Source organism: Streptomyces sp. NPDC003248, assembly GCF_055563235.1.
In genome coordinates this window covers 454,394-510,655 of record NZ_JBVHDT010000002.1, presented here as the reverse complement: position 1 = coordinate 510,655, position 56,262 = coordinate 454,394, and the positions used below count along the sequence as shown (strand labels likewise).

The window sequence follows — 56,262 nt, the reverse complement described above, 5'->3', positions numbered from 1 at the left end:
ACTCGTTCATGAAGTATCCGACGTAGTCCTTGTCGGTGATCTCACCGCCGCACAAGCGTGCCAGGAACGGTTCGATCGCGTGCGGTGTGTCAGTCATGCGACGGGCTCCTCGTCCGGGGCCGGGTCCGCATCCTGCCGTGCCGATGACAGGGCCAGCATGCGGGAGGCGGAATCCAGCAGGGTCTCGTAGGTGATCACTTCTATGCGCGCCTGATGCGCGTTGTAGGTGCGCAGCGTCTCCGTGACCTCCTGGGAGGTGACGTCCCCGGTCACGTACCGCGGGTGTCCGATCACGACCGTCGCCGACGCCCGGCGGGTGTCGACTCCGTGCTCGGCCAGGATGCTCGGGCGGTTCTCGTCCATGGCACGGAGGTAGTTCTGCGCCTGGGAGACCGCTCGGTGCGCCGGGGCACCCAGCATGAGGTGGCCGGAGCGTCGTATGACCAGCAGTTCGAGCAACTGGGCCAGCATGCCGACATCGACATCGGCCAGGACGTCGCTCATCATCCGGGCGGCCTCGGGGGAAGCGGGCCGGGGCAGGTTGCGGAGGACCATCTCCATGTGCCCGTATTCCTGGAGTCGCCTCGCTTCCTTGGCGGAGAGCCTGATCCCGCCCTCGCCGTCCCCGAGGCCCGAGTAGTCGACGGACCGGGCTATGCCGCGAAAGAGGTCGCGGGCGTCGGCGGCGCTTGCGCCGGGCTTGTCGCGGCACAGGACGTCCAGGGCGGCGACCGCTCTGTCCGCACCCAGGGCGGCCATCCTGCGCATATATTCCTCGCTGCGCTGTCGGGCTTCGTCGTCGTAATAGTTCTCGAGAATGTCGAGGAACAGTTCGCCTCCGGCATAGGCGGCAAAGCGCTGAAAGCGCTGGGCAAGTGCGAGGTCGCCCCGGAGAATGGCCTCTTGGGCCACGTCCTCCAAGGCGCGCACAAGGCGCTTGCCCTTGCCATACCTGCCGCCGAGGCCGCCCATGATGTACAGCACCGCGTCGACGCGCTCTCGGATGCGCGCATCCTGCGTCAGTTCCCGTGCCGTCTGCACCAGTCGCCAGAGCGTGAAGCCGGATCGAAAGGTCGTCACGTGGGCACACTAGGGCCGGGCACTGACAACCACGCTGGTTCCGCTGATCACTCCGCTTCACTCGGGCTCGCGGAGCCGACGGTGAAGCGGCATCTGCGGAACATCTTCGGCAAGCTCGGCGCCGTGTCACGGATCGACGCGGTGAACAAGGTTCGGGCGGCTTACCTGATCACCCGGCGGAGCCCCACCGAGTTCTTCTGACCGGCTCAGGCGCTCCGCCGTGCCGAGCGGCCGATGTACGCGGTCACCACACCCGCTCCGGCGAGGAGCACCACACCCGCGACCACGAGCGCGATCCGGGTGCCGGAACCGACCGACGACCCACTGCCGATCACCGCGCCCAGAACGGCGACACCGAGCACGGCCCCGGTCTGACGGGCGGAGTTGAGGGCTCCCGAGGCGATACCGGACTGTTCCTTCGGCACCGACCCGACGATGGCGGTCATCAGCGGGGGAAGGGCGAAGGAGACCCCGAAGCCGAGGACGAGCAGGCCGACGCACATCACGACGAGACCGAGGGTGGTGTCCGAGGTCGACGCGGACTGGATCAGAACCCCGATGCCCATCATCAGGAAACCGGCTATGGCCGGCTTGCGGGCGCCGATCCTGCCCACGAGCCGTCCGGTGAAGATCGGGTTGAAGGCGGTGGGCAGGGTGAGCGGCAAGAAGACGAGGCCCGTGGTGAACGCCGAGTAGCCGTGGGCCTCCTGGAAGAACAGGGAGAGGACGAAGAGGACCCCGGACAGGCCGAAGTTGACCAGGAGGCCGGCGAACAGCCCTGCCGACAACGTCCGGTTGCGGAACACGGCCAGCGGCAGCATCGGGGCGTGGGTCGCCGTCTCCGGGCGGCGCTCGGCCAGCACGAACACGGCGCCCGCTGCGACGAACAGGGCGAGACCACCGAGCACCTGGAACGAACCCCAGCCCTCGGGCTCGCTCTCGATGAGCGCACAGGTCAGGCCGGCCAGTGCCAGGACGGCGGTGACCTGCCCCGGAAGGTCGACTCCCTGGGCGGGCTCGGGGGCACCGACCGGCGCGTGCTTCATCGTGATGGCGATGCTGATCAGGGCCACCGGCACGTTGATCAGGAAGATGGCCTGCCAGCCCAGCGTGTCGGTGAAGACACCACCGACCAGGGGCCCCGCGGCGAGCGCGGTACCGCTGATGGCGGCCCAGGCGCCCATCGCCCGGGCACGAGCGGCCGGCTCGGTGTACGCGTGCGCGATGATCGCCAGCGAGGTGGGCAGCAACAGGGCACCCGCCACGCCCAGCAGGGCACGAAGGGCGATCAGCGCCCCCATGGAGCCCGCCGCCGCGGAGGCGCCGGAGAAGAGGGCGAACAGCCACAGCCCGGTGAGGAAGACCTTGCGTCCGCCGTACCGGTCGGAGAGCGCGCCCGCGCTGAGGAGCAGGGCCGCGAAGGTGAGCGTGTAGCCGTTGGACACCCATTGCAGCCCGGTGAGCGAGCCGGACAGATCGTCACCGATGGCCGGAAGCGCGACCGTGACCACCGTGGTGTCCAGCATCACCATGAAGTAGCCCAGGGACAGCCCGAACAGCAGCAGCCCGTTCGGCCGACGGGCAGCCGTGCCGGCTCCGCCCGGCGGAGCTTCGGGGGACGGGCGGGGGGCGTTCGTCGGGCCGGCTGACTGGCTGGACATGGCTGTCCTCCCAAGGAGGTACGGGGATGTTCCTGAGCAAAGGCCGCGTTACGGCAGCGCGAGATATCGCCGGGACCGGTTGTGGGCAGGGGGCGATGCCTGAAACCCTGTCAGCGCGGGGCTGGTTGGAGAAGCGGGCTCTTCCGATGACGGCAATCGGCGGAACCGATGAGAAGAGCGGAGTAGCCGTGGAGCTGCGTCACCTGCGGACGTTCAGGACTGTCGCGCGCACGCTGAACTTCACTCGCGCCGCCGCCGAACTCAGCTACTCCCAGTCCAGTGTCACGGAGCACATCCAGGCTCTGGAGACGGAACTCGGCGCCAAGCTGTTCGACCGGACGAACCGCAAGCTGTCGCTCACGCCGGCCGGCGAGCGCCTGGTCGACTACGCCGACCAGATGCTGCTGCTCGCCCAGGAGGCGCGGACCGCCGTCGAGGACGACGCGCAGGAGCCGGGGGGCCGGCTGACCGTCGGTGGCCTGGAGACCCTGTGCGCCCACCGGCTCCCCGCCGTTCTGGCGCTGTACCGCCGGCGCTGTCCCCGCGTCCAGGTCACCCTGCGCGAAGGCGGTCGGGGCGAGCTCTACGACGGGGTCCGCCGTGGCGAGATCGATGTCGCGCTCACCTTCGGCCAGGCCCCCGGTGACCGGCAGATGATCAGCGAGAGCCTCGCCACCGACCGGCTCATGGTCGTCACGCCCCCGGGGCACCGGTTGTCCGGCTACAGCCAGGTCAGGGGGGCCGATCTGCGGGGAGAGTCGTTCCTCGCCACACCGCAGGGCTGCGGTTTCCGGGAGATGCTCGATCACCTCATCGACACCCTTGGCCCCGATGCGCCGGTCATCGACGCGCAGGTCGGGAGCATGGCGGCCCTCTGCCAGTGCGCCGCGGCGGGGATGGGCTGCGCTCTGCTGCCCGAGATCGCCGCGGCGGGACCCGCGGCCCGGGGGGAGGTGGCCGCCGTGCCGGTCACCGGCAGCGCGTCACGGACGGAGGTCACGATGACCTGGCTGCGCCGGGCCGAGCTGCGGCCGAGTGTGCCGGCGTTCCTGGACACCGCGCGTGCCGTCTTCGGATCCCTCGCCCCGGGACGCGCCGCCTGATTCCATGACGTCCCCTGATCGGCACGGCGCCGTGGACGGGTCGGGGCGACGACGCGATCCTGCCCCCCGGCCCCGCACCAGTGAGCAGGCCGTCGGCCGGAGTCGGCGTCCTTAAGCCGAGGGCCCCCGTCCGCTCTCGACCAGGCTCCACGCGTGGGCGAACAGTTCGGGCAGGGTGCGGGTGGGGAGGGGAAGGGGGGTCTCCAGTCGGCCGTTGTACGAGCGTTCCACCCCGAGCAGGTCCGCCTTCCACGCCTCCATGGGCTGGTGGGGCGTCCCGGCCGGAATCCATTCGCCCGGCAGGAAGAGCTGACGGCCCGCGCGGGCGCGCTTGTCCTGGACGGCCAGGCCGCGCTCGACCAGCACGGCGGCGGCCTTCTGGTGCCGGGCGGCCTTCCAGCCGTTCCAGAGACGGACGTTGCGGTCGCTCGGCGCGCGCAGGGTCAGCAGTTGCAGGTAGAGCGCTGCCGCGTCCTCGTCGACGCCGAGCTTGCCGACGGCCTGTCCCAGCAGGTCGGGCGCGGAGTGCACCGGATTCGTCTCGTACGCCCCCGAGGGCGGCGAAGCGGCCTCGATCCGCTCGACGATGCGCGCGCAGGCCGGGCCGCGCAGCCACTCGACCAGTTCGATCTCCGGGGCGTAGCGGGAGTCCGCCCGGGCCGCCAGCAGCGTCCGGGAGCGCTCGTCGTCGCCGTAGAACGCCGGGCGGAAGTACAGCGCGGGCTGGAACCGCTCGCCCCTGCGGTCGACGGCGCCCTCCACGACCACGGTCAGCCCGTCGTCGACGCTCGCGACGTCCAGCGGCTCCGGGCCGGCGTAGGGGCGCGAGCCGAACCGGTCGTGCACATCGGCGACCACGCGCCCCACCGCGCGGCTGAGACCACCGGCGTCCAGCAGCAGGCCAGGGTGGTTCAACCGCTCCCGCAGCGCCCGTACGAGGCCGGGCGCGCCGGCGCGGACCGGGTCGCCGGCGGGAAGCTCCGCGTAGACCCAGAAGAGGTGCGGGACGACGGTACGCAGGGTGTCCTCGAAGTCCTGGAGGTCCCAGCCCCCGGCGGTCGGGAAGGGGTGGAAGTCGCTGTCGCGGATCCAGGTGTCGAGGTTCGAGCGGAGACCGCGTATCGACGTGGGGTCGGTGAACGCCGCGCAGAAGCGGCCCGCCGAGAGCAGGAACGGACGCAGTTCGACGACCGCGCCGAAGGTGCGCTCCGGGACCACGGTCCGCCGGCCGTGCCGCTCCCGCCACGCCCGCGCGATCCGCTCCGCCACCGTGCGCATGCCCTGCGGCTCCCACAGGTCGGCGGGATCCTCGGGCAGCACGTCCGCGACCAGCGCGAGGCGGTCCAGCGAGCTCGTCCGGCCGGGCTCGCGGACGCCGTCCTCGATCTCGGCCACCTTGAGCCGGTGGATCTCCCGCTCCCTGGTGTCGAGGTGCGGGACACGGCCCCCGGCGAGCACCCCCGCCAGCGCGAAGGACGCCGCCGCCCGGCCCATCCCGGTGCCGTCCCTCAGCACGCCCACCGCGTCGAGGTCCCACGGCACCGGTCCGCGCTCCCGGACGAGGTCCACCAGCCGGCGCACCTGGTCGGCACTGCCCCAGCCCCGCGGGACGTCGGTCACCTCCTCGATCGCCCCGAGGCTCGGCGGATCCGCCTCCCCCGTCCGCACGTCGACGAACCTCCGCAGCCCGCCGGCGGCCCAGCCGACCGCGACGGCCGCCCCTCGCTCGTCCCGGACGGCCGCGGGGCCGCCCTCGGCCACCCGCACCAGACCGGTGCGTATCCGGGCCCGCGGATCGGCGAAGGGGCTGTCCGCCCAGATCTCCAGCAGCGCGAGCAGACGCCGGCGCCGCTCGTCGCGGGTGGGCTCCACGACGGCACGCAGCGCCACGGCACCGATACGTCCGATGAACCGCGTCCAGGACCCTTCCCCGGCCCGTCCCGGACCCTCGTCCGGCGCGGTCGGCGTCCACGTCCCGGCCAGATAGCGCCCCGTCCGCTCGATACCGGCCAGCGCCCCCTTGCCGCTCCAGTACCCCGAGCCGTCCACGAGCCCGTCCAGCGCGGCCCCCACCTGGTGATCGTCCAGCGCCACCGTCCCGGCCCGCGCCGTCAGCAGCCCACCCGACGTCATCCCGTCCCCCCGTACCGCGCTCGACCGCTCCATGGGCAGATCATGGCGTACGGGTCTGACAACGGATTCCGGACAACCGGCCCGCCCCGCCCTACCCCGCGGGCTCCCACATCGTGACGGCGAGCTTGATCTGCTCGGGGGCGTCGTTGACCTCCTTGTCGGCGTGGTCGGTTCCGACGAAGCCGGTGATCTCGGCGCGGACGATGCCGCCCTTGTCGGTCACGACGCAGAACACGGTCTTCGCCGGGACCTTCCACTCGGTCATGTGCGTCTCGGTGAAGCCGCCGGTTCGGGCCGCGCGGGCGCATTCCTCGGCGGTGGCCGGTGCCTCCGTGGCACTCAGCCGGGCGGCGCTACGGCCGTCGCCGAGCTGGAGGTAGCCGTAGTAGAAGTCGTGGTACCTGAGGTCCGGTGCCAGGGTGGCGCCGGTCTCCTGGGCGTTCGCCGTCAGCTCGTCCCACTCGTCGTAGCTGTAGCTCCGGGCCTCGGGGGCGTCGAAGTCGATCGTGGAGAGATGCCCGTCCGAGATGCCCAGGCTCATGGGCTGGTTCTCGTAGACGAGCTGGTACGAGGCCGGCGCCGGCGACGCGGTTACGGTGGGCGTGTCCTCGGTCGGGGAAGTCGGGGGCGTGGGAGTCGGAGTCGCCGGTGCCTCGCTCGACGACGTCGTGCCGGAGGGCAGGACCGATGGCGTGGGTTCCGGCTCGCCGCCCGTTCCACCGGCCAGTACGGGGATGAGGGCGATGATCACTCCGAAGAGGCCGCCTCCGACGGTGGTGATGACCGCACCGATGAGTCCTATCTTCCCGGCTTCGCTCAGACCGTTGAACCAGGCCTGGGCCCTGCGCACACGGGACGGTCGCGGAGGGTCCGGCACGGGGCCGGTTCCCGGGTCTGGGCCTGTTCCTGGGACGGGACCTGTTCCCGGGTCGGGGCCTGTTCCCGGGACGGGACCTCTTCCCGGGTCGGGCGTCGGGTTCGGGGTGTTGGGCTGGGGCGGGGGTGCCGAGGACAACTGAACTCCTGGACCGGGACGACTGGTTGGAGCCAGCAGCGTAAGTGCTGCGCGCCTCGTCGGGCGCGTGTGCCGGACGGCTTTCGGTGCCGGACGGCTTTCGGTGCCCGTCGCCCGTTCCGCGCCCAGGGCACGGGGCACGGGCCCCGGGGCCCGGGTCGGGGACATAGGCCGCTCGGCTTGTCGTCCGGTCCGGTCCGGTCCGGTGCGGTGCGGTGCGGTGCGAGGGCGTGCGCTGCGCGGCGATGACGGCGACGCCCGTCCTGCCGCCGTCGAGGTCCACGACGGTTCCGTGCACGAAGGCCGCTTCGGCGCCGGCCAGCCGGACCACGGCCTGCGCGACGGCCGGTGTTCGGCCGGGTCAGCGGGCCGGTGTCGGCCGGGCCGGCGCGGGCGTGGTCTTCCTGCGGGCGCGGTACGCGGCCGCCTTGATCTTGTTGCCGCAGGACTCCATGCCGCACCACTGCCGGCGCATGCCGCGCGAACGGTCGATGTAGGTGCGGGTGCACTCGGGGTTGCCGCACTCCTTGAGCAGGGGCACGTCCGGTCCGCTCAGCAGCTCGACGGCGTGGCGCGCCACCAGGGAGAGGGCTTCCTGCGGTGTCGCCTGCGTCCATCGCCCCGACGGGGTGAGCTGCGGCACCGCGGGCGTCCGGCGTGCCGCGTTGTTGACCACGGTCAGCGCCGCCCCGTCGTACTCCTCCCCGAGCCGACGGGCGGTGACCAGCCGGTAGATGGCTTCCCGTACCGTCTTCGCCTGCTCGACGTCGGTCTCCCCGCCGGGGGAGACCGCGTCGACGATGCCGGACTCCACGTACCAGGCGTTCAGCCTGTCCGGCGTCGCGAACATCTCGAAGCGCACCGTACGACGGGCCCGGAGCGTGGCGGCGAAATCGAGCGCCGGGTTGCCGCAGACGAAGACGTGGTCGAGGTTCATGTCACCATTCTGACAGGTGACGGGTGCGCCGGGCAATGGCGGGCAACGCCGGGCAACCGTCGCCTTCCCGGTCAGAGACCCAGGTCGGCGGCGAGGCAGGAGAAGGACGTCCACGACCTCTCGGGGTCGTAGGCGTACCGCGCCGGATCGTTCGGCGTAGCCGCCCTCTCCTCGACCATCTCGTCGTAGCGGATGCGCTCGGGCAGCTTGCCGAACCGCGCTCGGCGCGCGGCCTCGGCACCGTCCATGGCCTTCTTGCTCTCCATGATCCCACTCCGTTCGGTCTCCGGCGGCGGAACAGATGGTCACCTGTCGAAGCGGTGACCGTGCGCGTCAGAGACGGTCCACGTCGATCACGGCCCGGGCGAAGGCCGCGGGTGCCTCCTGGGGCACGTTGTGGCCGACGCCCGCCAGGGTGCGGTGCTCGTAGTCGCCCGTGAACCTGTCCCGGTACGAGGCGCCGTCGCCCGGGGCGGTGAAGGGGTCCCGCTCGGCGTCGAGGGTGATGGCGGGCACCGCGACGACCGGCCGCGTGGCGAGCCGCTTCTCCAGTGCGTCGTAGCGGCGCTCCCCGTCGGCCAGGCCGAGCCGCCAGCGGTAGTTGTGGAGGACGATCGCCGCATAGTCGGGGTTGTCGAAGGCCGCCGCCGTGCGCTCGAACGTGGCGTCGTCGAAGTCCCACGTCGGCGAGACGGTGTCCCAGACGAACCTGGTCAGGTCGTGCCGCAGGCCCTTGTCCTCCAGGGCGCGCCGCCCCCGCTCGGTGGCGAAGTAGTACTGGTACCACCAGGTGTGCTCGGCCTGCGGCGCGATCGGCTCCAGGTTGGCCTCGCGGTCGGTGACGAGGTACCCGCTCACGGACACCAGGGCCTTGCAGCGTTCGGGCCACAGCGCGGCAACGATGTCGGCCGTGCGCGATCCCCAGTCGAAGCCGGCCAGCACGGCCCTCTCGATCTCCAGGGCGTCCATCAGGGCGATGACGTCCAGGGCGACGGCCGACTGCTGGGCGTTGCGGAACGTCCGGCCGGAGAGGAAGCGCGTGGTGCCGTGGCCGCGCAGGTACGGGACGATCACCCGGTAACCCTCCTGGGCCAGCAGCGGGGCGACGTCGACGTAGCTGTGGATGTCGTACGGCCAGCCGTGCAGGCAGATGACCGCGGGACCGTGGGCGGGGCCCAGCTCGGCGTAGCCGACGTCCAGCAGGCCGGCCCTGATCTGCCGCAGCCGCGGGAAGCCGGCGTGCGCGCCGGGGGTGACCGTGGGGACGGCCGCGGGGACCGCCGTGGCGGCGGCCTTGGGGGCGGCCTTGGGGGCGGCCTTGGGGGCGGCCGACGCGGCGGACGCGCTCCCGGGGGCGGTCAGCGACAGGGCCGCCGTTCCCGTTCCCAGCCCCAGTGCCTTGTTGAAGCCACGCCTGTCGATCATCGAATCCTCCGCGGGTCCCCGTGGACCGGCCCGTGGGCCGGCGTGACGTACCGGCGTGATGCACCGGCTTGTGCGATGACTGACCGTTGCACGCGCGCGCGTCACCGGTCAAGCAGGTGACGACAATTGCGCCACCATCACCCCTCCGCGGACTTCCCCTCCCACGCACCTGCGGCACTGTCGACCACGTCACCCCCTTGACCAGCGACCCGTAAGACTGCAACCACGCAGTCACCGCCTGGACAGGTGACGCAGCAAGCGGCACCGCCAGGAACATCCCGGTCACCGTCGACGCCGTAGCCGCCTAGGACGCCCTGCCCCACGCCCGGCCGACGCACAGCCCGCGCCCGGCCCGCACCCGGTCCACTCCCAGCCCACTCCCAGCCCGCGCCTTTCGGTCCCCACCCCGGGGCCGGAAAGGCGCGTGACGGCGGCGGCAATGTGACGTATACGTGCAGGACACACTCTTGCGGCGGAAGTTAGGTGAGGCTTACCGTCGACAATCGCACCACTCAGGGTCTGGGCCGTCACACCGGTCCGCCCGCGGCGAGCGCTCCACCGACGCAGCCTGGCCGTCCTCCCCCAGTGCCTCGAGGGCCTGGGAGGTACCCCCAGCCGGAACCCGCTCACAGGACCCGCACTTGAATCTTGCACCCTCCTCGGCCTCGGCCCTCGGTCTGTACGACCCCGCCGTCGACCACAGCGACTGCGGCGTCGGCTTCATCACCCGCCTCGACGGGACGCCGAGCCATGACGTCATCCGCAAGGGCGACGAAGCGCTCCGCGCCATCCCGCACCGGGGCGGCAAGTCCTCCGAGGGCGTCGGCGACGGCGCGGGCGTGAGCGTCGACCTGTCGGTGGAGTTCTTCGGCGCGCTCACCGGCGAGGACCTGCGCGCCGGGCACTTCGGCGTCGCGAACTGCTTCGTGCCGACCGACGCCGGCCGCCGCGACGGCGCGGTGGACCTCGTCGGGCGGAGCATCGCCGAGCAGGGCTTCGACGTGCTGCTGGTCCGCGACGTCCCCGTGGACCACACCGTCGCCCGGCCCGTCGCCGAGCAGTACCAGCTGCCCATCGTGCAGTGGGTGTTCCGGGCCCCGCAGGGGTGGGAGCGGCACGAGGTCGACGCGGCGGCCAACCGTGCCCTGCTCGCGGTCGAGGCCGTCGCCTATGCCGACGACGCGTACGCCGGGCTGTACCCGCTCTCGCTGAGCGCGCGCACGCAGGTGCTCAAGGGACGGCTCAACTCCGGCGAGGTCATCCCGTACTTCCGCGACCTCGGCGATCCGCGGCACTCCGTGCGGTCGCTGTACTTCCACACCCGGTTCTCCACGAACACCGAGCCGCACCCGACCATGGCGCAGCCCTTCCGCCTCATGGCGCACAACGGCGAGCTGAACACCGACCGCAAGAACCGGCTCTCCGACGAGGCCCTCGCCCGCGCCCGGACGCGCAGCATCGTGCGCCCGCCGGGGCAGTCCGACTCCTCCCGGCTCGACCAGACCCTCCAGAGCCGGGTGTTCGACGACGGCCTGGACATCGTCGAGGCGGTCGTGTCGCTCATGCCGCCCGCCTGGGAGAACGACCGCACCCTGCCCGCCGCCGTCCGGGACATGCTGGAGTACTTCTCGCTGTACGAGGAGAAGAACGACGGCCCGGCGGCCGTGATCTTCAGCGACGGGGACGTCGTCGGCGCCCGGCTCGACCGGCTCGGCCTGCGCCCGCTGCGCACCGTCGAGACCGCCGAGTACCTCATGGTGGCGTCGGAGGCCGGCCAGGTCGCGTTCCCCGACGACGAGGTCGTGCACCGGGGCCGGATCGAGGCCGGCGGCATGCTCGTCGTCGACCACCGCACCGGCCGCCGGATGCGCACCCGCGAGGTGCTCGACGCCCTCGCCGCGCGCCGGCCGTACAGCGAACTGCTCGACGCGGCCCGGGTGAACCTCGACGACCTGCCCGCCCCCGACTACTACCGCGGCACGACGACGCTCGGCTACGACGGCGACCTCACCCTCGCCGGCCGGTACGTGGCGTACTCGCTGAACCAGGAGAGCTTCCGGTTCATGCTCGACCCGATGCTCGCCGACGGGTCGGAGCGGATCTCGGCGATGGGCTACGGCAACGCCATCAACGCGCTCAGCGACACCGAGGGCGGCATGGCGAAGTACTTCTCGCAGCGCTTCGCCCAGGTGACCAACCCGCCGCTGGACAGCATCCGCGAGGCCGACGGCATGAGCATGCGGGTCGCGCTCGGCCCGAAGCCCGACGGCACCCACCACACCAGCGGCCGGCAGCTCGTCGTGTCGTCGCCCGTGCTCGGGCACCTCGACATGGTCCGGCTGCGCGACCAGCGGATCGTGCCGCTGGAGCGGTTCGCCATGCTCTACGAGCCGGTGCCGGGCGACGAGCGGGCCAACGCCGACGCGCTCCGGTCGGCCCTGCACGTGCTCTGCGACGACGTGGAGCGGTTCGCCGCCGAGCAGGGCGGCATCGCGCTCCTCACCGACCGGGCGATCTCGTCGACGCGCGCCCCGCTGCCGGTGATCCTCGCCGTCGCGGCGGTGAACCAGCGCCTCATCGAGACCGGGCTGCGGCTGCGCGTCTCGATCGTGGCGGAGAGCGGGCAGCTGTCCTCCTCGCACCACGTCGCGACCGCGCTCGGCTTCGGCGCCTCGGCGGTGTACAGCCTCAGCGCACGGCTGCGCGCCGAGGAGAAGCACCCGAGCGCGCCGGCACCCGCGGGCGAGATCACCGAGACCGACCGGGCGCTGGCCAGGTTCCGCAAGGCGGCCGAGAAGTCCCTCGCCAAGACCATGGGCCGCGTCGGGCTGTGCACCGCCGAGAGCTACATCGGCGGCGAGTTCTTCGAGCCGAACTACCTCGACACCCGCGACGACGTGTTCGCGCGGATCTTCCCGCACATGGAGGCCCCGGTCGGCGGTGTCGGGTTCGCCCGCATCGCGCAGGCCGCGACGGACTGGCACGAGCGGGCCCGGACCGTGGAGACCGAGCAGCAGATCCCGCTGCTCGGCCTGTTCAAGGAGCGGTCGGACGGCGCCGGGCACTCGTTCGGCGTCTCGGCCGTGCGCGGCTTCGGCGACATGGTCGAGGAGCGGCCGCAGTTCGAACGGCCCGGCGACCCGGACGCGCTCCGGCTGCTCACCCTCGGCCGGCTCGACGACGCGTTCGGCATCACCGACGCCGCGTACCGCAACACCGGGTACGACGCGCTCAGCGACGCCGAGATCGACGCGTTCCGGATCACGCCGGGGTACCGCGCCTTCCTGCGGACGACGCACGAGGAGCGGTCCCGCCGCCCGTCCGCGCTGCGGGACGTGCTCGCGCTGCCCGCGGACGTCACCGGGCTGCGCACGCCGGAGGACTTCGCCCGCGAGCTGGGCCGGTTCTCCACGACCGGCAACGCGAGCGTCACGGCCCGCGGCGTCGTCGCGACCGTCACGGACCGGGCCGGCGACGGTGCGGTGACGGTCCGGCTGCGCCTCACCCCCACCGGACCCACCGGATCCACCGAACCCGTCGGATCCGACGACGACGCCGGATCCACCGGACCCGCCGGATCCGACGACGACGCCCGGCGCCACGCCGCCCTCGCCGAAGGGCTCGCCCTCGCCCACCCCGGCGAGGTCGCCACGCTCGACGCGGCGGCCGACGGCGTCGTCGTCACCGCCACCGGTTCCGCCGCCCAGCTGCTCACCCTCCTCGACGGCGCGCCCGACAGCGTGCCGCTCGACGAGGTGCAGCCCGCGCACGAGATCACCCGCGCGCTCGCCTCCGGCGCGATGAGCCACGGCGCGCTCGTGGCGACCGCGCACGAGGCCGTCGCGCACGGCGCGAACATGGTCGGCGCGATGTCGAACAGCGGTGAGGGCGGCGAGCACCACTCCCGGTACGGCACCGTCCGCGGCTCCCGGATCAAGCAGTTCGCGTCCGGCCGGTTCGGCATCTGGGCGGGCTACCTCGCCGATCCGATGCTGGAGGAGCTGGAGATCAAGATCGGGCAGGGGGCGAAGCCGGGCGAGGGCGGTCAGCTGCCCGCGCCGAAGGTCACCGTCGACATCGCGGCCGCGCGCGGCGGCACCCCGGGCATCGAGCTGATCTCACCGCCGCCGCACCACGACACGTACTCGATCGAGGACCTCGCGCAGCTCATCCACGACTGCAAGGCCGCGCGGGTGCGGGTGGTCGTGAAGCTGGTGTCCTCGGAGGGCATCGGCACCATCGCGGTCGGCGTCGCCAAGGCCGGCGCGGACGTCATCAACGTCGCCGGGAACACCGGCGGCACGGGCGCCGCGGCCGTCACGAGCCTGAAGTACGCGGGGCGGTCGGCGGAGATCGGCATCGCCGAGGTGCACCAGGCGCTCGTCGCCAACGGGCTGCGGCAGAAGGTTGTCCTGCGCTGCTCCGGCGCGCACCAGACCGGCGGCGACGTCGTCACGTCGGCGCTGCTCGGCGGCGACAGCTTCGAGTTCGGCACGACCGCGCTGATGATGCTCGGCTGCGTCATGGCGAAGAACTGCAACGTGAAGTGCCCCGCCGGGCTCACCACCAACGCCGAGGCCTTCGAGGGCGACCCGCGCGCGCTGGCGCAGTACCTGCTCAACATCGCGCACGACGTCCGGCAGATCCTCGCCCGCCTCGGCCTGCGGTCGCTGCGCGAGGCCCGGGGCCGCACGGACCTGCTCCAGCTGCTCGACCACCCCGCGAGCGTCGGGCGGCTCGACGTGCGCCGGCTGCTCGCCCGCGTGCCCGAGAAGGTCGTGGCGGACCCGGAGTACCTGGAGAAGGACTTCACCACCGACGACGCCCTCATCGAGCGCGTCCGCGCCGCGCTCCTCGACCGGCGCGAGCCGTCCCTGCTCGTCGAGGGCATCCGCCTCGGCAACAGCGACAAGTCCGTCGGCGGACAGCTCGGCATCGACGTCGAGCGGCTCCTCAACCACGGGGACCACGCGTTCGACGGTGACGTCCCCGCCGTCACCACCGACGACCGCGGCCGGCGCCGCCTCGTCGACGGCGCCGTCCGGATCCGCACCACCGGGTCCGCCGGCCAGTCGTACGGCGTGTTCTGCAACGACGGCATCACCCTCGAGCACACCGGCACCGCCAACGACGGCGTCGGCAAGAGCCAGAGCGGCGGCCGGATCGTCGTGCGCGCCCCGGGCGGCGGCAGCGCGGAGCGCGGCGGCAACGTCCTCGTCGGGAACTTCGCGCTGTTCGGCGCGACCGGCGGCCGGACGTTCGTGCAGGGCGAGGCCGGCGACCGGTTCGCCGTGCGCAACTCCGGCGCGACCGCGGTCGTCGAGGGCGTCGGCGACTTCGGCTGCGAGTACATGACCGGCGGCACCGTGCTCAACCTCGGCGGCTTCGGCAAGGGCCTCGGCAACGGCATGAGCGGCGGGTTCCTCTACCAGTACGACCCGTCGGGCGAACTTCCCGGCCGGGTGAGCGCCGACTCGCTGCTGGTGTTCCCGGTGACCGACACCGGGCACGGCGCCTTCCACGAGGAGGCCGTACGGCTGCTCCTGACCTGGCACCTGGAGGCGACCGGTTCGCCGCTCGCGGCCCGGCTGCTGGAGGACTGGGCGAGCGAGCGGCAGCACGTGTACTGCGGGATGCCCCGGGCGCTGCTGCTGTACCAGGACGCCGGGGAGATCCTCGCCGCCGCGACCCGCGGCCAGCTCCTGGACGAGCTGGCGACGTCGATCGCGACGGACAAGCTCCGCGCGTTCAAGGTCGACTACCGCGACCGCCGCACCGTGCTCGGCGGCCGGGCCCCGGCCTTCGGCGACGAGGGCGGCGACGACATGTTCTCGCTGCTGTCGTCGTACACGGTGCTCGGCGTCGCGCAGGACGTCGCGCTCCAGCGGGTGCCCGGGGCGAGCGGTCCGGGCGACCCGCGGGTCGCCGAGGCCGTCCGCAACCTCGTCCTCACCGAGGACTTCTTCGTCAAGCAGCGCGTCGTGAAGTACCTGCGCGGCACGCTGGAGCGGTTCGACGACGACGAGCTCGCCACGCTCATCGCGGTCAAGCGCCTCGACGACTACAAGCAGGCGCTCCGGCAGCGCAACAACCTCAGCGTGGACGCCCCCGGCACCTACGGGTGGATCGTCCACCAGAACACGAAGAACGCCGGCCGCGTGCGGGCCGCCCGGTTCGACGAGCTGCTCGCGACCGCGGCCCTCGCCGACATCGCCGGACGCCGTGCCCCGCAGGCCCCGACCGAGACGGTGACCGCGTGACCCTCATGCCCCCGACCGGGTCCCTCATCCCGGCCGACGCGCCCTTCTCCGCCGAGCAGGAGGCCTGGCTCGCCGGGTTCATCGCCGGCATCGCGGCCGCCGGACGCCAGGACGGCGCGGCGGGCGCCGCGCCCGCCGCGACGATCGACGTGCTGTTCGGCACGCAGACCGGCAACGCCGAGTTCCTCGCCGACGAGCTCGTCGCCGGGGCCCGCGCCCGCGGCCTCGGCGCGACCGCCACCGCGCTCGACGCCGTCACGCCGGAGCGGCTCGCCGCGATGTCCCACGTGCTCGTCGTCACCTCGACGTACGGCGAGGGCGAGATGCCCGACAACGCCGGGCTGTTCTGGGAGGCGCTCCAGGCCGGCACGGCACCGCGGCTGGAGGGCCTGCGCTACGCGGTCCTCGGGCTCGGCGACCGCGGCTACGACGACTTCTGCCAGGCCGCGAAGCTCATCGACACCCGCCTGGAGCAGCTCGGCGCCACCCGGGTGCACGACCGCGTCGACTGCGACGTGGACTTCGAGGAGCCCGCGGCGGTGTGGACGGCGGCGGTGCTGGACCGGGTCGCCGCGGAGACCGGCGCGACGGGCGCGGGTACGGGGGCGGGCGCGGGCTCGGGCTCGACGGCGAAGGCGTCCCGGCCCCGCTCCACCTGGAACCGGCGCAACCCGTACCGGTCCCGGCTCGCGGTGAACCGGCTGCTGTCCGCGCCGGGCAGCGCCAAGGAGATCCGCCACTACGAGTTCGACCTCGGCGACAGCGGCATCACCTACGAGGCCGGCGACGCGCTCGCCGTCGTACCGGTGAACGACGACACGCTCGTCGGCGCGCTCCTGGAACAGCTCGGCGCGAGCGGTGAGGAGGAGGTCGACGGGCGGCCGCTCGCCGAGGTGCTGCGCACCGAACGCGAGATCCGCACCCCGTCGAAGGAACTGGTCGCCGACCTCGTCGAGCGGGCGCCGTCGAGCGACCTCGCCTCGGTCGTCGCGCACGGCGACCGGTCCGACCTGGACTCCTGGCTCTGGGGCCGGGACGTGTTCGACCTGCTCCGTGACGCCGGGGCCGCCGCGCCCGGCCTCGACGAGCTGCTGCCGTTCCTGCGGCCGCTCCAGGCGCGGCAGTACTCGATCTCGTCGAGTCCGCTCGCCCACCCGGACCGCATCCACCTCACCGTCGCGTCCGTCCGGTACGGCACCCCGCACCGCCGGTACGAGGGCGTCGCGTCGACCTACCTCGCGGACCGCGTCGGCGAGGACGCGACCGTGGGCGTCCACCTCCAGCCGAACGCCTCCTTCGGCGTCCCGGCGGACGACGACGCCCCGATGGTCATGATCGGCCCCGGCACCGGCATCGCGCCGTTCCGCGGCTTCCTGCACGAGCGGGCCGCGCGGGGCGCCTCCGGGCGCAACTGGCTGTTCTTCGGCGACCAGCACCGCGCCACCGACTTCGTGTACGAGGACGAGCTGACCGAGCTGCGCGAGCGCGGTGTGCTCACCGAACTCGACCTGGCGTTCTCGCGCGACCAGGCCGAGAAGGTCTACGTGCAGACCCGGATGCGGGAGCGGTCGCGCGAGCTGTACGCGTGGCTGGAGGAGGGCGCGCACCTCTACGTCTGCGGCGACGCCTCCCGCATGGCGAAGGACGTCGAGGCGGCCCTGCTGGGCGTCATCGCCGAGCAGCGCGGACGCGGGGACGACGACGCCGCCGAGTACCTCGCCGACCTGCGCCGGGCGAAGCGCTACGTGCGGGACGTGTACTGAGCATGACGGACCACGATCCCGGGCCGCGGGGTGCCGACGGCCGGTGCGCGTTCGAGGGGTGCTGCGGCCGGCGCGACAGCAGCGTGCGGCTGATCGACGCGCGGATGCCGGAGCTGGCGCGCTGCCTGACGCTCTTCCAGCACGTCCAGGCGGTCACCGGAGGGCCGGTCGCGCGGATCGACCAGGCCGGCAGTTACGCCGTCCCGAGCCTGCGCGGCGACGCGTTCGCCGTCACCCCGGGCTCGATCGCGCTGCGCGTCGACGGCGACGCGATCGCCTCGGCCGTGGTCGCGCGGGACGCGGGCACCGGCTCGGTCGCCCTGCACCTGCTCGACGCGGCCGGCCGGACCGCGCACCAGGGGCGGCTGCTGTCCGAGGGGGACCGGCTGCTGGCCGGACTCGCCCGCACGGTCGACGCCGGGGCGTCGGCCCCCGGACCGTCCGCGGCGCCCGAGGTGCCGGCCTGGGAGTACGGCGACCAGCTCGCCCAGCTCGACGCGGTCCTCGCGGACGGCGGCACCGCCCGGCGCGGGGCGTTCCACCGGTACCGCGGCGAGCACCGGACCATCGCGCCCGGCGTCGTGCCCGCGGTGCTCGACCACGTCTGCTCCGTCGGGCTGCCGATCGGCGTCGCGGTGTTCGCCCCGGCGGCCCTCCAGGCGTGCGGCGGCCGGGTGCACGTCACCGACCGGACCGTCGGCGGGCGGGTGTTCGCGGCGGTCGCGGAGAGCTCGGTGGAGATCGACCTCGCGGGCGTCCGGGCGTGCCACCTCGTCCGCTCCACGGCGGCGCACGGCCCGACGTCGGCGATCGAACTCGACGACGAGGACGGCCGCTGCGTCGCGGTCATCACGCAGTTCGGGATCGTCGGGGCGGACGTGCACGCGGCGTGGGAGCACCTGACGGCGTCACTGCCGGACGCCTAGGGCCTGCCGGGCGCTGTCGGGGTCTCTGCGACCTGATCCAACGACAGGCCCTAGCCGGCCGTGTCCGACGTGCGCCGCTCCGCAGGCATGCGGAGGGTCTCGGCCCGGCACGCGGGGAACGGGTGCCGGGCCGGGGTTCCGGGGGTTCGCGCGGGCGGGGGATCAGCGGGTCGTCACTTCCGTGCCCGGGCGTTCGGCGGGGAAGGCGTGGGTGCGGGCGCCGAGGACGACGAGCAGGACGGGCGTCATCAGGATCAGGACGCTCCAGGGGAAGGAGTCGGGGCCGAGGGCGTCGAGGAGGACGCCTCCGACGGCGCCGCCGCCGGCCATGGCGAAGTTCCAGGTGCTGACCAGCAGCGCCTGTCCGCGGTCGCCGCCCGCGTCGGTGACCGCGGTCTGGAGCAGGGTGGTCACGCCGCCCCAGCCGAGGCCCCAGAGCACCATCGCCAGGTAGACCGGGGCGGCGCTGTCGGCCAGCACCGTCAGCATGCCGGACGCCACCAGGAACAGGACGCTGCTGACGACGGTCAGCGTGCGCAGCCGGCGGTCGACCAGGGCTCCGGTGACGAGGATGCTCACCACGGAGGCGATGCCGAAGACCAGCAGCACGAGGTCGCGGGAGCCGCCCATGGCGTGCTCGTCGAGGAAGGTGGCGATGTAGGTGTAGAGGACGTTGTGCGCCAGGACGTAGGCGGCGACCACGAAGAGCACCGCCACCACGCCGGGCAGCCTCAGCGCCCCGAGGACGGGCTCGCGCTTGCCGGGCTGCCGCCCGGGGTGGTCCGGGACCGAGACCGAGATCCACCCGAGCAGGAGGACGGAGACCGAGGCCACCAGCCCGAAGGTCAGCCGCCAGCCGAACGCCTCGCCCAGGAAGGTGCCCACGGGAATGCCGAGGGAGAGCGCCAGCGGGACACCGGCCATGGTGACGGCGATCGCCCGGCCCTGGAGGTGCGGCGGGGCCAGACGGCGGGCGTAGCCGACGAGTTCGGCCCACACGGCGGCGGCGGCCACCCCGGCGGCGAGGCGGAAGACCATCGTCAGGGCGTAGCTGGAGGAGAGGGCCGTGACGAGGTTGGCGACGGCGAAGACCGTCACGGCGAGCAGCAGCAGCCTCTTGCGCCGCCATGTCGCCGTGGCCACCGAGACGGGGACGGCCGAGAGGCCCGTGGCGATCGCGTAGACCGTCAGCGTCTGTCCCGCCGCGGACTCGCCGACGGAGAGGCCGCGGGCCATCTCCGGCAGGACGCCGGCCGGTAAGGCCTCGGTCAGTATGCTCATGAACGCGGCGGTGGCCAGGGCGAGCAGCGGGGAGAGAGGCAGTCGCGGCGCCTCCGGTGCCGACGGTTCGCCGGCCGGGAGTTCTGTCTCGGGCGTTGTCATGCACGGTATCGTCCAACCCTCACATCTATGTGAAGGTCAAGTCGTCTCCGCGTGAGGTGGGCCACATGCGTATAGGGGAGCTGGCCGAGCGGACGGGAACCCCGCGCCGGATGCTGCGCTACTACGAGGAACAGGGCCTGCTGGTCCCGGACCGCTCGCCGAACGGATACCGGGACTACTGCGAGCGCAGCGTGGACCGGGTCCTCCAGATCAGGGGGCTGCTCGACGCCGGGCTGCCGACCCGCGTCATCCGGCAGGTGCTGCCGTGCCTGAAGCAGCCCCGGTCCATCCGCGTCGCCGACGCGACGCCGGAGACGATCGCGACGCTGGAGCGGGAGCTGGACCGTATGACGCGGCGGATCGAGTGCCTGGTCCGCAGCAGGGACGCCATCTCCGACTACGTCGACGCCGTACGCCGGGACCGGGACCCGGCCGCCCCACGGGAACCGGGGGAACCGGAGGAAGCGGGGGAACCGGTGCCGCCCGCCACCGCGGGCGAGGACCTGCCCGTGTCGGCCTGACCGTGACGGCCTGACAGTGACGACCTGACCGTGACGGGCAGACCGTGACGGCCCGACCGGACCGGACGCCACGTGGTGGCCGGATCCCCCGCGGACGGACATCGCTCGTGTTCACGCCGGTCTGTGCTTGACTTCGGGGAGACGCACACCGCCGGCGACCAACGATGTGGAGGGCCCGAAGACTCATGGCGAACGGCGAACTCGATCTCTCGTCCGGGGTCCCCCTGTACCGGCAGATAAAAGACATCCTGCGCGCCGAGATCGCCGGGGGGACCGCGGACCCCCAGAAGCCGATGACCGAGGAGCAGCTGCTCGGCCGCTTCGACGTGAGCCGCGCGCCCATCCGGCAGGCCCTGAAGGAGCTGGCGACCGAGGGATACGTCTACCGCCGCCAGGGCAAGGGCACCTTCCCGGTTCCCGGCACCCGGGTGCACCGGCCGGCCGATGTACGGCCGGGGGCCCTGTACCAGTACCTCTCCGACAGCGGACTGCACCCCGCGTCGAAGGTGACCGGCATCGAGCGGGTGGAGCCGCCCGCCCGGATCCGGGACCGCCTGGGGATCGCGGCGCACGAGCGGCTCCTGCACTTCAACCGCCTGATCCTGGTGGAGGACGAGCCGCTCGTCGAGGCGGGCGTCTACATCCGGGCGCCCGAGGAGTTCAAGCCCACGGCGGCGGAACTGGAGGACGAGGGATCGGCCTTCGAGCTGCTGAGGAAGGGTTTCGGCATCACCCTCGACCGGGCCGAGCACGAGGCCTGGGCGACGGCGGCGACCGCCGACCAGGCGGCGACCCTGGGGGTCGGCGTGGGGAGCCCGCTGCTCGTCATCGAGACGATCTTCTTCACGACGGGCGGGCTGCCCGCGGGCTGGCGTACCGCGGTGCACCAGGCCGAGGAGTTCAAGTACCGGTTCGTCACCAGCGGGTGATCCGCACGGAGCGGCCCGGGCGGGGCGACAGGCGCCCGGGCCTGCTCCTCGGGACCCCGCGCGGGGCCCCCTGACCCCCTGACGCGACCAGGTTCCCGCCACCCCGCCTCCGCGCCCACCCCCGCCGCGGGCTGCCCGCGGACGCCGGGCTGCATACCGTGGAGGCGCGCGTCCGCGCCGCGGCCGGCACCGCTTCCGTCACACCGCCCACCGCCGCCCGGACGGCCCGCACACCCCTCGGCGAAGAGCGGAGGGAGGCCCTCACACCCCTTGACTTTAGCATTACAATATATCAATATACGGCGATGGTTCCCTCCACAAGGCGGTGGGGTGCGACCTGCACGGCGGACGTCGGGCCGACGGACGTCGGGCTTCCCGGTGCACTGCCCTCGTTCGTCGACCACCGCCGGAACGACGCTGACGAAAGGAAGTGCCCATGACGGGCGCACAGACCGCCAAGGGCAAGACCGTCAACACGGTTCTGGGGCCCGTTCCGGCGGACGACCTGGGGGTCGTCGCGATCCACGAGGCGCTGCTCTCCGTGCTCCCGGGCGCCGAGCACGCGTACGACGTGACCATGGACCGCGCCGAGATCTTCGAGGTCCTGGCGGCGAAGCTGACCGACTTCCGCGACCACGGCGGGAAGACCGTCGTGGACAGCACGGGCATGTTCCACGGCCGCGACGTGAGGCTGTACGAGGCGCTCTCGCGCTCGACCGGCGTGCACATCGTCGCGTCCACGGGCATGGGCCCCGAGAAGCTGCTCGGCGGCTACTTCCTGACGCCGCAGACCAACCCGCCGACGCCCTGGCCGGCCGAGAAGTTCGCCGACCTGTTCACCAAGGAGATCACCGAGGGCATGGTCGTCCCGCGGGTGGAGCGGCGCGCCCCGGCCGGCCTGGTCGTCACCGCCGCCGCCGAGGACGGCATCACCGCCACCGAGGAGAGCCTGTTCCGGGGTGCGGCCCGGGCGGCGCTCGCCACCGGCGTACCGGTCTCCGTCCGGTACGGCGCCGACGCGCCGGGCGACCTCGACATCGTCCTGGACGAGAAGGTGCCCGCCGACCGCGTGGTCGTCGGCGGCCTGGACCGCAGGGACGCGGTGGCGGCAGGCGCCCCGCTCGAGGTCGCCCGCCGGGGTGCGTACGTCGCCCTGGACCACGTCGGCCTGGACGACGACGGCGCGTACGTCACCGACCGCGAGCGCGCCGCCCTGGTGCTGGAGCTGGTGGCGGCCGGTCACGGCGACCGGGTCCTGCTGTCGGCCAACGCGATCGGCGTGGCCAAGGGCCACCCCGCCCACGAGCTGCCGTACAGCCACGTCTCCACGGCGTTCGTCCCCCTGGCGAAGTCCCTGGGACTCGGCGACGAGGACGCCCGCCGCATCCTCGTGGACAACCCGCGCGACCTGCTGACCCAGCGCTGACCAGCCCACGCCGCACAGATTCTGAGTGAGACCATGTCAAAGGTAAACACCGTCCTCGGGACGATCCCCGCCGAAGAACTGGGCGTGGTGGCCATCCACGAGCACATCGGCTACGGCATGCCCGGCTCCGAGCTGGACACCAGGTGGTGGAAGACGCCCGAGGCGCGGTACGAGGAGACCGTCCCGAAGCTGCGGAAGTTCCACGCGTACGGCGGCGGCACCTTCGTCGACGCGACGGGCATCTGCAACGGCCGCGACGTCGACTACTACAAGTCGCTGTCCGCCAAGACCGGCGTGCACATCGTCGCCTGCACCGGCTTCGTCGGCGGCGACACCGCCCTGCCGTTCTTCGAGCGGGCGTCCGTCGACTACCTGACCCGGCAGTTCGTCCACGAGATCACCGTGGGCATCGGGAACACCGGCAGCAGGGCCGGCATCATCAAGGTCGGCGTGAGCCGCGGCGGCCGGATGACCGAGCTGGACAAACGCATCTACCGCGCGGCGGCCCGGGCCGCCGTGTCGACGGGCGTGCCCGTCCTCACGCACCTCGCCATCGACCCCGAGCCGGCGGTCGCCATCTTCCAGGAGGAGGGCCTCCCCCTGCACCGCGTGCTCTTCGGGCACGTGGACGACGGGGTGAACGCGTCGATCACCCCCTGGACCTGGCTCGCCGGACTCGGCGCCCGGATCGGCTTCGACACCTGGGGCTACGAGACGGAGCTGGAGGACCCGCCGTTCTGGGCCCGTCCCCGTCAGGAGCGCCTGGACCACTTCATCGAGTTCACCGAGCAGGGCTTCTTCGACCAGGCCCTGGTCTCGGCCGACGCCAATTGCAGCCCGCTGGGCTGGCCGGGCGTCAAGGGCCACACGGTGAACTACATCTTCGAGGACCTCATCCCCGACCTGCGCGGCGCGGGCATCGACGACGCGCGGATCAAGAGGCTGTTCGAGGACAATCCCGCCGATTTCCTGACCATCCGCGACTGATCCGGGACCGATCAGCACAGTTGGGCCGCGGGCGCGAGGACGCGCCGGACGTGAGAAAGCGATGTAGCAATGAAGTCTTCGGAACTGCACAACCTCAAAGTCGCCGTGATCGGTGCGGGATACGGCGGCGCGGCGACGGCCAAGGCCCTGAGCCTGCTCGGCGCCCGGGTCGACGTCTACGAGCAGGCCGGCCGGATCCGCGAGGTGGGCGCCGGCATCGGCCTGCGCCCCTCCACCGTCGCCCGGTTCCACGAGTGGGGCGTCTTCGAGGCGATCGCGAAGGTCAGCTCGCCCAGCGACCGCTTCGAAATCCTGTCGGGCACCTGCGAGCCCATCCTCCAGGAGCGGTGGCCCGCCCACGGCGAGCTCACCAAGACCCACCTGATCCACCGCGGGGACTTCATCGAGGCGCTGCTGGGCGTCCTGCCCGAGGGCATGGTCAAGCTCGGCCACAAGCTGGAGGGCGTCCAGGACCACGGCGACCGCGCCACCCTCACCTTCGCCAACGGCACGACGGTCGACGCCGACCTCGTCATCGGCGCCGACGGCATCCGGTCGGTGGTCCGCAAGGAGCTGTTCAGCGACAAGGAGCCGGTCTTCTCCGGCGAGCACGCCTACCGCGCCGTGATCTCCGTGGACGACGCCCGGGGCATGGTCACCGACGACAACCTGCGGATGTACATCGGCAAGGGGACGAAGGTCTACCTGCTGCCGCTGCGCCACCGCGGCCAGGTGTCCTTCGACATCACCGCGCTGTGCCCGGACGCCACCTGGGCGCCGGAGGTCACGAAGGAGGACATCGTGGCGACGGTCCGGGACTTCGACGAGCGCATCGTGGAGATCACCCGCGGCCTCGACATGGACGCCGTGAACATCCGCGCGGTCTACGACATCGACCCGCTCGACACCTGGCACACCGGCTCCGTCGTCCTCGTCGGCGACGCGGCCCACTCGATGCTGCACCACCAGGGCCAGGGCGCGAACTCCGCCATCCAGGACGCCGGCGCGCTCGCCGACGCGCTGCGCGAGGCGGACACCCTGCCCGAGGCCCTGGCCCTCTTCCAGTCCGTCCGCAAGCCGGTCACCGACGAGCTCCAGCGCATCTCGCGCCAGGGCTGGACCGAGGAAGAGATCAGCGACGTCTTCCCCGGCCAGAAGCCGGCCGCCGCGCCCCAGGAGCGGTGACCATGCCGATCCACCCCGAGATCGCCGCGCTGCTCGCGACGCTCCCCCCGTTCGACCACGGCGCGCCGCCGGACCCGGCGGTGATCCGCGCCATGGACGCCGCGCACGTCCCGCCGGCCGAGGACCGGCTGCCGCTGCACGCCGTCGAGGACGTCGTCGCGTCCACGGCGGCGGGCGAGGTGCCGGTGCGGATCTACACGCCCGTCGAGGCCGACGCGTACGGCCTGCTGGTGTACTTCCACGGCGGCGCGTTCTTCTCCGGCAGCCTGGACAGCCACGACGGGACCGCCCGGGCGCTGGCGAAGGAGACCGGCCACAAGGTCGTCTCGGTCGGCTACCGGCTGGCGCCGGAGGCCGCGTTCCCGGCCGGCCTCCAGGACTGCTACCAGGTGGTCCGCTGGGCCGCCGAGCACGGCGCGGACCTGAGGTGGGACGGCGGGAACCTCGCCGTCGCCGGCGACAGCTCCGGCGGCACCTTCGCCGCCGCGGTCACGGCGCTGGCCCACGACGACGGGTTCGACCGCATCACCCACCAGGTGCTGTTCTACCCGTCCGTGGACCTGGACTTCGACGTCGACCGCTACCCGTCGCGGAAGGAGAACGCCGAGGGGTACGGCCTGGAGACGGCCGGGCTGAAGCCCTGGAACTCGTTCTACGTCGAGGGCGGCGCGGACCCGGCGGACCCGCTGGTGTCGCCGGTCAGGCGCGCGGACCTGTCGGGTCTGCCGCGCGCCCTGGTCGTCACCGCCGAGTTCGACCCGCTGCGGGACGAGGGCGAGCTGTACGGCCGCCGGCTCGCCGAGGCGGGCGTGGACACCACCGTCCGCCGGTACGCGGGCGCCAACCACGGGTTCGTCGTCAACTTCGCCTGGATTCCCGAGTTCCACCAGGTGTTCGAGGAGACGGCCGCCTTCTTGAACGGGAGCTGAGCACCGGAAGGGGCGGCGCGCATCCCACGATGCGCGTCGCCCCTTTCCGTTCCGGCCGGCGTCGGCCGGGATCCGCGCTCAGCGCTCCGCGGCGAACAGCGTGCGGTAGCCGTGCAGGGTGGTGAAGAACGGGGACGGCTCCAGGGTCGGGTCGCCCCGGTAGCCCAGTTCCTCGGCGACCCGCTGGTAGGGCGAGTACGGCGAGTCGGTCTCGGCGAGACCGTCGGCCAGGGCGCGGCGGGCGGCCCCGGCGACCCGGGCCTCGATGTCCAGGCTCTCCTGGAGCGCGCGGCGGGCGCCCTCCTCGTCGAGGCGGACCTCGTACGGCACCCCGTCCGCGCCCCGGTAGGGGTGGCCCAGGTACAGCTCCTTCGGCCGGATCCCGTCCCGCAGGCGCAGCAGGCTCTCGCGGTAGGCGACCGGGTCCTCGTAGCCGGGGAAGCCGTTGGCGGCGCCGTGGATCTGGACGGCGTCGCCGGCGAAGACCGAGTCCTGGCCGTTCACGGCGTAGGCGACCGAGCCGGCGGTGTGGCCGGGGACGGGGTGCGCGGTGACGGTGACGTCGCCGCCGAGGGAGAGCGTCTCGCCGCCCTTGAGCAGGACGGTCGGCTCCATCTCGCCGGAGATGACGGCCCGGGCGGTCTCCGTCTGCTCGTCCTCGCCGTGCGGGTCGTTCAGGTAGCGGCCGCGCACGTCCAGGTAGTTCTCGACGTGGGCGCGGCGGGAGCGCAGCAGGGGGACGTCGGCCTCGTGGAGGACGACCTGGGCCCTGCGGCCGGTCAGCTCCCACAGGGCGTGGGCGCCGCCGAGGTGGTCGATGTGGCCGTGGGTGAGCAGGATCCAGCGGACCTCCTCGACGGAGCGGCCGAGTTTCTCCAGGGCGGGGACCATGCCGCCCTCGGGCGAGGAGGCGATGCCGGTGTCGACGACGGCCGGTTCGGGCGCGTCGATGAAGAAGCTGTAGAGGCCGAAGCGCCCCCACGGCGACCACAGGGGGTGGATGGTGACGTCGTTCGTCATCGATGTCTCTCCTTCGCCGGGACGGGCCCCGGTCTCCGTCGACCGGTCACGTCGACCGGTCTCCGTCGACCGTTTGCCCGAACCATATTAATATAATAATATGCGTTGTTCATGATGGGGAGACCGCTCTGCCGGCACCCACGGGCATCCGTACGGGGAAAGAGGGAGCTGCACGCTGATGGCTGATTTCAAGACGTGGGACGCCGGCGGGGAGAAGATCACCATCCGCAAGGACCTCCGGGTCCCCATGCGCGACGGCATCACCCTGGCGGCCGACGCCTACACCGGCGCCGACCCCGAGGCGCCGCGCCCGGCCCTGGTGGCGCTCAGCCCCTACGGCAAGGAACTCCAGGCCCTCGCCCTCACGACGCCCCCGCAGCGGCGCCCCAGCCCGATGTGGGACGGCTGCATCGAGGCGGGCGACATCGCCCGCGTCGTCAAGGAGGGCTACGTCCACGTCATCGGCGACCTGCGCGGCTCCGGCGCTTCCGAGGGCGAGCACATCGGCAACTACAACGCCGGCGGTGTCCCGCTCGGCCAGGACGCCTACGACGTCATCGAGTGGGTGGCCGCGCAGCCGTGGTGCGACGGCAACGTCGGCATGATCGGCATCTCCTACTTCGGCTCGATGCAGGTGCTGGCCGCCGCCGAGCGCCCGCCGAGCCTGAAGGCGATCTTCGTCAGCGGCGGCCACTACGACTTCTACGAGACGACGTACCACGGCGGCGTCATGTGGTTCATGCCGCGGGCCGCCCGCGAGGGCCGCGGCGGCGACTCCGGCTGGGCCTTCACCGACCGCGTCAGGTCCCGCATGCTGGAGACCTTCTCCGCCGAGGAGATCAAGGAGAAGGTCGACAGGCGGCTCCGCGACCCGGACGTGGCCGCCTGGCCGAACCTGGTCCACGTGCTGAACTACCCGGAGAACCACGAGGCCTGGTTCGACATCGTGATGAACGAGGTCGACGGCGAGTGGTACGAGGAGCGCAACCCCATCACGCTCGCGCCGCGGATCGACATCCCGGTCTGGCTCCAGATCGACCAGGGCCGCGGCTGGACGATGGACGGCACCATCGAGCTCTTCCACGCGCTGAAGGGCCCGAAGAAGCTCGACATCGGCCCCTACCCGCCGATGCAGTCGCGCCCCTTCGTCGAGGAGCACGACAAGATGTTCCGCTGGTACGAGTACTGGATCAAGGGCATCGACAACGGGATCATGGACGAGCCCGCCGTCACCGTCCACGTCGAGGGCTCGCGCGAGACCGTCACCGGGGCGCAGTGGCCCCCGAAGGACGTCGAGCACACGTCGCTCTACCTCCGCCCGCGCCACAAGCTCTCCTTCGAGCCCGAGCCGATGGGCGCCGAGCACGCCGCCCCCGACGGCTTCTACCAGGCGCCGCTGACGGTGACCGACCGGGTGGAGATCCTCAGCTGGAGCACCGCCCCGTTCACCGAGCCCACCGAGATGATCGGCCAGGGCGCGGCGCACCTCTTCGCGGAGATCGACCAGCCCGACACCAACTTCGTCCTGCGCCTGTGGGACGAGGCCCCGCACGGCGGACGGCAGCTCATCACGACCGCCTACCTCAAGGCCTCGCACCGCGAGCTCGACGAGGAGCGCACCACCGAGGGCGACCCCTACCACCCGCACACCCGCGCGGTGCCGGTCGAGCCGGGGAGCATCGAGGAGTACGTGCTGCGCGTCTACCCGTTCGCGGCGACGTTCCTGCCGGGCCACAAGCTGGTCGCGGAGCTGTCCAACGCCGAGCCGCCGGCCGACGAGCACAACGCGCTGCTGCCGCCGGACGCCTTCCACCTGCCGGTTGGCCGCCCCGTGACCCACAAGATCTACCGCGACGCGGCCCACCCGTCGCGGCTGGTGCTGCCCTTCACCACGCGTGAGGCGGCGGCGCGGAAGTAGCCGGACCGGCCGTCACGGGCCGCCCGGTCCGCGCGAGTCGTCCGGGCCGGTTCGGAAGAAGAGTCACGGGATTCTCATCTGCTCCCCATGGCACGACCAGGAACGCACCGCATCATGGTCCAGCTCTCACCGGGAGCGTCGGGTTCCGCATGGTTCGCAGGGAGGCGCCAGCGATGGTCTTGGGCAGTCCGACGGTGCGTCAGGTGACTCGCGCCGGGGGGCGCCCGTGCTGAACGGCGTGCACGACGGGAGGTGCCGATGTACCTGTCCCGGCGCGACGGTCTGGGTGACGGGCCCCTCGACGGCCGACCGGCTCGCGGCCGCCTACGCGCTGGCCGAACGGCTCACGGCCGAGTGGCGCCGGGTCGAGGTGCTCGACCGGTACGACGACCTGGGCGCCGACACCCGGCGCACGGGCCTGCTGGCCGAGGTGCTGGCGCGCAACGGGGTCGTGGCGATCGTCCCGTGCGCCCCGCTGAGCGTCGCCGCCGTCCGCGACCGGCACGCGGCGAGCGGCACCCGGTACGTCGAGGTCCGCGTCAACAAGCGGGACACCCCGGAGCGCACGGCGGCCGCGATGCACGGCCTGCTCGCCGGTCACGGCTGACCGGCGACGCACCCCCTATGCTTCTACGTGCCTGTAGAACCAGTTGGTCACACGCACGTGAAGGAGTGGACGCCACGATGGTGTTCAAACGACTGCTCGGATCGCTCGGCCTCGGCGGACCCACGGTCGACACGGTCCTCGACCCGGGAGCCGCCCGCCCCGGCGGCGCACTGACCGGCCAGGTCCGGCTCAAGGGCGGCGACGCCGACTTCGACGTCGAGCACATCACCCTGGAGCTGGTCGCACGGGTCGAGGCCGAGCACGAGGACGGGGAGAGCGAGGGCGTGGTCGCCTTCGAGCGGTTCACCGTCGGCGGCGGGTTCCGCCTCGCGGCGGGCGAGGAGCGCGGCGTCCCCTTCACCATGGCCCTGCCGTGGGAGACACCCGTCACCGAGCTGTACGGGCAGGGCCTGGGCGTCGTCCTCGGCGTACGGACCGAACTGGCCGTGGCCGGCGCCAGGGACAAGGGCGACCTGGACCGGCTGAACGTCGCCCCGCTGCCCGTGCAGGAGGCGGTCCTCGAAGCGCTCGGGCAGCTCGGCTTCGGCTTCCGGTCCGCCGGCCTGGAGTACGGGCGCATCGGCGGCACCGGCCAGCAGCTGCCCTTCTACCAGGAGATCGAGCTGACCCCGGCGCCGCAGTACGCGCACCAGGTCGACGAGATCGAGCTGACCTTCCTGGCCGGCCCGGCCGGCGTGGAGGTCGTCCTGGAGGCGGACAAGCGCGGCGGCCTCTTCTCCTCCGGCCACGACGCGCTCACCCGCTTCACCGTGGGGCACCACGACTCCCGCGACTGGAACACCGAGGTCGACGGCTGGATCCGCCACCTGGTCGAGCACCGGGCGGCGTACGACTCCCACGCCTCCTACGGACACGCGGGCCACCCCGGACACGGGTACGGCGACCACGACGGCCACCGCTCGGGACCCGGCGTGGGCACCGCCGTCGCCGCGGGCGCGGCCGGGCTCGCGGTCGGTGTCGTCGGCGGCATGGTGGCGGCCGAAGTGATCGACGAGGTGGGCGACTTCTTCGAGGGCGACGACGAGGGGGAGGGCGGGGAAGAGGACTGAGGCGGCGGGCGGAGCGGACGGGAACTCACCGGGCGGCGCACTCGTTTCTACATTGCTGTAGAACTGAACCGGGGAGCCGGCTGCCGCCCGGGCAGGACGGGCCCCGACCGACCGTACGGAGCTCTCATGGCCCTCTGGGACCGCATCAAGGATTCCGCCACTCAGATGCAGACGCAGCTCGTGGCGAAGAAGAACGACCTCAAGAGCGGCGCCTTCCGGGACGCCGCCATGGCGATGTGCGCGCTGGTCGCGGCGGCGGACGGCACCATCGATCCGTCCGAGCGCCGGCGCGTGGCCCAGCTGATCGCCACCAACGAGGTGCTCCAGAACTTCGACGCCCTGGACCTCCAGCGCCGTTTCGACGACAACCTGGACAAGCTCACCGCCGACTTCGACTTCGGCAAGGTCAGCGTGTTGCAGGAGGTCGCCAAGGCCAGGAAGAAGCCCGCCGAGGCGCGCGCCGTCATCCAGATCGGCGTCGTCATCGGCGGCGCCGACGGCGACTTCGACAAGACCGAGCAGGCCGTGGTCCGCGAGGCGTGCTTCGCCCTCGACCTGCCGCCGCACGAGTTCGACCTCTGACCGCCGCGCGGCGGTCCGCGCCTTTCTGAACCGACCCGGTTCAGAAAGGCGTCGCCGCACGCAGGATGAGGACCATCGTCACGGCGGAGTTCGCGGAGGACATCGCGGAGGCGGCCGTTCCCGCCGCCGCGCCCCAGGCCGCCAGGCCGACCGAGGTGAACACCGGCGGCCAGCTGCGCACCGCGGGCGCCGGGCCGAGCAGGGCCGCCACCCTGCGCGGCACGGGTCCCGGCGCCGGCCCGGGCGCCGCGAAGCCCGCGAGCGTGGCCACGGGGGTCCCGCGGGAGACGAGGGCCGCCTTGCCGATCGCGCACGCCACCGTACGGCGGCTGCCGACGGCGTCGGCCGCCTCCTCGTCCGCCCACCGCTCCGCCGTGTAGGCCACCGCCGTGCACAGCGGCCGCAGGAACGGGTTGGCCCGCGCGGCCAGCCGGACGGCGAGCAGGAACCGGTGGTGCCGGGCGGTGAGGTGGGCCCGCTCATGGGCGAACAGGGCGCGCCGCTCGGCCGGTTCGAGGCGGTCCAGCAGGCCGGTGGTCACCACGATCCGGTCGCGGCGACGGCCCGGCAGCGCGTACGCGTACGGAACGTCGTCCGGCAGGACCGCCACCTGTGTGCCCGGCATTCCGGCGAGCGCGCGGTGCGCCCGGCGGCGCACCCGGCCGTGCCGCCACAGGGTCCGGCCGCAGGCCACCACCACCGCGCACAGCGCGGGGATGGCCGCCTTGCCGGCGACCTCGTCGTACGGGACGGCCGCCCGCACCTCGGGGTCCGACCAGCCGTCGGGCAGCGGGTTGCCGGGCAGCTGAGCGGTGCCGACCACCATCACCAGGCCCAGGCACACCGAACTGCACACCGCCATGACCGCGGCCACCCCGGTCAGCAGCCTCGTCGCGGTCCGCGGATGCAGCCGCTGCTCGGCCAGGCGCGCGATCGGCCAGGCGCTCAGCGGCAGGACCAGCGGCAGAAAGACGAACACCCCCATGAGGCTTCAGCCGTCTCCTTCGCTTCCCTCGCCGTGCCCGCGCCCCTCGCCGAGTCCGCCTGCCTCGCCGTGCCCGGTTCCGTCGTCCGCGGGCCGGCCCAGCAGTTCGCGCAGCAGCCGCTCGTCCTGCGGGCCGAGGCCGGTGACGAAGCTGGCCAGCACCGCTTCCCGGTCGCTCTCGGCGTCCAGCACCTTGCGCATCCGGTGCGCGGCCAGGCCCGCCTGGTCCGAGGCGGGCGTCCAGGCGAAGGACCGGCCGGCCCGCTCCCGCGTGACGGCGCCCTTGGCCAGCAGCCGGGTCAGGATGGTGATCACCGTCGTATAGGCGAGGTCCCCGCCCAGCCGCTCCTGCACCCAGCCCGCGGTCGCCGGGCCGTCCGCCTCCCGCAGCGCGGACAGGACGAGCGACTCCAGCTCGCCCTGTCCGCGCCGCCGGGCACGCTGCCGGTGATCCGTCACGTCCGTCTCCTCTCCGCCGGCCCCGAGTTCACGAGCGGTCCATCGTAGGGGCACCCGGCGGCCGCCCTCCGCACCCCGCCACCCCGCACCGGGCTCAGCCGTGCAGGGCGCGGTACGCCGCGGCCGCGCCCGGGTGCAGGGGGACGGCGCCGGTGCCGATCAGGCTGCCGACGTCGAGGAACTGGGTGCCGACGGCGTTGTCGGGGACGAGGGCGGACGCCCGCAGGACGAGCAGCCGGGTGACCGCCTCGGCGACGGCGCGGGGCAGGTCGGGGCGGCTCACCAGCAGGTTGGACACGCCGATGGTGGCGACTCCGCCCGCCGTCCGGTACGCGCTCTGCGGCAGGGTCACCTCCTCCAGGCCGGAACCGGCCCGGCCGTCGGCGCCGCCGAGCCGGGGCAGCAGGCCGGCCAGTGGCAGGAAGCGCAGGCCGGGGCGGTCGTCGAGGCCGGACAGGACGGGCAGCGGTACGCCGCCCGCGACGAGCAGGGCGTCGACCGAGCCCGCCCGCATCGCGTCCGCCGCGTCGGCCAGCGGGAGGTGGAGCACCGGCACGTCGGTGCCGGGTGTGAGGCCCGCGGCGTGCAGGATCCGCTCGCCGAGCACGGCCGCGCCCGATCCGGCCGCGCCGAGCGAGACGGTGTGTCCGGCCAGGTCGGACACCGCGCGCACGGGCGAGTCGGCGCGGACGACGAACTGGAGGTAGGTCTCGTACACCCGGCCGATCGCGCGCAGGGGCACCGGCTGCGGGAAGAGCGCGGTGCCCCGGGCCGCCCGCGCGGTGTCGGTGAGGACGAGTGCGAGGTCGGCGCGGCGGTCGCGGAGCAGTGCGATGTTGGTGACGCTGCCCGCGGTGGTGCGGACGCGGCAGCTCAGCCGGGGGTGCTCCGCGTGGAGTTCGGTGGCCAGGAGGCGGCCGAACGCCTCGTAGAACGCCGTGGGCTCACCGGTCGCGAAGCGCAGGACGCCCCTCGGACCGGGACGCTGCCGGGAGGTGTCGGCCGTGAGCACCCCGCCGAGGACCGCGGCGGCCGCCGTGCCGAGGCCGGCGTGGAGGACGGTGCGGCGGTCCACAGGCTGGGGACGGTCATGGGGACAGGGGCGGGGGCGGGGGCGGGTCATGGCGCGTCTCCGTGCGGATCGGCGCCCGCCGCGGTGCCCGCGGTCGCCGCGCGCGGCAGCACCGCCCTGGCGCGCAGCCCCCGCGGCCGGGCCGGCGCCAGTTCCAGCCGGCCTCCCCGCCCCGCCAGCAGTTGCTCGGCGATGGCCAGGCCCAGGCCGGTCCCCGTCGTCCCGGCCCGGCGCTGGCGGCCCGAGCGCCAGAAGCGGGTGGTGGCCAGCGCGAGCTCCTCCGGGTCCAGGCCGGGGCCGTCGTCGGTCACCGTGAGGACCGCGAGCGGGCCCTCGGCGGTGCAGCGGAGCGAGATCCCGGCGCCCGGACCCGCGTACTTGATGGCGTTGTCCAGGAGGACGTCCGCGACCTGGGCGAGTTCGCGGTCCGTGCAGGCGGCCGGGACCGGGGCCGCGGCCGCCCGCAGGACCAGGCGGGCTCCGGCGCGGTGGGCGACCGGCTCCCACAGGCGGTGCCGGTCGGCCGCCACCGCCGTGGCGTCGCAGCGGGCGCCCGACCCGTCGGTCACCGTCAGCTCCCCGGCCCGGTGCTCCGCTGCGGCGAGGGCCAGCAGGTCGTCCAGGAGGGTCTCCAGGCGGTCGAGCTCGGTGGTGACCCCGGTGTACGTGCGGTCGGCGGACGGCGGCAGATGGGTGTGCAGGGCGTCGACGCGGAGCCGGAGCGCCGCCATGGGGTTGCGCATCTGGTGGGAGGTGTCGGCGACGAGCCGGCGCTGCTGCTCCAGGGCCGCCGTGACCGTACGGGCCATGCGGTTGAAGCCGGTCGCGAGCCGGCGCAGTTCGGGCGGGCCGCCGGCCCGGGTCTGTTCGGGCGGCAGCCCCGCGGCGAGCCGGCCGACGGCCCGGTCGAGGCGGCGCAGCGGGCTGACCACCCACCCCGTGGCGGCCCGGGCGAGGACCGTGCAGGCCACGGCGACCAGGGCGGTCCCGGCGAGGACGGCGGCCCAGCGCCGGGTGATGTCCTCCGCCGCGTTGCCGACCGAGGCCCGCAGCACGACGGCCCCGGAGACCCGGGTCCCGGTGCTCGCGGGCTCGGCGAACATGCGGTACCCCCGCGACCAGGGGCGGAGCGTGTCCGTGGGGTGCGCGGTCTGGTTGCGCAGGGCCGCGTCGAGCAGCCGGGCGACGGCGGGATCGGCGGCCCGCATGCCGCCGGTCTGGACGACGGGGCGGCGGCGCGTGTCGGTGACGACGAGCGGTTCCCCGTACAGCCGGGTGTAGCGCCGCGCCTCGGCGGCGACGGCCGAGGTGTCCCCGGTCGCCGCGGCCTGGTCCACGAGGGACGCGAAACGGTCGAGGTCGGCGCTGCGGGCGAGGACCAGCTGCTGGGTGCGGTCGGACGCGGTGACCAGCAGCAGCGGCACGGCGAACGCGGCCACCGCGATCACGACGAACACCAGGAGCGCGGCCTGGACCCGGGTACGCACGCGTCAGCTCCTCAGTCGCCGGGGTGCCCGGAGTCCCCGAAACGGTAGCCGAAGCCGCGGATCGTGGTGATCAGTTCCGGGTGGCGCAGCTTGGCGCGCAGCTGGGTGAGGTGGACGTCCAGGGAGCGGGAGGTGGACGTGGTGTGGCGGGAGGCGCCCCACACCTCGTCCAGGAGCTGCTCTCGGCTGACCGCCGTGCCGGCGCGTCCGGCCAGCACGGCGAGGATGTCGAACTCCTTGGTGGTCAGGTCCGCCTCCGCCCCGCCGACCCGGACCCGGCGCGCGTCGAGGTCCACCTCGACGTCACCGGCCCGCACCGTCCGTACGGGGGAGGCGCCCCGCGTCGCGTTGCGGCGGGTGACGGCGTCGATGCGGGCGAGGAGCTCGGCGAGGCGCACCGGCTTGACGAGGTAGTCGTCGGCCCCGAGCCGCAGTCCGCGCACGACCGAGCGCTCGTCGCCGCGGGCGGTGAGCACCACCACCGGCAGGTCGCTGACCGCCCGCAGGGCGCGCAGCACGTCCAGACCGTCGGTGTCGGGCAGGCCCAGGTCGAGCAGGAGCAGGTCGGAGCTGCGGTGGTAGGTCAGCACCTCCCTGCCGTACCGCACCCGCCGGGTGACGTGGCCATGGTCGTACAGGACCTCGACGAGCGCCGCGGCCACGCCGTCGTCGTCCTCGGCCAGCAGTATCTGCACCCGGCCACCTCCTTTCGGCCACCCCGTCAGCCGAATGTAGACCACACCGGCCACGCGCCCGCCGGAGTGTTAAGGGGAGGTTAGTTCTGCGTCCGGACCCCTCGTCCCCGGTACGGCGCCCGGCCAGGCTGCACGGCACCCAGCAGCCCGGAAGGACGCCGCACATGATCATCGACTGTCACGGTCACCGCACGACCGCCCCGCCGGCCCTCCAGGCGCGGCGCACCCGGCAGACCGCCTCCCCCACCGGCCCGTCGGCCGCCCCGGCCCGCGCGGACCTGCGCATCGTCGACGACGCGCCGCGCGAGACCGTCGCGCCGCGCGAGACCGTAGCGCCGCGCGAGACCGTAGCGCCGCGCGAGACCGTCGCGCCGGACCCGGCCGCGCTGTCCGCCGACCGCCTGGCGGCGGTCCAGGAGCGCGACGCGCGCGCCGCGCACCCCCGCCCGGACGCCCCGGACGCCCCGGACGCCCTGGGCACCCCGGACGCCCTGCTGAAGCGCCAGGGCCGGTGAGCCGCGTGAACGCTCCCTCCCCCCAGGCTCCTCCCGCCGCCAAGACGCCCGGCTGGCTGGACTGGTACCGGAACCCGTCCGCACCGGCCTTCCGGCTGCCGGCGGGGACCGTCGACGCCCACTGCCACGTCTTCGGCCCGCAGGCGGAGTTCCCCTTCGCGCCGGAACGCAAGTACACGCCCTGCGACGGCGGCAAGGACGACCTGTTCGCGCTCCGCGACCACCTGGGCGTCGCCCGCAACGTCATCGTGCAGGCCACCTGCCACGGCGCGGACAACAGCGCCATGGTCGACGCCGTCCGCGCGGCCGGCGGCAGGGCCCGCGGCATCGCGACCGTCCGCCCGGACATCGGCGCGGACGAGCTGCTCGCGCTCGACGCGGCGGGCGTGCGCGGCGTGCGGTTCAACTTCGTACGGCGCCTGGTCGACACCTCGCCCCAGGACGACCTGCGCACGATCGCGCGGAAGGTCGCCCCGCTGGGCTGGCACGTCGTCCTCTACTTCGAGAGCGCCGACCTGCCCGAACTGGAGGGCTTCTTCCGGTCGTTGCCGGTCCCGCTGGTGGTGGACCACATGGGGCGGCCGGACGTGACCCGGCCGGCGGACGGGCCGGAGTTCACCCGGTTCCTGCGCTTCGCCGAGGCCGACGACGTCTGGGTGAAGGTCACCTGCCCCGAACGCCTCAGCGTGACCGGCCCCGCGGCCCTGGACGGCGAACGGCACCCCTACAGGGACGTCGTCCCCTTCGGCCGCCGGGTCGTGCAGGAGTTCCCCGACCGGGTGCTGTGGGGCACCGACTGGCCGCACCCCAACCTCACCGACCACATGCCCGACGACGGACTCCTCGTCGACCACGTGCCGCAGGTGGCGGTCACCGAGGAGCAGCGGCACAAGCTGCTCGTCGCCAACCCCATGGCCCTGTACTGGCCCGACGAGGACCTCTGACGTCCCCGGGCCACCCGCTCCGAGATCCCCTCCCCGACTCCGACAAGGGCCGCTCATGCACCACTCCAACGCGCTGAACCGGCTGGACAGGCTTCCGGTCTCCCGGTTCCACAAAGTCACCCTGCTCGCCGTCGCCTTCGCCTACTTCTTCGAGTTCGCGGACATCAACAGCTTCGCCACCACCGCGCCGAAACTGATCACACTGTGGGGCGTGACGGTCGACCAGATCGCCTACGTCACCTCCCTGTCGTTCGTCGGGATGTTCGTCGGGGCGATCGTCGCCGGGTCCATCGCCGACCGGTGGGGCCGCAAGCGGGCGCTGCTGTGGACGACGCTGTCGTTCGGCATCTCCTCGTTCGCGGCGGTGTTCGCCTGGGACCTCGTGTCGCTCGGCGTGTTCCGCGTGCTGACCTCGGCGGGCCTGTCGGCCATGACCGTCGTCGGCGTCGTCTACGTCAACGAGATGTACCCGTCCGCGATCCGCGGCAAGTACCAGGCGTACGCCATCGTCATCGGCATCTGCGGCACGCCCGTCACCAACCTCATCGCCAGCGCGGTCGTCCCGCTCAACGACTGGTCGTGGCGGCTGGTCTACCTCTGGGGCTCCCTGGGCGTCCTGCTCGTGCTGTTCGCCCGGCACCTCAAGGAGTCGCCGCGCTGGCTGGAGAGCAGGGGCGAGCACGCCGAGGCCGACGCGGTCCTGAGGGAGATCGAGGCGAGCGTCGCGGCGGAGAAGGGCCCCCTCCCCGAGCCCGCGCCCCCGGTCGCCGAGACCCCGTCGACGAAGGCGCCGCTGCGGCTGCTCCTGCGGAAGAAGTACCTGCTCCCGACGCTGCTGCTCACCGTGCTGTGGACGACGCAGACCATCGGCTTCTTCGGTTACTCCAGCTGGGCGCCCACCCTGCTGGCCAAGGAGGGCTTCAGCGTCGAGAAGTCCGTCTTCTACGTGGCGCTCACCACGGTCGGCGCGCCGCTCGGCTGCTACCTGGCCTCCCTCGTCACCGACCGGTTCGAACGCAAGTGGTGCCTGGTCGCCTTCGGCACGGTGATCGCCGGCTGCGGCCTGCTGTACGGGCTCACCTTCGACCCCGTCCTCATCATCGTGTTCGGCTTCCTCGTGAACCTCTTCGAGCGCGGCTACACCGCCCTCGCCTACGCCTACTCCCCCGAGCTGTTCGACACCCGCGGCCGCTCCCTGGGCACCAGCGTCTCCTACGGCTTCGGCCGTCTGTCGAACGCCGCCGGCCCGCTGATCGTCGCCGCGCTCTACAACGGCCACGGCTACCGGAGCGTCTTCTGCTTCATCGCCGGCACCTGGCTGGTCGGCGCGGTCACCCTGGCCGTCTTCGGCACCCGCACCCGCTCGGCGCGCCTCGCCGCGACGGCCCGGCAGCAAGAGGGTGCGCCGGCCTGAACGGGCGGCGGTGCCGGCCGGGACCGACCGGGACGGTGGTCCACCGGGCCGCGGCGGGCGTCGCGCGACCGGCCGGACCGGTGTGGTCTTCGTCTCGCCGTCGCCGGTCCGGCGGGCCCGCCGGCGTCCCGCCCACGGTGGCCGCCGGGCTGCCGCCCCGGCCCGTCGGCGGAGGTCAGGGCAGTGCGGCCCGGGACACCCGGCGGCGACCCTGCGGTCCGGGCGGGGCAATACCTGTGGCCGTGAAGTGAGGAATTGACACGGGACCCCGGGAATATTCCCCACGCAGCGGGCAGAGCGGAAATATCTGGCGGGCGGGGCCGAAGCCGACATGCTAGTGTCGACGCCAGTTGCAGTTTTGGTTGCCTGGAGGTTTTTCCGACGGGGTGATCATCGCGGCGACCGGAGCGCGCACAGGGCGTGTTCCGAGCACCGTCCCAGAGGAGATTCTCATGGCTTCCGGCACCGTCAAGTGGTTCAACGCGGAAAAGGGCTTCGGCTTCATCGAGCAGGACGGCGGCGGCCCCGACGTCTTCGCCCACTACTCGAACATCAACAGCCAGGGCTTCCGCGAGCTTCTGGAGGGCCAGAAGGTGACGTTCGACATCGCGCAGGGCCAGAAGGGCCCGACGGCCGAGAACATCACCGCGGCCTGACGTCGTCGTCCCTGACGTCATACTTCGCAGCTGGGGCCCGCACCTTGGGGTGCGGGCCCCAGCTCGCTGCGTTTCAGGGCAACCCGGGCAATTTCCCCCCGGACCGGAAGCCGCTATTTCCCGTGCGACTTCCCACTTCCCCTGCCCATCATTTCCGGCACGTTCTCGCGATTCTCTGCGCCGCTCCATTGCTGCGGGAATTCCTTGGTACGCGCCGCGTCGAGGAAGGCTCCGCATGAACCGTGCACGGACCACCCGTCCGTACGACCGCTCCGGCGGCTCCGCGTCCCAGCGCTCCGGCAACCGGCGCCGGTCCCAGGGCGGCGGGCGCCGACAGGCCGCACCCCAGGGCGAGTTCGCGCTCCCCAAGACGATCACACCCCCGTTGCCCGCGGCCGAGTCGTTCGCCGATCTCGACATGCCCGCGCCGCTGCTGGCCACGCTCGGCCGTGAAGGCGTGACCACACCGTTCCCCATCCAGGCGGCGACGCTGCCGAACTCCCTGGCCGGCCGGGACGTGCTCGGCCGCGGCCGCACCGGGTCGGGCAAGACCCTCGCCTTCGGCCTCGCCGTGATGGCCCGCACCCAGGGCCGCCGCGCCGAGCCACGGCGGCCGCTCGCCCTGATCCTCGTCCCCACCCGGGAACTCGCCCAGCAGGTCACCGACGCGCTCACGCCCTACGCCCGCTCCCTGGGCCTGCGGCCGGCCACCGTCGTCGGCGGGATGTCGATCGGCCGGCAGGCCGGGGCGCTGCGGGCCGGGGCGGAGATCGTCGTCGCGACGCCGGGACGGCTCAAGGACCTGATCGACCGCGGCGACTGCCGGCTGGACGACGTCGCCGTCACCGTCCTGGACGAGGCCGACCAGATGGCCGACATGGGCTTCATGCCGCAGGTCACCGGTCTGCTCGACCAGGTGCGCCCCGACGGGCAGCGGCTGCTCTTCTCCGCCACCCTGGACCGCAACGTCGATCTGCTGGTCCGCCGCTACCTGTCGGACCCGGTGGTCCACTCCGTCGACCCCTCCGCGGGCGCCGTCACCACGATGGAGCACCACGTGCTCCACGTGCACGACACCGACAAGCACCGGACGACCACCGAGATCGCGGCCCGCGACGGCCGGGTGATCATGTTCCTGGACACCAAGCACGCCGTGGACCGGCTGACCAAGCACCTGCTGAACAGCGGCGTCCGCGCGGCCGCCCTGCACGGCGGCAAGTCCCAGCCGCAGCGCACCAAGACCCTCGACCGCTTCAAGAACGGGCACGTGACCGTCCTGGTGGCGACCAACGTCGCGGCGCGCGGCATCCACGTCGACGACCTCGACCTCGTCGTCAACGTGGACCCGCCCACCGACCACAAGGACTACCTGCACCGCGGCGGCCGCACGGCCCGCGCCGGCGAGTCCGGCAGCGTCGTCACCCTGGTCACCCCCGACCAGCGCCGCGACATCAACCGGCTGATGTCCGCGGCCGGCATCATCCCGCAGATCACCCAGGTACGTCCGGGTGAGGCGGAGCTCAGCCGCATCACCGGCGCCCAAGCCCCCTCCGGCGTCCCGGTCGTCATCACCGAACCGGCCGCGGAACGCGCCCGCCGCACCTCGTCCGCCGCGAACTCCTCGAAGTCCCCGAACTCTTCGAACTCTTCGAACCGCAGCCGCCGCGGCCGTACCGGCAAGGGCAGGCCGACCGGCGGAGCGGCGCGCCGCAGCGCCCGCCGCCCGTCCGCCGCCGACCCGGCGGCCTGAGTCCGGCCGCGGTCCCCTCGGCGGCAGGACCCCTGTCGTCGGCGGGACCGCGGCCGAGTCCTTCTTCCGGCCGGCCCGTCCACCCTCCCTCTCCCTGTGAGGCACCATGCGCTGTGTCATCGCCCAGTACCCCTTCGAACTGACCCGGGAGGGAGTCCTCGCCTCGATGAAGGGCGTCAAGCCCGAGCCCGTCACGGGTGAGTCCGTGACCATCGGACGCCGCCGCTACCCCGTCAAGCAGGTGGGCGAGGTCATCACCCGTCAGGACCGCCGCGACTTCACCGGCCACGAGGTCACCCGGGCCATGACCCGCCTCGGGTTCACCTGCCACGCCCCCGAGCCCGTGCCCGCGCCCGACCCGGTTCCGGCCGCGTGGCAGCTGCTCGGCGGCACCACGCCCTCGGACCTCTGAGGGACGTGCGGGTAGCCGCCGTTCCGCACACGTGACACCGCGAGGGTCCCGCCGACGTGCTCGGCGGGACCCTCGCGGCACACGGCCGCCGGCTCACTGCTCGAAGTAGCTGAGGTCGCCCACGGTCCAGGCGCTGACGTCGCGGATCGCGACCCGGTACATCCCGCCCGTCTCAGGGATCCCGAGGCTGCCCTGGAGGATCCGCGCGAGGTGGAAGTGCAGGTGCGTGGGCGCCTCCTCGCGGTCGGGCCGCCCCTCCTCGCGGTCGGACCGCCCCTCCTCGCGGTGGCCGGTGAAGACACCGGAGAACGGGCCCAGCCGGTCCGAGGCGCGCAGGACCTCCGCCACCCGCTCCCGCCACATGGCCTCGGGAGCCAGCCGCCCGGTGATGACGGCACCGCCGGCCACCACGGTCAGCGACATCTGATTGCTCGGCTCCGACTCCACGACGGCGGCGATGGAGACGAGCAACTCATCAGCGTTCGGCATGGAGCCGATTCTATTCAGGGACCGGCCGCCGCCGCCCCGCACGGGGGAACGGGCCCCGGAGAAGCGCGCAGCGGGCGACCCGCTCCACGACCGACCGGACGACGGACGACCGCGCCGCGTACACGATCGGCCGGGCCGCCGACATACTCGATACCCCGCTTGGCACTGCTCCCGCCACCAGCTGCGGATCGCCGCCCGCCGCCTGTCGTCGTCCCGCCGGCTCAGCCGCCGACGCGGCGGTAGGCGGCGCGGGCGTGCATCAGCCGGCCGGCGAGGGTGCCGGTGAGGGCGGCGGTGAGCAGGCAGGCGAGCCAGAAGGTGTCCCGGTGGCCGACCCAGTCGAGCGTGCCCGTGGGCGGTATGCCGAAGGCGTTGAGGAACAGCCAGCACAGGACGGCCGTGCCGGGGGCCGCGGTGAAGCGCGCGCAGACGCCCAGCAGGGCGGCCAGCACGGACAGCGCCGCCAGGGCGAGCCCGGGCCGGTCCTGGCCGACGAAGGCGTTGACGAGCCCCACCAGCAGCAGCGCGCCGCCGACGGCCGCGGACCACACCACGGGCGTGGCGACGGGATGGGGAACGGGCCTGGCTCCGACTCCGAACGGCGCCCACTCGATCATGTTCACTGCTCCTTCCCGCCTCTCACCGCTGGGCGAGGCGAGGCTCGCGGCCCGTCGGCGCCCCGCGCGGTGAGGCGCTCAGCCAGTGTGGCGGCGAAGTCCTCCGCCCGGGAGAGCTGGGTGCGCAGATCCTCGACCCGGCGCCGGGCGGCCTGCTCGAAGCCGCGCACGCGCTCCAGGAGTGCCTCGCGTTCCTCGGGCGGCAGCCCCTCGCCCGTGTCGAGCCGGTCGGTGGCCGCGAGCAGGGCGCGCATCTCGTCGAGGGTGAAGCCGAGCGGCTTCATCCGGCGGACGACCATCAGACGGGCCACGTCGGCCTCGGTGTAGAGGCGGAAGCCGCCCTGGGAACGGGCGGAGGGGATGACGAGGCCGGTCTCCTCGTAGTGCCGGATGGTGCGCAGGGACAGCTCGGTCCGTGCGGCGACCTCGCCGATCTGCATGTGCGCGCTGCTCACGCGGGGGGCCTTCCTGGTCTCTCGCCGCTGCGGCGGCCGGCGCGGCCGCCGGACCCGATCCCTACCCTAACGTCAGGGTAGGGTTGCCGGGGTGCCGGGTCGGCGACCACCGCCCGTGCCCCCGGCGCGGGACGCCGTCCCGTCGCCGTCAGCCGTGTCGGGGCCGACGAAGCCCCCGGCGAAGACCGATGTCCGTGGGAGAGAGCGTGCGCGTGCCCCCGGTGCCCCGCGCCGCCGCCTGCCCGCCGTGACCCTTCGCCCCCCTTCGCCCCCCTTTCACTGGGCACCCGGCGCCCCGGCGCCCGGCCGTGCCGTCCTTCCCGCGCCCCCGCCGTGATGCCACGGCGGCCCGAGCACGACAGGTTCCGTTCGTCTTGTCCTCCTCCCCACGGTCCTCGGCCGCACTGTCCCCGGCCGCCCGGATGCGCGGCGTCCGCCCTCCGGCCTGGCTGTCCGACCCGAAGGTGCTGCGCACCGAGGTGCTGGCCGGGCTCGTGGTCGGCCTGGCGCTGATCCCCGAGGCGATCTCCTTCTCGATCATCGCCGGGGTCGATCCGGCGGTCGGTCTGTCCGCCTCGTTCACGATGGCCGTGACCCTGGCGGTCGTCGGCGGCCGGCCGGCCATGATCTCGGCCGCCACCGGTGCCGTCGCCCTGGTCATCGCCCCGCTGAACCGCGAGCACGGCTTCGGCCACCTGGTCGCGGCGGTGATCCTCGCGGGCGTCCTCCAGATCGCCCTCGGCGCGCTCGGCGTGGCGAAGCTGCTGCGGTTCGTGCCGCGCTCGGTGATGGTCGGCTTCGTCAACTCGCTGGCCGTCCTCGTCTTCATGGCGCAGGTCCCGGAGATGACGGACGTCCCGTGGCCCGTCTATCCGCTGATCGCGGCCGGGCTGGCGCTGATGGTGTTCTTCCCGAGGGTCACCACGGTCGTCCCGGCGCCCCTGGTGTCCATCGTGATCCTCACCGTCGTCACGGTCGGCGCCGGGATCGCGGTGCCGACCGTGGGCGACAAGGGCGCCCTGCCGTCCTCGCTGCCGACGCCGGGCCTGCCGGACGTGCCGTTCACCTTCGACACACTCACGACGGTGGCGCCGTACGCGCTCGCCATGGCGCTGGTCGGCCTGATGGAGTCGCTGATGACGGCCAAGCTGGTCGACGACATCACCGACACCCGCTCGTCCAAGACCCGCGAGTCCGTCGGACAGGGCATCGCCAACATCGTCACCGGCTTCTTCGGCGGCATGGGCGGCTGCGCGATGATCGGCCAGACAATGATCAACGTACGGGTCTCCGGGGCCCGCACCCGGCTGTCGACGTTCCTGGCGGGCGCGTTCCTGATGGTGCTGTGCATCGTCCTCGGGCCGGTCGTCTCCGACATCCCCATGGCCGCGCTCGTCGCCGTCATGGTCATGGTGTCGGTGGCCACCTTCGACTGGCACTCCGTCGCGCCGAGGACGCTGAAGCGGATGCCGGCCGGGGAGACCACCGTCATGGTGGTGACCGTCGTGTGCGTGGTCGCCACCCACAACCTCGCCGTCGGCGTCGTCGTCGGCTCCCTGACCGCCGTGGTCGTCTTCGCCCGGCGCGTCGCCCACCTGGCCGACGTCACCACCGTCACCGACCCCGACGGCACCACCGTCGTCCACCGGGTCACCGGCGAGCTGTTCTTCGCCTCGTCCAACGACCTCGTCGGCCGGTTCGACTACGCCGACGGCCCCGGCCGGGCCGTCATCGACCTGTCCGCCGCGCACATCTGGGACGCCTCCTCCGTCGCCGCGCTCGACGCCGTCGAGACCAAGTACGCCCAGCGCGGCAGGACCGTCGAGATCATCGGCCTGAACGAGCACAGCGCCCGCCTCCACCGGACGCTCAGCGGCGAACTCTCGGGCGGCCACTGAGCAGCGGGGCGCGGACACCGCGGGCGCGGTGCCCGTCCGGGCTCAGCCGCTGACGTAGTCGGTCGGCAGCGTGCGGTAGCCCTCCACCTCCTCCGGCACCTGGAGGCTCTGCTTCTGGGCCGACGCCACCAGCGAGTTCAGCAGGCTGCTCATGGCCTGGGAGAGGGCCTCGCCGTTGTCGCCGCCGGGGTCCTCCGCGATGTACGCGGCGACGGTCGCGATCGTGCTGAGCACCGACTCGCTGGCGTCGCCGAAGCCGTACGTGATGATGTGCGGCCGGGGCTTCCAGGAGCGGTCCTGGAGCGCGTCCAGGTCGTGCTTCCACGCGCCGGACGGCTTGTCGGTGGGCAGTCCGTCGGTCAGCAGGAACACGACGGGCCGCAGGACCTGGACGCCGTTCCCGGCCAGGGCGCTGACGTCCTCGGTGATCCGGGCCCTCAGCAGCTCGCACATCGGCCCCACGTTGGTCCATCCGCCGCAGCTGACCGTGGGCAGGGTCTCCAGCACCTCGATGTCGGTCATCGACGTCACCACGTGCGGCATCGTGTTGAACGAGATCACCGACAGGTGGATGAACTCCGACAGCTGAGGGCTGGTGTAGAGGGTGTCGTAGATCTTCAGCAGCGTCTCGTTGAGAAGCTGCTCGTACGGTTTCATCGACGTGGAGGTGTCCAGGACCAGGTAGGCCGGCAGGCCCTTGGTCTTGAAGGTGCCGTAACCCGCCGGTGCGTCGGTGTAGTCGGTCATGTTCTCTTCTTCTTTCCTTCCGTGCACGGGTGTGTCAGATCCAGCCCAGGACGAAGCGGGCGACGCAGAGTGCGACGATCAGCGCGCAGAGCAGCACCGCGGAGAGGGCGTACCGCCCGGGGCGGCCCGGGGCGGCCGGGGTGGTGCGGGCGGCCGGGGCGGTGCGGCCGCCCCGACCGGGCGCCGCCGCCGCGCGCCGGGCGGCGGCCCGGCCGGAGACGGAGCCGGAGGGGGTCCTGCCCGAGGTGGGCCGCGAAGTTGCCCTGGTCGAGCGGGGTGTGGTGGGCCGGGAGGTGCCGGAGCCGGCGGGCCGGGAGGCGCCGGACGCGGGCGGTACGGGGCCCGGCGCCGCGGCAGCGCTCGTACCGGAACCGTTCGCCGCGGACCCGGAACCGGGACCGGGCCGGGCCGACCCTCCGCCGGACGAAGACGAGGACGAGGACGAGGACGGGGAAGGGGACGAGGACGAGGACGAGGTCGAGGACGCCGGGGCGGGGGCCGGGGGGCGGGTCGCCGAGCGTCCGCGCAGGTTCACCGATCCCGTCACGTTCGACGCCGTGGCGCTGTTCGGCGCCGTGGCGCGGTTCGGCGCCGTGGTGCCGTTCGGCGCCGTGGTGCCGTTCGGCGCCGCCGTGCCGGAGGCGGCCCGCGGGGTGCGGGCGGAGCCGGCGCCGGGGCCGACCTTGACCCAGGTGGTGACGTTGTCCGCGCCCGCCGCGGACGCCGGCCCGGTGGCCGTTCCCGCCGGCGCGGCCGTACCGCGTATCCGCCGCACCGCTTCGAGGAGCTCCGCGCAATCCGGCCGGTCCTCCGGCCGGGTTGCGGTGAGCGCCCGCCGCAGCAGGCCGGCCAGCGAGGCGTCCGCCTTCGACGTCTCCACGGCGCGGAGCGCGTCGAGCGGGTCCTGGCGCCGGGCGGTGAGGCAGCGCACCGTCAGCACGGCCAGCTTGTAGCTGTCGCTGGCCACCGTCGGCCGCCGCGACCGGTCGGGGAACAGCGGGTCGGCCCAGCCGGGCGACTCCACCCACTCCCGCGAGCCGATCCCGCAGGAGTCCATGTCTATGACGAAGACCTCGCCCGTGTGCTGGTTCCACAGCGCGTTGCGGTACGACCAGTCCCCGTACACGACGTCGTGCCGGGCGAACAGGTCGCCGACCGCCAGCAGTTCCTCCACCGCGCGCAGCCGTGTGTCCCGGTCCGGCGGGCGCAGCCCGACCTGGGCGCACTTGTCGGCGTCCTGCATCAGCCAGTCCACCGGCAGCGGTGCCGGGTCCTTCCAGCCCGACAGCGCCTTGAGGGGCGCGTAGAAACCGTCGGGCGCCTTCGCCATCACCACGCCGACGAGGTCGGAGCCGTCGTAGAGGCGGGTGGTGGGCCAGGACAGGCACCGGTCCACCAGGTCCTGGTCCGTCTGGGACATGCCGGTCGGCAGGTAGACCAGGCGCTGGAGGTCGGAGGCGCGTACGGCGTCCGCGGGGCGCTTGTAGAGCTTGGCGAGCCAGCCGGGGCTGCCCTCGATCTCGTACACCAGCCGGGACTCGCCGTTGTCCCGGCTGATCACCGTCCCCTGCGGTGCGCCGGACAGCTCCTCGCGGGACGGGAACGGGCTGTCGGACCAGGTGCCCATCAGCGGTGCTCCTCGTCGTCGCACCAGACCACGACGGCGGTGCGGTCGTCGTGCATCTGGACCTGGTCGAAGCCGACCTGGTTGAGGAAGGTGCCGACGGCCGGCGGCCGGGCCCACCGTTCGGCGAACCACCGACGGGCCTGGGGCCCGGTGGCGAACGCGTCCGCGACGCCGTCCGTCGTCACCGCCAGCACGCCGGCGGGCGGCAGTTCCACGATGCCGTGGTCGGCGCCGCGCGGGTCGTGCGGCAGGTACCGGGCGACGGCCGACGCGTCGAAGCCGTGCTTCTCCTCGCCGATCAGACGCTCCCAGTCGTCGCCGTTCAGCCGCCACGCGCTGACGTCGGCGATCGCGGCCAGCCACACCCGGCGCCGGCCGTTGACGTGCGGCCGGGCCGGCACGGCGGCGACGACGGCGACGGCCCGCACCGTGTCCGGGTCCCAGCCGCGTTGCTCCGCCACCGCGATCATCTGTCCGGCGGCGCTGAGGAAGGCGGCGCAGTGGTCCAGCCGCTCCAGCGGGGTCCCCGCGTCGAGGGCCGTACGGACGGTGTTGACCAGCGCCGACACGGCCACCTGTGCGCCGACGTCGGAGTGGGCGCTGTCCGACATGCCGTCCGCCACGGCGATCACCAGGTGTTCGCCCGCGCGGTCCCGGCCGATCCGGTACGCGTCCTGCCGGGGCCTGCCGTGCGCCCGGTGCCCGGGGCCGACGACCGAGGCGGCGCGGACGGTCAGCCCGCCCAGCGCGGCCTCGTCCGCCGCCAGCCCGTGCGGCCCCGGCTCGGCGGGCAGCCGCCACGGCTCCCGGGACGCGCGCGATCCGCGGACGAGCACGGGCGGCCCGTCGTCGTCCGGCACCGGGAGCGCGAGCCCGGTCTCCCGCGCCCGCCGGGCGGGGGCGGCGCCGTCCGGCGCGGGCGCCGGTCCGCCGACGACCTCGGTGATCCCGGCCACCGGCCGTGGGGAGGCGTGGCCGGTGGTTCCGGCGCCCTCCGGCGGCTCCCCGTACCCGGCGGGCCCGGGGGCGGCCGGGTGGCCGTTCGGTCCGGGGAGCCCGTCGCTCGTCGTCGGGGAGGCGGGTCGGGCGGGGACGGCCGCGCCGCCGGGCGGGCGCCCGGTGTCGGCCCCGGAGGGCGAGAGGGGTGAGGTGGATGAGGTGGGTGAGGAAGGCGAGAAGCCCGGCATCGCGGGGATCGCCGGGGTCATCGGCGTCGGCGTCGTCGAGTGGAAATCCTCCGCCCCCGCGGACGGTGCCCCGGAGGCCGGGGGTCGCGTGGCGCGCCCCGCCGGGGGACGCGATCCACGGTCGCCCCCGCCCCGGGACGGGGCTCCCGCTCCGGCCCCGGCCCCGGCCCCGGCCCCGGAACCAACACCGGCACCGGCACCCGCACCCGCACCCGCACCCGCACCCGCACCGACACCATGGCCCGCACCCGCACGCGGTTCGCGGCCGCCGCCCCCCGGTCCGTACCCGGAGGACCCGGACCCCGCTCGCGCCTCCCGGTCGCCCTCGGGTCGCGCGGCGGCGCTGCCGTACAGCCCGAACTCACGGCGGACGTAGCCGTTGCCGGGCCCTTCCTGCGGGCCGCCCGCCGAGCCGCGGCCCGCCGAGTCGCGGCCCGCAGGATCGCGGCCCGCCGGGTCACCGTCCGCCGGGTCGTTCCGCAGCGCCTGGTGGAGCACCCGGGCGACGGCGGCCACGGCGACGCCCGTCGCGGTGAGGCCCAGCCCCTTCCAACCGAACAAGGCACTTCCTCCCGCCAGCAGTGCGGTTCCCGCCACGAGCAACGTGAGGGTCAGCCGGGTACGGCGGGCCGGCCGGACACCGCGGGCCGGCCTGCCCTGGCCGGCGGCGCCGGAGGGGTCCCCGGCCGTGCGCGGTGCGTCGGTGGCCCGGTGCTGGCCCTGGCCCGGCCTCACGATCCGGCCCCCGGCGTGCGCCGCCCGCCGCGACCGCCCCGCGGGCCGACCCGGGTCTCGCCGACGACGTTGGCCGAGCCGTCCCCCGACGCGTCCGGCTTCCGGGGCGCGGGAGGGGCCGACGGGGCCGACGGGTCCGGCGAGGCGGGGGAGACGGGCGCGGCGGCACCGCCGGCGGGAGGCGTCGGCGCGGCGGGACCGGCGGCGGCCGGAGGCGCCGGCGAACCCGCGCGGCGCCGGGGTTTGGGCGGTTCCTGGGTGCCCGCCGCGGGAACCACCGTGCCGGCCACCACGGCCGGTCCTGCCGCCCCGCCGACCGCCCCGCCGACCGCCACGCCACCCGTCACGCCACCAGGCGTACCGGTCGGTGTGCCGCCCGTCGTACCGCCCGTCGCGCCACCCGGCGTACCGCCTGTCGCGGTCCCGGCGGAGACCGCGCCGGCCGGCAGCGCACCGGGCCCCTGCGTCAGCTGCGCGGGCGGACCGCCCGGCCCCGTGGCCGGGAGCGCGGCGGGGCCGCCGCCGAACAGCGGTGCCGGGCTGTACATCTCGTACCACATCTGCTGGGCCTCGGCGGGCTGGATGTGGCCCGCCTCGACGAGGTCCCGCAGCATCCGGCCCTTCTGCTCCACCGCCACGTCGTGCCGCTGGCCCAGCTCCCGCATGATCTCGTGGAGCTTCGACGGGTCCTGGGCGATGAGCTCGACCAGCAGGCCGCCCTCGCCGCGGGCCGCCGCGAGCAGCGCTTCCCGGCGCTTGGTCTGGAGCCGCTGGTCGAGGCTGTGCTCGGTCATCGCCACGTCGTGCCCGGCGACGGCGAGCTGCTTGTCGAACTCGCGCTGCTTCAGCGCCCGCAGCTGTCCGGCCGCGGCCTCGTCGAGGTAGATCCGCACGGTCAGGGAGTCCACGGTGAGGCCGGTCGCCAGCCGGTGCTGCCGGCTGCACAGCGAGCCGCGCACGAACCCGGCGAACTCCTCCATCCGCTCGATCCCGTACCGCGTGGCGTGCGGCCAGAGCAGGTCCCGCACGGCCACGCACACCGCCTCCTGCCCGTCGCGCACGGACCGGATCCCGCGGCGGACGACCTCCGCCGGGCCGGAGACCTTCCAGCGGGCCTCGAACGCGGCCTGGAAGTCGAATCCGCCGGTGCCGCTCTGCAACGGCTCCGACCAGTTCACCGTGTGGTCCGAGAGGTCCACCTCGTACCGGTAGCGGTAGCGCAGGGAGCCGAACGCCGTGGGTTTGCGCGGCAGTTCGGTCAGATCGCCCTCCTCGTTGCTGAACAGGAGGGCCTGCCCCGGGCGGACCGGGCCGCCCCGGTCCGCCATGCTCACGGGGAGCGGGCCGGTGAAGAGGAGTTGTTGTGCTGCTTCCTGTGGTGTCACGGTGTGCCGCTCCCTGCGTCGAGACGGGCGAGTAGACGGTGGCCGGAACGGGGCGCGGTGCGTCCCGCGGTGCCGCGGACCCAGCCGTCGGCCAGGTGCCGGAGGATCACCCGGGTGCGCCGGTCGGCGGCGACGCCGGCCAGCAGGACCGCGAGCGCCTCGCGCCCGCGCGGGTCGTGGTCGACCAGGCGGGCCCAGTCGGTGAGGACGTCGTGGGCCATGCCGTACGTGAGCGCCGAGTTGACGGTCTGGCGCCACAGGGCGGCGATGTCCGCCCGCTGCACCGGGTCGTGCGCGGTGGCGGTGAGCAGCGCCGGCCAGACCGGTGCCCCGGGCGGCGCGGACCGGCCGGCGGGGGGCGGGGGCGGGGGGCCGACCAGGTCGGCCGCGGCGTAGAGGAAGGCCAGCTCGCCGAAGATCCGGCGCTGCGGGTCGTGCAGGCCGGTGACCGCCCACTGGTCGAGCAGGTCGAGGGCGTCGGAGCGGTACCGGCCGCCGTCGAGGGCCATGTACTCGGTGAGGCTGCGGCACAGGGCCTCGATCACGGCCACGTGCTGGGTGCCGGCCAACTGGTGCAGCCAGCCCCAGGCCATCTCGTCGCCGTCCTGTTCGAAGACCACGCGCCAGGCGCGGGCGGCGGTGGCCCGCAGCTCCGGGGAGCGGTCCGCGCTCCAGGCCATGACCAGGTTGTACACGGCGAGCGCGTGGCCCGACTCCCGGGCGGCGACGCCGAGCGCGATGGCCGCGGCGTCGCGCAGCTCGGCGTCCTTGTCGGCCGCCCAGGGCCGCAGGATGCGCGCCCGTACGGTCTCGAAGCTGTGCCGGGCGAGGGTCCCGGCGCCGACCGCGGCGCGTACGCCGACGGTGGGCAGGCCGCGGGCCGCCGCGTCGCGCAGCCAGCCGGGCAGCGCCTCGCGTATCTCGTCGTACTCGCTCCACACGTGGTCGAGGACCCGTCGGGCGGTACCGGGGTCCTGGAAGCGGACGACCTTGCCGCGGGCGCCGCCGTGCCGGGTCGCGACCTCGGAGTCCACCAGCGCGGCGCGGACGGCGTCCAGCCGGGCGGTGCGGGTCCCGGTGAGCTTGGTGCCCCGGGGGCGTACGGGGTTGTCGGGGCTCTCCTCGACCTGGAGCCGTTCCTCCAGGTCGCGCGAGAGGGTGGCCACCGTCTCGTAGGCCTCGCCGCCGAACACGGCGATGCCGATGGCGAGGCACTGTTCGGCGAGGTCCGCCATGTCGTGCAGCCAGTGGGCGACCGCGCGTTCGTCGTCGAGGTCCTTGCGGGCGCGGACCCGGGCGACGATCTCGTCGTCGCCGCCGGCCGCCGCGGCCTCGGCCAGGTCGCGGCCCAGGTCGGCCGCCGTCCCCGCGTCCGCGCCGCCGCCGAGCTGCTCGCGCAGCAGCCGGGTGACGTCGGGGCGGGCGAGGACGCGGCGGGCGCGGGCGGCGGCGGGCGCGCCCAGCCGCCAGCCCAGTTGCCGGGCGACGATCGCGGACAGGTCCGGGGCGCCGGGCGCGTCGGTCACGGCGGGCCCGACGCGCGGGTCGGTGATCCGCACGGCGGCCTGGGCGGTGAGGACGAGCCGGCAGTCCGCGCGCCGCAGCAGGGCGTCGAGCCGGTGCAGTTCGAACGCGGTCAGCAGGTCCGCGCCCCGCTGCGGGAGGTCGGGGAGGATGTAGCCGACGCCGGGGGTGAGGGCCTTGTCGTCGAGGAGGGCGAGGTCGGTGGTGGGTTCGAGCAGGTGCAGGACGCGGTGTCCGGCCCGCTGGAGCACGGCCCGTGCCAGGGCCTCCTTGCCGGTGCCGGCCGCTCCCCGCAGGACGGTGACGGCACGGGCCGTCACCTCGCGGACGACCGTGTCGAAGCCGTCCGGCGGGGCGAACGCCTCGCGGGTCTCGTCCAGGTTCTCGGCGGTCAGCCGGTAGGAGCGGGGGCCGGCGGCGGCGCCGCCGAGCTGGAAGACGTAGTTGTCGCCGCCGAAGACCTGGGCCGCCGAGACGCGCAGTCCGTTGACGGCGTCGCGTTCCGCGTCGAGCCGTTCCCCGGCGGCTCCGCGGGTGCCGCGCAGCGCCGCGAGGCCCTCGCGCAGGCCTTGCGGCGGGTCGGGGGTGCCGGGCGGGGAGGGTGTCGGTTCGGGCTTCGGGCCTTCGGGGGGTGCGGCGTCCGCCATCAGGCACCCCCGTTCCCGTCCTCGCCGTCACGCGCGGCGGGTTCGTCCGGGCCGTGACCCCACGAGAACGTCTGTCCTCCGTGGACGATCTGGTCGCCGCCGAAGACCTGGTTCACGCGGTCGAAGCGGGCCCCGGCGAAGGGCCCCTGGCCGGCCGGGGCCACGCCGTCCCCGCGCCGGCCCTCGCCGCGCGCGCCCGCGCCACCGGCTCCCGTGGACCCGCCACCGGCTCCCGTGGACCCGCCACCGGCTGCCGTCGACCCGCCGTCGGCTCCCGCGGTCCGGCCGCCGTCACCGGTGGCCGCACCCCGGTTCCCGCCTCCGGCGGGCGCGGTACGGGCTCCGGAGATGCCGGGCGGGGCGTCGTAGCCGGGGACCCTGATCCAGGCGTGCGCGCCCCGGATCTCCTTGGCGTCGAAGGGGACGCACCGGAAGGTGTCGCCCGCCACGGAGGCGTCGTCGTGGCGGACGACCTGCCGGTGCCACTCGCCGGAGACGGCGAGCGCGAGTCCGGCCCGCGTCCCTGACTCCAGCGCCGTGCGCAGCGGGTCGATGTCCACCAGGCGGCAGGCGGTGTTCAGTTCCTCGCCGACCCAGCCGGACCCGTCGTCGGTCACATCGCCCTGGTGGAGGGCCACGCGCAGCCGCAGTGCGCCCTGTTCGTTGCTCGTCCGGGCGTGCGCGCGCAGCTTCTGGTCGAGCACGTCGACGAACCGCCCGGTGAGTTCGGTGCGGTCGACTCCGGACAGCAGCCAGAAGAATCCGTCTCCCCGGTCGGACGGTTCCGGTCCGTTCTCGGCGTCGATCCCCGATTCCGAGAACGCCTTCCGGGCGATGTCGTACAGGCGTTCCCTGAGCCAGAGTTGGACCGGATTGGCGCGTCGGCCGAATTTCTCGATGTCGACGACGACTATGGAGTAGACCTGAGCCTTCGGTTTCATGATCCGTCCTTCTTGCGAGAGATGCGACACCGTGGACCACCACCCCCGTGACCGGCGGCCCACGGTGCCCTCGTCATGCATATCCGGGGCCCGTTCCGCGCACAGCGTCAGATGACGCACAGCGCCGGATCACCGAATGGCGTACCGCGTCACGGCCATCACGAAGGTCACGGCGGACACGGCGGACCCTGCGGTCACGCTCGGGCTCGGGCGCGGCCGCGGGTCATTCCTCGGCCCAGCGCCGGACTTCGGCGAGGTCCAGGACGCACGTCCGGCCGCGGCTGGTGGTGACCAGCCCGGCCTCCTGCATGGCGCGCAGCGAGCGCACCACCGACTCGCGGGAGACACCCGCCGCGCCCGCGAGTTCCTGCTGGTTCATGCGGACCGCGAGCGCGCCGCGCGGATCGTCGACCGGCTCCCCGTGCCGTACGGCGGTGTCCAGGAGGACCCGGGCGAGCATCGACCGGGACGACCGCGCGCCCTGCTCGGTGCGCATGGCGTCGGAGTCCCGCAGCCGCGCCACGACGCTGCGCAGCACGGCCAGGGTCAACGAGGCGTGGCTGCGCAGCAGTCGGTGGAACGCGTCGCTGCCGACCTTGACGCCTTCGAGCGGTTCGAGCGCCGTGACGGTCGCGGAGCGCCGGGTGCCGTCGAGACAGGAGAGTTCGCCGACGAGTTCGCCGGGACCGCGCAGGGCGAGCACGCTCGTGTAGCCGTTGTCGGACTCGGCGGTGACCTTGGCGAGGCCGCTCAGCACGAGCACCACGCAGTCGGGCGGGCCGCCCGCCCGCATCAGTGATTCGCCGCGTTCCCAGCCCCGGACCCGGCCGGCCGCGCGGAAGAGGAGCAATTCGTCGGGAGTGAAGGGTTCATGGCCCGTACGACGGCCCGCAAAAGATCTTTCCTCTGACACGAAAAGGCCTCCCCCACCCTGTCCGCGTTGACGTCAGCTTACGGAAATAGGGGAGTTGGCGTGCGCCGAATGACGCAGACCGATGAGCACGGTCGGGATACAAGTGGAAGTGGCCGTTCATACCGGCAGGGACGCAAGGAGGAACACGTGTCTGATTCTTCGGGAAACTCGCCGACCACCGCACCCCCGATATTCGCACAGGCGTCCACGGTCGAAACCGCCTGGCGCATTTACACGGCGCTCGCCGACTGGACGGGAAAGGTGGACACGAAGGCGGCATTCGCACTGACCGTCGAATCCGCGGCGCTCGCCCTCACGGCCGTGCTGCGTTCCTCGTCCCACTCCGGTCCCGGCGGGGCACCGCGGGTGGACGGTCTGTCCGCCCCGGTGCTGGCGACCGCCGGCATGGGGCTGCTGACGGTCGCCGCCCTGCTGGCCGTCCTGGCGGTCGTGCCCCGCCTGGGGGAGGAGGGGGTCCCCCGGTCCGGACCGGGCTTCGTCTACTTCGGCGACCTGCGCGGCCTGGACCCCGACGAGCTCGCGCAGACCCTGCGCACGACGGACCCCCTCCCCGTGCTGAGCCGCCAGCTGGTCATCATGTCGAAGATCGCCTGGCGCAAACACCGCTGCACCCAGGCGTCCCTGACCCTGGCCGCCGCCGGCCTGGTGACAGCGGCCCTGGCCGCGGCCGCGGCGGGCTGACGGACACGGCGGGCTGACGGACACGGCGGCGCCGGGAAGCGGAGGGGCCTCAGCCGATCCGGGCGGGCGGGCCTCAGCCGATCCGGGCGGTCTCGCCCGGGACCAGGCGGTGGTAGCGCGCGGCGGTCCCGGGTCCCTGGTCGCCGAGGAAGCCGCCGACCATGGCGGTGCCGATGTCGTTGAGGGCGCCGTCGTGGATGGCGTAGGCGTCGCGCGGGGCGACCTCGCGGACGTAGTCGATCAGGTGGCCGACGGTCGACCACGGGGCGTGGACCGGCAGCAGCAGCGTGCCGACGGCCGCGTCGGGGACGGTCAGGGCGTCTCCGGGGTGGAAGAGCTCGTCGTCGACGAGGAAGCCGACGTTGGCGACGCGCGGGATGTCGGGGTGGATGGCCGCGTGCCAGGTGCCGTGGACCGTCACGTCGAAGCCGGCCGCGGTGAACGCGTCGCCTTCCCCGACGGCGGTGACCCGGGCGCCGAGGCCGTCCAGTCGCCCGGCGACCGAGGAGTTGGTCCAGATCCGCAGGCGCGGATCGGCCTCGGCCGCCCGGCGCAGCGTCTCCTCCGAGAAGTGGTCGAAGTGCTCGTGCGTGACCAGGACCGCGTCGGCGCCGTCCAGCGCCTCGGGCCCGGTCAGGCCACCGGGATCGATGACCAGTCGGCGACCGTCCTTCTCCACCCGCACACAGGCATGGCCGAACTTGGTGAGCTGCATGACCGGCTCCCTTTCCCTCACCGATGAAACTGTACAACTAGACTGTACAACTATGTTTCATGGCTCCGGCTAGGATGGACGCATGGACGAAGAGGCACTGGCCGAGCTGGCCGAGGAGCTGCGGCAGACGATCGGGGACCTGGTCCGGGCCGTGCGGGTCGTGGACACCATGCCCGCCGGGGAGGCGGCCGCCCTCGGCTTCCTCGACCGGGACGGCCCGTTGACCACGTCCGACCTCGCCCACCGGCGCCGGGTGACGCACCAGTCGGCCGCCAAGTCCGTCAAGGAACTCGTCAACGCCGGCCTGGTGCGCACAGAACTCCACCCCAGCGATGGCCGCAAGCTGCTGCTGCACGTCACCGACACCGGCCGCGCCCGCCTGCGACTCGAACGCGCCCGGCGCTCCCGCGCCCTCACCGCCGCCCTCCAGA

At 73.5% G+C, this 56,262-nt stretch carries 49 protein-coding genes and 1 pseudogene (2 of these 50 only partly in view); 23 read left to right on the top strand and 27 right to left on the bottom strand.

Translation table 11 applies throughout. The features are described 5' to 3' along the window. The 3 genes from ACZ3KJ_RS07630 to ACZ3KJ_RS07620 form a co-directional block, all read right to left on the bottom strand. Window positions 1-97, bottom strand: the beginning of a protein-coding gene (locus ACZ3KJ_RS07630; RefSeq protein WP_467525390.1) for a hypothetical protein. The gene continues 227 nt to the left of window position 1, outside the view; only the first 97 of its 324 coding nucleotides appear in the window; the start codon lies at window positions 95-97; its stop codon lies off the left edge, out of view. Beyond that, window positions 94-1,080: a Shedu immune nuclease family protein gene (locus tag ACZ3KJ_RS07625; RefSeq protein ID WP_467525388.1), complete on the bottom strand. Its 987-nt coding sequence runs from the start codon at window positions 1,078-1,080 to the stop codon at window positions 94-96. The genes ACZ3KJ_RS07630 and ACZ3KJ_RS07625 overlap by 4 nt, the downstream gene beginning before the upstream one ends. 206 nt (window positions 1,081-1,286) lie before the next feature. Beyond that, complete coding sequence (locus tag ACZ3KJ_RS07620; protein WP_467525386.1) at window positions 1,287-2,741, bottom strand: MFS transporter; 1,455 nt, start codon at window positions 2,739-2,741, stop codon at window positions 1,287-1,289. 188 nt (window positions 2,742-2,929) lie between these two features. Between ACZ3KJ_RS07620 and ACZ3KJ_RS07615 the strand changes: the two genes are divergently transcribed. Then, entirely contained in the window at window positions 2,930-3,844 is a 915-nt protein-coding gene (locus ACZ3KJ_RS07615) for a LysR family transcriptional regulator (RefSeq protein ID WP_467525384.1), read from the top strand. A gap of 111 nt (window positions 3,845-3,955) precedes the next feature. Here ACZ3KJ_RS07615 and ACZ3KJ_RS07610 read toward each other — a convergent pair whose 3' ends face one another. The 6 genes and pseudogenes from ACZ3KJ_RS07610 to ACZ3KJ_RS07585 all read right to left on the bottom strand — a co-directional run bounded on the left by ACZ3KJ_RS07610 (window position 3,956) and on the right by ACZ3KJ_RS07585 (window position 9,354). Then, window positions 3,956-6,010, bottom strand: coding sequence for a hypothetical protein (locus tag ACZ3KJ_RS07610; protein ID WP_467525382.1), 2,055 nt, complete (start codon window positions 6,008-6,010; stop codon window positions 3,956-3,958). A gap of 58 nt (window positions 6,011-6,068) precedes the next feature. Then, window positions 6,069-6,827 carry a hypothetical protein gene (locus tag ACZ3KJ_RS07605; RefSeq protein ID WP_467525380.1) on the bottom strand — a complete coding sequence of 253 codons (759 nt, stop codon included), beginning with the start codon at window positions 6,825-6,827 and terminating at the stop codon, window positions 6,069-6,071. Between the two features lie 403 nt (window positions 6,828-7,230). Continuing rightward, a pseudogene (locus tag ACZ3KJ_RS07600) lies at window positions 7,231-7,350 on the bottom strand (short-chain dehydrogenase); the annotation flags it as partial. 3 nt (window positions 7,351-7,353) lie between these two features. Continuing rightward, entirely contained in the window at window positions 7,354-7,929 is a 576-nt protein-coding gene (locus ACZ3KJ_RS07595) for a CGNR zinc finger domain-containing protein (RefSeq protein ID WP_467525379.1), read from the bottom strand. 71 nt (window positions 7,930-8,000) lie between these two features. Then, window positions 8,001-8,195 (bottom strand): hypothetical protein, encoded by a 195-nt coding sequence (locus ACZ3KJ_RS07590; RefSeq protein WP_467525377.1) that lies wholly within the window; start codon window positions 8,193-8,195, stop codon window positions 8,001-8,003. 67 nt (window positions 8,196-8,262) lie between these two features. Next, entirely contained in the window at window positions 8,263-9,354 is a 1,092-nt protein-coding gene (locus tag ACZ3KJ_RS07585; RefSeq protein ID WP_467525375.1) for an alpha/beta fold hydrolase, read from the bottom strand. A 641-nt stretch (window positions 9,355-9,995) separates the two neighbouring features. Here ACZ3KJ_RS07585 and ACZ3KJ_RS07580 point away from each other — a divergent pair. Genes ACZ3KJ_RS07580 through ACZ3KJ_RS07570 form a run of 3 tightly spaced genes read left to right on the top strand, consistent with a single transcriptional unit; the run spans window position 9,996 to window position 18,303 of the window. Further along, the gene (locus tag ACZ3KJ_RS07580; protein WP_467525373.1) at window positions 9,996-15,614 is read left to right on the top strand and encodes a glutamate synthase-related protein; all 5,619 of its coding nucleotides are present in this window, start codon (window positions 9,996-9,998) and stop codon (window positions 15,612-15,614) included. Window positions 15,615-15,619: 5 nt separating this feature from the next. Beyond that, the gene (locus ACZ3KJ_RS07575) at window positions 15,620-17,377 is read left to right on the top strand and encodes a sulfite reductase subunit alpha (RefSeq protein ID WP_467525771.1); all 1,758 of its coding nucleotides are present in this window, start codon (window positions 15,620-15,622) and stop codon (window positions 17,375-17,377) included. Between the two features lie 2 nt (window positions 17,378-17,379). After that, on the top strand, window positions 17,380-18,303 hold the full coding sequence (locus tag ACZ3KJ_RS07570) for a hypothetical protein (protein WP_467525371.1): 924 nt from the start codon (window positions 17,380-17,382) through the stop codon (window positions 18,301-18,303). A gap of 162 nt (window positions 18,304-18,465) precedes the next feature. Here the strand turns inward: ACZ3KJ_RS07570 and ACZ3KJ_RS07565 are convergent, their stop codons facing one another. Further along, the gene (locus tag ACZ3KJ_RS07565) at window positions 18,466-19,686 is read right to left on the bottom strand and encodes an MFS transporter (protein WP_467525370.1); all 1,221 of its coding nucleotides are present in this window, start codon (window positions 19,684-19,686) and stop codon (window positions 18,466-18,468) included. Window positions 19,687-19,751: 65 nt separating this feature from the next. Between ACZ3KJ_RS07565 and ACZ3KJ_RS07560 the strand changes: the two genes are divergently transcribed. The 6 genes from ACZ3KJ_RS07560 to ACZ3KJ_RS07535 all read left to right on the top strand — a co-directional run bounded on the left by ACZ3KJ_RS07560 (window position 19,752) and on the right by ACZ3KJ_RS07535 (window position 25,663). Next, window positions 19,752-20,207 carry a MerR family transcriptional regulator gene (locus ACZ3KJ_RS07560; protein ID WP_467525369.1) on the top strand — a complete coding sequence of 152 codons (456 nt, stop codon included), beginning with the start codon at window positions 19,752-19,754 and terminating at the stop codon, window positions 20,205-20,207. Window positions 20,208-20,392: 185 nt separating this feature from the next. Continuing rightward, window positions 20,393-21,136 carry a GntR family transcriptional regulator gene (locus tag ACZ3KJ_RS07555; RefSeq protein WP_467525368.1) on the top strand — a complete coding sequence of 248 codons (744 nt, stop codon included), beginning with the start codon at window positions 20,393-20,395 and terminating at the stop codon, window positions 21,134-21,136. A gap of 436 nt (window positions 21,137-21,572) precedes the next feature. Then, window positions 21,573-22,562, top strand: coding sequence for a phosphotriesterase family protein (locus ACZ3KJ_RS07550; RefSeq protein ID WP_467525366.1), 990 nt, complete (start codon window positions 21,573-21,575; stop codon window positions 22,560-22,562). Window positions 22,563-22,595: 33 nt separating this feature from the next. Beyond that, window positions 22,596-23,549 carry a phosphotriesterase family protein gene (locus tag ACZ3KJ_RS07545; RefSeq protein WP_467525365.1) on the top strand — a complete coding sequence of 318 codons (954 nt, stop codon included), beginning with the start codon at window positions 22,596-22,598 and terminating at the stop codon, window positions 23,547-23,549. Window positions 23,550-23,618: 69 nt separating this feature from the next. Beyond that, the gene (locus tag ACZ3KJ_RS07540; protein ID WP_467525363.1) at window positions 23,619-24,734 is read left to right on the top strand and encodes an FAD-dependent oxidoreductase; all 1,116 of its coding nucleotides are present in this window, start codon (window positions 23,619-23,621) and stop codon (window positions 24,732-24,734) included. A 2-nt stretch (window positions 24,735-24,736) separates the two neighbouring features. Then, the gene (locus ACZ3KJ_RS07535) at window positions 24,737-25,663 is read left to right on the top strand and encodes an alpha/beta hydrolase (protein WP_467525361.1); all 927 of its coding nucleotides are present in this window, start codon (window positions 24,737-24,739) and stop codon (window positions 25,661-25,663) included. A gap of 78 nt (window positions 25,664-25,741) precedes the next feature. On the opposite strand, the gene ACZ3KJ_RS07530 is transcribed toward ACZ3KJ_RS07535, so the two are convergent. Further along, complete coding sequence (locus ACZ3KJ_RS07530) at window positions 25,742-26,683, bottom strand: MBL fold metallo-hydrolase (RefSeq protein WP_467525360.1); 942 nt, start codon at window positions 26,681-26,683, stop codon at window positions 25,742-25,744. Between the two features lie 178 nt (window positions 26,684-26,861). Here ACZ3KJ_RS07530 and ACZ3KJ_RS07525 point away from each other — a divergent pair, with 178 nt between their 5' ends. From ACZ3KJ_RS07525 to ACZ3KJ_RS07510, 4 genes are all read left to right on the top strand, one after another. Further along, window positions 26,862-28,601 (top strand): CocE/NonD family hydrolase, encoded by a 1,740-nt coding sequence (locus ACZ3KJ_RS07525; protein WP_467525358.1) that lies wholly within the window; start codon window positions 26,862-26,864, stop codon window positions 28,599-28,601. 286 nt (window positions 28,602-28,887) lie between these two features. Next, complete coding sequence (locus ACZ3KJ_RS07520; protein ID WP_467525356.1) at window positions 28,888-29,208, top strand: P-loop NTPase family protein; 321 nt, start codon at window positions 28,888-28,890, stop codon at window positions 29,206-29,208. Window positions 29,209-29,285: 77 nt separating this feature from the next. After that, window positions 29,286-30,278 carry a sporulation protein gene (locus ACZ3KJ_RS07515; RefSeq protein ID WP_467525355.1) on the top strand — a complete coding sequence of 331 codons (993 nt, stop codon included), beginning with the start codon at window positions 29,286-29,288 and terminating at the stop codon, window positions 30,276-30,278. Between the two features lie 126 nt (window positions 30,279-30,404). Continuing rightward, window positions 30,405-30,860: a tellurite resistance TerB family protein gene (locus tag ACZ3KJ_RS07510; RefSeq protein WP_467525354.1), complete on the top strand. Its 456-nt coding sequence runs from the start codon at window positions 30,405-30,407 to the stop codon at window positions 30,858-30,860. A 40-nt stretch (window positions 30,861-30,900) separates the two neighbouring features. Here the strand turns inward: ACZ3KJ_RS07510 and ACZ3KJ_RS07505 are convergent, their stop codons facing one another. The 5 genes from ACZ3KJ_RS07505 to ACZ3KJ_RS07485 all read right to left on the bottom strand — a co-directional run bounded on the left by ACZ3KJ_RS07505 (window position 30,901) and on the right by ACZ3KJ_RS07485 (window position 35,558). Continuing rightward, window positions 30,901-31,845 carry a M56 family metallopeptidase gene (locus ACZ3KJ_RS07505; protein WP_467525352.1) on the bottom strand — a complete coding sequence of 315 codons (945 nt, stop codon included), beginning with the start codon at window positions 31,843-31,845 and terminating at the stop codon, window positions 30,901-30,903. Between the two features lie 6 nt (window positions 31,846-31,851). Then, the gene (locus ACZ3KJ_RS07500; protein ID WP_467525350.1) at window positions 31,852-32,304 is read right to left on the bottom strand and encodes a BlaI/MecI/CopY family transcriptional regulator; all 453 of its coding nucleotides are present in this window, start codon (window positions 32,302-32,304) and stop codon (window positions 31,852-31,854) included. A gap of 94 nt (window positions 32,305-32,398) precedes the next feature. Further along, window positions 32,399-33,427 (bottom strand): TAXI family TRAP transporter solute-binding subunit, encoded by a 1,029-nt coding sequence (locus tag ACZ3KJ_RS07495; RefSeq protein ID WP_467525348.1) that lies wholly within the window; start codon window positions 33,425-33,427, stop codon window positions 32,399-32,401. Next, window positions 33,424-34,863, bottom strand: a complete 1,440-nt coding sequence (locus tag ACZ3KJ_RS07490; RefSeq protein WP_467525347.1) for a sensor histidine kinase — start codon at window positions 34,861-34,863, stop codon at window positions 33,424-33,426. The genes ACZ3KJ_RS07495 and ACZ3KJ_RS07490 overlap by 4 nt, the downstream gene beginning before the upstream one ends. A gap of 11 nt (window positions 34,864-34,874) precedes the next feature. Beyond that, a complete protein-coding gene (locus tag ACZ3KJ_RS07485) occupies window positions 34,875-35,558 on the bottom strand; it encodes a response regulator transcription factor (protein ID WP_467525346.1) in 684 nt (227 codons plus the stop codon). Window positions 35,559-35,722: 164 nt separating this feature from the next. Between ACZ3KJ_RS07485 and ACZ3KJ_RS07480 the strand changes: the two genes are divergently transcribed. The 6 genes from ACZ3KJ_RS07480 to ACZ3KJ_RS07455 all read left to right on the top strand — a co-directional run bounded on the left by ACZ3KJ_RS07480 (window position 35,723) and on the right by ACZ3KJ_RS07455 (window position 41,249). Further along, entirely contained in the window at window positions 35,723-36,073 is a 351-nt protein-coding gene (locus tag ACZ3KJ_RS07480; protein ID WP_467525344.1) for a hypothetical protein, read from the top strand. A gap of 5 nt (window positions 36,074-36,078) precedes the next feature. After that, a complete protein-coding gene (locus ACZ3KJ_RS07475) occupies window positions 36,079-37,017 on the top strand; it encodes an amidohydrolase family protein (protein ID WP_467525342.1) in 939 nt (312 codons plus the stop codon). 55 nt (window positions 37,018-37,072) lie between these two features. Continuing rightward, window positions 37,073-38,431: an MFS transporter gene (locus ACZ3KJ_RS07470; protein WP_467525340.1), complete on the top strand. Its 1,359-nt coding sequence runs from the start codon at window positions 37,073-37,075 to the stop codon at window positions 38,429-38,431. A gap of 452 nt (window positions 38,432-38,883) precedes the next feature. Then, on the top strand, window positions 38,884-39,087 hold the full coding sequence (locus ACZ3KJ_RS07465) for a cold-shock protein (protein WP_384965179.1): 204 nt from the start codon (window positions 38,884-38,886) through the stop codon (window positions 39,085-39,087). Between the two features lie 235 nt (window positions 39,088-39,322). Next, window positions 39,323-40,837: a DEAD/DEAH box helicase gene (locus ACZ3KJ_RS07460; protein ID WP_467525338.1), complete on the top strand. Its 1,515-nt coding sequence runs from the start codon at window positions 39,323-39,325 to the stop codon at window positions 40,835-40,837. Window positions 40,838-40,943: 106 nt separating this feature from the next. Continuing rightward, complete coding sequence (locus ACZ3KJ_RS07455; protein WP_467525336.1) at window positions 40,944-41,249, top strand: SCO5918 family protein; 306 nt, start codon at window positions 40,944-40,946, stop codon at window positions 41,247-41,249. A gap of 93 nt (window positions 41,250-41,342) precedes the next feature. On the opposite strand, the gene ACZ3KJ_RS07450 is transcribed toward ACZ3KJ_RS07455, so the two are convergent. The 3 genes from ACZ3KJ_RS07450 to ACZ3KJ_RS07440 form a co-directional block, all read right to left on the bottom strand. Beyond that, entirely contained in the window at window positions 41,343-41,738 is a 396-nt protein-coding gene (locus ACZ3KJ_RS07450) for a hypothetical protein (protein WP_467525335.1), read from the bottom strand. A 221-nt stretch (window positions 41,739-41,959) separates the two neighbouring features. Beyond that, complete coding sequence (locus ACZ3KJ_RS07445) at window positions 41,960-42,355, bottom strand: hypothetical protein (protein WP_467525333.1); 396 nt, start codon at window positions 42,353-42,355, stop codon at window positions 41,960-41,962. 2 nt (window positions 42,356-42,357) lie between these two features. Then, complete coding sequence (locus ACZ3KJ_RS07440; RefSeq protein WP_467525331.1) at window positions 42,358-42,810, bottom strand: MerR family transcriptional regulator; 453 nt, start codon at window positions 42,808-42,810, stop codon at window positions 42,358-42,360. 422 nt (window positions 42,811-43,232) lie between these two features. Between ACZ3KJ_RS07440 and ACZ3KJ_RS07435 the strand changes: the two genes are divergently transcribed. After that, window positions 43,233-44,708 carry a SulP family inorganic anion transporter gene (locus ACZ3KJ_RS07435; RefSeq protein WP_467525769.1) on the top strand — a complete coding sequence of 492 codons (1,476 nt, stop codon included), beginning with the start codon at window positions 43,233-43,235 and terminating at the stop codon, window positions 44,706-44,708. A 42-nt stretch (window positions 44,709-44,750) separates the two neighbouring features. Here the strand turns inward: ACZ3KJ_RS07435 and ACZ3KJ_RS07430 are convergent, their stop codons facing one another. The 7 genes from ACZ3KJ_RS07430 to ACZ3KJ_RS07400 form a co-directional block, all read right to left on the bottom strand. After that, window positions 44,751-45,455 (bottom strand): vWA domain-containing protein, encoded by a 705-nt coding sequence (locus ACZ3KJ_RS07430; RefSeq protein ID WP_467525329.1) that lies wholly within the window; start codon window positions 45,453-45,455, stop codon window positions 44,751-44,753. A 34-nt stretch (window positions 45,456-45,489) separates the two neighbouring features. Next, the gene (locus tag ACZ3KJ_RS07425; protein ID WP_467525327.1) at window positions 45,490-47,082 is read right to left on the bottom strand and encodes a serine/threonine-protein kinase; all 1,593 of its coding nucleotides are present in this window, start codon (window positions 47,080-47,082) and stop codon (window positions 45,490-45,492) included. Continuing rightward, complete coding sequence (locus tag ACZ3KJ_RS07420) at window positions 47,082-48,038, bottom strand: protein phosphatase 2C domain-containing protein (RefSeq protein ID WP_467525325.1); 957 nt, start codon at window positions 48,036-48,038, stop codon at window positions 47,082-47,084. Before ACZ3KJ_RS07420 ends, ACZ3KJ_RS07425 begins: the two co-directional genes overlap by 1 nt. Window positions 48,039-49,000: 962 nt before the next feature. Continuing rightward, the gene (locus tag ACZ3KJ_RS07415; protein ID WP_467525323.1) at window positions 49,001-50,389 is read right to left on the bottom strand and encodes a hypothetical protein; all 1,389 of its coding nucleotides are present in this window, start codon (window positions 50,387-50,389) and stop codon (window positions 49,001-49,003) included. After that, window positions 50,386-52,560: a hypothetical protein gene (locus tag ACZ3KJ_RS07410; protein ID WP_467525321.1), complete on the bottom strand. Its 2,175-nt coding sequence runs from the start codon at window positions 52,558-52,560 to the stop codon at window positions 50,386-50,388. Before ACZ3KJ_RS07410 ends, ACZ3KJ_RS07415 begins: the two co-directional genes overlap by 4 nt. Beyond that, window positions 52,560-53,501, bottom strand: coding sequence for a hypothetical protein (locus ACZ3KJ_RS07405; protein ID WP_467525319.1), 942 nt, complete (start codon window positions 53,499-53,501; stop codon window positions 52,560-52,562). Before ACZ3KJ_RS07405 ends, ACZ3KJ_RS07410 begins: the two co-directional genes overlap by 1 nt. Window positions 53,502-53,724: 223 nt before the next feature. Continuing rightward, the gene (locus tag ACZ3KJ_RS07400; RefSeq protein WP_467525317.1) at window positions 53,725-54,414 is read right to left on the bottom strand and encodes a Crp/Fnr family transcriptional regulator; all 690 of its coding nucleotides are present in this window, start codon (window positions 54,412-54,414) and stop codon (window positions 53,725-53,727) included. A gap of 147 nt (window positions 54,415-54,561) precedes the next feature. Here ACZ3KJ_RS07400 and ACZ3KJ_RS07395 point away from each other — a divergent pair, with 147 nt between their 5' ends. Further along, window positions 54,562-55,116: a Pycsar system effector family protein gene (locus ACZ3KJ_RS07395; RefSeq protein ID WP_467525316.1), complete on the top strand. Its 555-nt coding sequence runs from the start codon at window positions 54,562-54,564 to the stop codon at window positions 55,114-55,116. A gap of 73 nt (window positions 55,117-55,189) precedes the next feature. Here ACZ3KJ_RS07395 and ACZ3KJ_RS07390 read toward each other — a convergent pair whose 3' ends face one another. Continuing rightward, the gene (locus ACZ3KJ_RS07390) at window positions 55,190-55,831 is read right to left on the bottom strand and encodes an MBL fold metallo-hydrolase (RefSeq protein ID WP_467525315.1); all 642 of its coding nucleotides are present in this window, start codon (window positions 55,829-55,831) and stop codon (window positions 55,190-55,192) included. A gap of 82 nt (window positions 55,832-55,913) precedes the next feature. Here ACZ3KJ_RS07390 and ACZ3KJ_RS07385 point away from each other — a divergent pair, with 82 nt between their 5' ends. Continuing rightward, on the top strand, window positions 55,914-56,262 hold the 5' portion of the coding sequence (locus ACZ3KJ_RS07385; protein WP_467525313.1) for a MarR family winged helix-turn-helix transcriptional regulator. 86 nt of this gene lie beyond the right edge of the window; only the first 349 of its 435 coding nucleotides appear in the window; its start codon is at window positions 55,914-55,916; its stop codon lies off the right edge, out of view.

What these genes read in the sequence shown, in the direction of transcription:
- ACZ3KJ_RS07620 (WP_467525386.1), bottom strand. Translation starts at nt 2,741, where the DNA reads ATGTCCAGCCAGTCAGCCGGCCCGACGAACGCCCCCCGCCCGTCCCCC.
- ACZ3KJ_RS07610 (WP_467525382.1), bottom strand. Translation starts at nt 6,010, where the DNA reads ATGGAGCGGTCGAGCGCGGTACGGGGGGACGGGATGACGTCGGGTGGG.
- ACZ3KJ_RS07595 (WP_467525379.1), bottom strand. Translation starts at nt 7,929, where the DNA reads ATGAACCTCGACCACGTCTTCGTCTGCGGCAACCCGGCGCTCGATTTC.
- ACZ3KJ_RS07590 (WP_467525377.1), bottom strand. Translation starts at nt 8,195, where the DNA reads ATGGAGAGCAAGAAGGCCATGGACGGTGCCGAGGCCGCGCGCCGAGCG.
- ACZ3KJ_RS07585 (WP_467525375.1), bottom strand. Translation starts at nt 9,354, where the DNA reads ATGATCGACAGGCGTGGCTTCAACAAGGCACTGGGGCTGGGAACGGGA.
- ACZ3KJ_RS07575 (WP_467525771.1), top strand. Translation starts at nt 15,620, where the DNA reads ATGCCCCCGACCGGGTCCCTCATCCCGGCCGACGCGCCCTTCTCCGCC.
- ACZ3KJ_RS07570 (WP_467525371.1), top strand. Translation starts at nt 17,380, where the DNA reads ATGACGGACCACGATCCCGGGCCGCGGGGTGCCGACGGCCGGTGCGCG.
- ACZ3KJ_RS07565 (WP_467525370.1), bottom strand. Translation starts at nt 19,686, where the DNA reads ATGACAACGCCCGAGACAGAACTCCCGGCCGGCGAACCGTCGGCACCG.
- ACZ3KJ_RS07560 (WP_467525369.1), top strand. Translation starts at nt 19,752, where the DNA reads ATGCGTATAGGGGAGCTGGCCGAGCGGACGGGAACCCCGCGCCGGATG.
- ACZ3KJ_RS07555 (WP_467525368.1), top strand. Translation starts at nt 20,393, where the DNA reads ATGGCGAACGGCGAACTCGATCTCTCGTCCGGGGTCCCCCTGTACCGG.
- ACZ3KJ_RS07550 (WP_467525366.1), top strand. Translation starts at nt 21,573, where the DNA reads ATGACGGGCGCACAGACCGCCAAGGGCAAGACCGTCAACACGGTTCTG.
- ACZ3KJ_RS07545 (WP_467525365.1), top strand. Translation starts at nt 22,596, where the DNA reads ATGTCAAAGGTAAACACCGTCCTCGGGACGATCCCCGCCGAAGAACTG.
- ACZ3KJ_RS07540 (WP_467525363.1), top strand. Translation starts at nt 23,619, where the DNA reads ATGAAGTCTTCGGAACTGCACAACCTCAAAGTCGCCGTGATCGGTGCG.
- ACZ3KJ_RS07535 (WP_467525361.1), top strand. Translation starts at nt 24,737, where the DNA reads ATGCCGATCCACCCCGAGATCGCCGCGCTGCTCGCGACGCTCCCCCCG.
- ACZ3KJ_RS07530 (WP_467525360.1), bottom strand. Translation starts at nt 26,683, where the DNA reads ATGACGAACGACGTCACCATCCACCCCCTGTGGTCGCCGTGGGGGCGC.
- ACZ3KJ_RS07525 (WP_467525358.1), top strand. Translation starts at nt 26,862, where the DNA reads ATGGCTGATTTCAAGACGTGGGACGCCGGCGGGGAGAAGATCACCATC.
- ACZ3KJ_RS07515 (WP_467525355.1), top strand. Translation starts at nt 29,286, where the DNA reads ATGGTGTTCAAACGACTGCTCGGATCGCTCGGCCTCGGCGGACCCACG.
- ACZ3KJ_RS07510 (WP_467525354.1), top strand. Translation starts at nt 30,405, where the DNA reads ATGGCCCTCTGGGACCGCATCAAGGATTCCGCCACTCAGATGCAGACG.
- ACZ3KJ_RS07505 (WP_467525352.1), bottom strand. Translation starts at nt 31,845, where the DNA reads ATGGGGGTGTTCGTCTTTCTGCCGCTGGTCCTGCCGCTGAGCGCCTGG.
- ACZ3KJ_RS07495 (WP_467525348.1), bottom strand. Translation starts at nt 33,427, where the DNA reads ATGACCCGCCCCCGCCCCCGCCCCTGTCCCCATGACCGTCCCCAGCCT.
- ACZ3KJ_RS07480 (WP_467525344.1), top strand. Translation starts at nt 35,723, where the DNA reads ATGATCATCGACTGTCACGGTCACCGCACGACCGCCCCGCCGGCCCTC.
- ACZ3KJ_RS07470 (WP_467525340.1), top strand. Translation starts at nt 37,073, where the DNA reads ATGCACCACTCCAACGCGCTGAACCGGCTGGACAGGCTTCCGGTCTCC.
- ACZ3KJ_RS07465 (WP_384965179.1), top strand. Translation starts at nt 38,884, where the DNA reads ATGGCTTCCGGCACCGTCAAGTGGTTCAACGCGGAAAAGGGCTTCGGC.
- ACZ3KJ_RS07460 (WP_467525338.1), top strand. Translation starts at nt 39,323, where the DNA reads ATGAACCGTGCACGGACCACCCGTCCGTACGACCGCTCCGGCGGCTCC.
- ACZ3KJ_RS07455 (WP_467525336.1), top strand. Translation starts at nt 40,944, where the DNA reads ATGCGCTGTGTCATCGCCCAGTACCCCTTCGAACTGACCCGGGAGGGA.
- ACZ3KJ_RS07450 (WP_467525335.1), bottom strand. Translation starts at nt 41,738, where the DNA reads ATGCCGAACGCTGATGAGTTGCTCGTCTCCATCGCCGCCGTCGTGGAG.
- ACZ3KJ_RS07445 (WP_467525333.1), bottom strand. Translation starts at nt 42,355, where the DNA reads ATGATCGAGTGGGCGCCGTTCGGAGTCGGAGCCAGGCCCGTTCCCCAT.
- ACZ3KJ_RS07435 (WP_467525769.1), top strand. Translation starts at nt 43,233, where the DNA reads ATGCGCGGCGTCCGCCCTCCGGCCTGGCTGTCCGACCCGAAGGTGCTG.
- ACZ3KJ_RS07430 (WP_467525329.1), bottom strand. Translation starts at nt 45,455, where the DNA reads ATGACCGACTACACCGACGCACCGGCGGGTTACGGCACCTTCAAGACC.
- ACZ3KJ_RS07425 (WP_467525327.1), bottom strand. Translation starts at nt 47,082, where the DNA reads ATGGGCACCTGGTCCGACAGCCCGTTCCCGTCCCGCGAGGAGCTGTCC.
- ACZ3KJ_RS07410 (WP_467525321.1), bottom strand. Translation starts at nt 52,560, where the DNA reads ATGGCGGACGCCGCACCCCCCGAAGGCCCGAAGCCCGAACCGACACCC.
- ACZ3KJ_RS07405 (WP_467525319.1), bottom strand. Translation starts at nt 53,501, where the DNA reads ATGAAACCGAAGGCTCAGGTCTACTCCATAGTCGTCGTCGACATCGAG.
- ACZ3KJ_RS07390 (WP_467525315.1), bottom strand. Translation starts at nt 55,831, where the DNA reads ATGCAGCTCACCAAGTTCGGCCATGCCTGTGTGCGGGTGGAGAAGGAC.